The sequence below is a fragment of the Pseudomonas sp. FeS53a genome, from assembly GCF_000931385.1.
GTDB classification, from domain to species: domain Bacteria; phylum Pseudomonadota; class Gammaproteobacteria; order Pseudomonadales; family Pseudomonadaceae; genus Metapseudomonas; species Metapseudomonas otitidis.
This window is the reverse complement of the sequence record NZ_JYFT01000060.1, coordinates 1-57,061: the sequence shown is the minus strand read 5'-3', so window position 1 is coordinate 57,061 and position 57,061 is coordinate 1. Positions and strand designations below refer to the sequence as shown.

The following is a 57,061-nucleotide window of genomic DNA, read 5'->3' as shown; positions in this document are numbered from 1 at the left end:
GGCGCAGGCGGATCGACGCCGCTTCCTCCACGGCCTCGCGCGGGGACAGGCCCTTCTCGCGGCGCAGCTGGTTGGCGAACTCCACGATCAGGATGCCGTGCTTGCTGATCAGGCCGATCAGCGTCACCAGGCCCACCTGGGTGTAGATGTTCATGCTGGAGATGCCGAGGAACAGCGGGATCAGCGCCCCGCAGATGGACAGCGGCACCGTCACCAGGATCACCAGCGGGTCGCGGAAGCTCTCGAACTGCGCAGCCAGCACCAGGAAGATGATCGCCAGTGCCAGGCCGAAGGTGACGTACAGCGCGCTGCCTTCCTGGACGTACTGGCGCGAGGCGCCGGCGTAGTCGAAGGCGAAGCCGCGCGGGGCCTCCTCGCGGGCGATCTGGGTCACCGTCTCCACCGCATCGCCCATGCTTACCACCGGGAAGCCCTCGATGATCGCCGAGTTCAGCTGCTGGAACTGCTTGAGCTTGGTCGGGCGGGCGGTGTCATGCACGCTGATCAGCGTCGACAGGGGCACCATGGTGCCGCTCTCGCTCTTCACGTAGTAATTGTTCAGCCAGCCCGGGTTGTCGCGGTAGGCCCGCTCCACCTGGGCGATCACCTTGTAGCTGCGGCCGTCGATGGTGAAGCGGTTGATCTCGCCTTCGCCCAGCAGCAGGGCCAGGGTCGAACCCAGGTCCTGCATGGAGACGCCCATCTGCGCGGCCTTCTGCCGGTCGATGTCCACCACCACCTCGGGTTTGTCGAACGCCAGGTCGATGTTCAGGAAAGCGAACTTCCCGGACTCCTCGGCGCGCTTCTTGATGCGCTCGGTCACCTGCAGCAGCGACTCGTAGTCGTTGGGGGTGTTGACCACGAACTGGAACGGCAGGCCCTCGCCGGTACCCGGCAGGGACGGCAGGTTGAAGCCGAAGATCTGCAGGCCGGGGATCTTGTCCAGCTTGGCCTGGACCTGCGGCAGCAGCTCCATCTGGGTACGCTCGCGCTCGTCCCAGGGTTTGAGCAGGAAGCCGCCGATACCCGCCTGTACGCCGTCGAAACCGTTGATCTGGAACGACGAGTAGTACTCGGGGAAGGACTTGAACAGGTCCACGAACTGCGCCGAGTAGGCGTTCAGGTAGTCCAGGTTGGTCGGCTGCGGCGCCTTGGCCATGAGGAACACGATGCCCTGGTCCTCGTCGGGGGCCAGTTCGCTCTTGGTGAACATCATCAGCACCGGGATCAGGCAGAACACCAGCACGGCGAACACCACCACCACCGGGCGGGTGTTGAGGGTGCCGTGCAGGGCGCGCTGGTAGCGGTGCTTGAGGCGCTCGAAGATCAGGTCCAGCCGGTGGGCCAGGCCGCTCGGGTTCTCCTCATGGCGCAGCAGCTTGGAGCACATCATCGGCGACAGCGTCAGGGCGACGATGCCGGAGATGATCACCGCGCCCGCCAGGGTCAGGGCGAACTCGCGGAACAGCGCACCGGTCAGGCCTTCGAGGAAACCGATGGGGGCGTACACCGCCGCCAGGGTGATGGTCATGGAGATGACCGGCACGGCGATCTCGCGGGCACCCTCGATGGCGGCGTCGAAGGGCGTCTTGCCCTCCTCGATGTGCCGGTGGATGTTCTCCACCACCACGATGGCGTCGTCCACCACCAGGCCGATGGCGAGCACCATGGCCAGCAGCGTCAGCAGGTTGATGGAGTAGCCCATCAGCTGCATGAAGAACAGCACGCCGATCATCGACAGCGGGATGGTGATCACCGGGATCAGCACCGAGCGGAAGGCGCCGAGGAACAGGAACACGACCACGATGACGATCAGCACCGCCTCGCCGAGGGTCTTTACCACCTCGTCGATGGAGGCCTGGATGAAGCGGGTGGCGTCGTAGGCGATGGACACCTTCAGGTTCGGCGGCAGCTGCGCTTCCAGTTCGGGCATGATCGCGCGCACATGCTTGATCACGTCCAGCGGGTTGGCGCTGGGGGTGCCCTTGATGCCGATGTACACCGAGGGGATGCCGTCGAAGGAGCTGATGGAGTCGTAGTTCTCCGCGCCCATCTCGACGCGGGCGATGTCACGCACCAGCACGCGGCTGTCACCCACGGTCTTCACCGGGATGGCAGCGAAGGCCTCGGGGGACTTCAGGTCGGTGGTGGCGTTGATGCTGGTCACCACGTACTCGCCCTTCACTTGGCCGGCGGCCGAGAGGAAGTTGTACTTGCGCACCGCATCGCTCATGTCGGTGGCGGTGACCCCGTAGGCGGCCATCTTCACCGGGTCCAGCCACAGGCGCATGGCGAAGACCTGGTTGCCGAGGATCTCCGCCTCCGCCATGCCCGGCAGGGTCGCCAGCTTGGGCTGGATCACCCGCGACAGGTAGTCGGTGATCTGCGGGTTGGACAGCTCGTCGCTGTAGAAGCTGATGTACATCAGCGCCGAGGCGTCGGCCGACTCCTTGGACAGCACGGGGTCTTCGGCGTCCTGAGGCAGCTGGTTCTTCACCTCGTTGGCCTTGGCCAGCAGCTCGGTGAACAACCGGTCCGAGTTGGCGCCGATGCGCGCGTAGATCGAGATGACCGACATGTTCTGCTGGCTCGACGACGTCATGTAGTCGATGCCTTCGGCACTCGCCAGGCTCTGCTGCAGCGGCTGGGTGATGTAGCCCTGGATGGTCTCGGCGTTGGCCCCCGGGTAGGCGGTGGTCACCGTGATCAGGGCGTTCTCCATCTGCGGGTACTGGCGGATGACCAGCTTGCTGAACGCCTGGAAACCGAGCAGGACGATGAGCAGGCTGACCACGGTCGCCAGGACCGGTCGACGGATGAAGGGATCTGTGAAAGCCATATGCGATTCCTTGGCGTCGCCTTATTGGGCAGCGCTGGCTTGATCTTCCGTTTTGGGGGCGAGGACCGGGTCGTCCACCACCGCGACGTGGGAGCCGTTGTCCAGCTTCAGCTGGCCGGAGGTGACCACCTGCTCACCGGTCTTGAGGCCCTTGAGCACCACCACCTGGCTGTCGCGGCGCTCGCCGGTCTCGACGAAGCGGCGCTCGACCACCAGGTAGGGTTCGCCCTTGTCGTCCTTCTGCTCCTGGCCGTCCTCGCCCTTCTTCGGTGCGATGACGTACACGGAGTTGCCGTACAGGGTGTAGGTGATAGCGGTCTCCGGGACCACCACGCGTTGCTCTTCACCCGGCAGCAGCACGTCGAGGTTGGCGAACATGCCCGGCAGCAGCTTGTTGTCGGGGTTCTTCAGTACGGCGCGGACCTGCAGGTTGCGGGTGGTGTCCTCGACCTTCGGGTTGATCGCCGAGATGGTGCCTTCGAACACCTCGCCCGGGTACGCCGCCACGCTCACCCGCACGCGCTGTTCCAGGGCCAGCTTGGGCACGGCCTGCTCGGGCAGGAAGAAGTCCACATAGAGGTTGTCCAGGTCCTGCAGGGTGGCGATGGTGGTGCCGGAGGAGAGGAAGTCACCCACGTCCACCTTGCGGATGCCGATGGTGCCGCCGAAGGGCGCGAGGATGCGCTTCTTGTCCAGGGTCGCCTTCAACTGGGCCACCGAGGCGTTGGCCTTCTGCAGCTCGGAGGACAGGCGGTCGAACTCGCTCTTGGAGATGTTCTGCCGGTTGACCAGGCTGCGGCCGCGCTCGAATTCGACGCGGGCCAGGGACAGGGTCGCCTCGGCGGTGGCCAGGCTGGCCTTCTCCACGTCGCTGTCCATCTGGATCAGCGGCTGGCCCTGGCGCACCTTCTCGCCGGAGCGGAACAGCACGTCCTGCACGGTGCCGGAGACCTCGACGGTCAGGTCGACGCCCTGGAAGGCCTTGAGCGAGCCGATCGCCGGCAGGCGCTCCTGCCACGGACGCTGTTCGGCCAGGGCGGCCGACACGCTGATGGCCGGTTTGGGCGCGGTGAACATCGCGATCTGTTGCTTGATGGAGAAGGCTTTGTAGGCGGCAAGGGCGAGCACCACGAGGATGACCGCGCCGAGCATGATGAGCATGCGGCGGAGCAACATATTCCGGTTCCTTGGCAAGGCAGAGTCGGGCCTGGGAATAGGCGAGGCGTGCACCTTATTCCTACCGGCGGGGGCAAGTCAAAGCCCCGGAATTGCAAAAGATTGCGCTAGGCGGGCGGTTTGCTGGCTGCTGTTCATGATCGGCGAGGATCGCCGAATATCGCGGATTTTATTTTGGCCGGTCGGCCGGCGCCGAACAGGCGAGGGGGAGGGAAAGGCACATCCCTGTGCCGGGAGAATCAGGCGCTGAAGCGGCGGGTGACGTCGTTCAGTTCGCCCGAGAGGCCATGCAGCCGCTGGCTGGCGCCTTCGGTGCGTTGCACGTTCTCGTTGTTGGTGTTGGCGATGGCGGTGATCTCGGTGAGGTTGCGGGAGATGTCCTCGGCCACCGAGGTCTGCTCCTCGGCTGCGGTGGCGATCTGCCGGTTCATGTCGCGGATCGCCTCCACGGCCTCGGTGATGCGCTGCAGCATGGCACCGGCCTCGGTGACCTGGGTGACGCTCTGCTCGCTGCGGTTCTGGCCGTTCTCGATGGCGCGCACCGCATTCACCGCGCCGGTCTGCACCGTGTCGATGATCTGGTGGATCTCGGCGGTGGATTCGGCGGTGCGCTGGGCCAGGGTGCGGACCTCATCGGCCACCACCGCGAAGCCTCGGCCCTGCTCGCCGGCGCGGGCGGCCTCGATGGCGGCGTTGAGGGCCAGCAGGTTGGTCTGCTCGGCGATGCCACGGATCACTTCCAGCACCTTGCTGATGCGCCCGCTGTCGCTTTCCAGGCGACGGATCACCTCGGCGGTGGAGGCGATCTCGCCGCGCATGCCGGTGATGCTCTGGATGGTGGCCTGCATCACCCGCTCGCCCTGCTGGGCGGAGGTGTCGGCCTGGTCGGCAGCGCCAGCGGCTTCGGCGGCATGGCGCGCCACTTCCTGGGCGGTGGCGGACATCTCGTGCATCGCCGTGGCCACCTGGTCGGTGCGGGAGAACTGCTCGCGCACGCCCTGGGCCATCAGCACGGCGATGGCGTTGAGTTCGCCGCTGGCGTTGTCCAGCTCGCTGGTGCTGTGCTTCAGCCGGTTGAAGGTGTCGGCGAGGAAGTCCCGCAGCACGTTCGCCGAATTGGCCAGGCTACCCAGCTCATCCTTGCGGCTGCTGTCGACGCGCTCGCCGAAGTTGCCCTGGCTCAGGCGGGCGATGTGCTCGATGAGGGTGCGGATCGGTGCGATCAGGCGGCGGTTGATCAGCCACAGGGCCAGCACGCCGATCACCAGGCTGGACAGCAGCATGGTCACCAGGCCGCCAGTCACGGTAGCGCCGGCACTGGCGCTGATCTCGGCCGACTGCTGAATGCCACGGTCATGCAGCTGGGTGACCAGGGCGGTCATCTGGTCGCTGGCGGCGCGGTCGATGCCCTGCACCGCCTTGTCGCCGGCGGTCGGGTCGGCCCCGGCGGCAAGGAAGGCCTCGCGGCCCTTGCGGTAGGCCGCGCCCAGGCTCTGGTGCTCGGTGCGCAGGCGCTCCACCTGGGTCTGCAGGTCGCGGTCGCCCATGTCGCGGGCTTCATTGACCAGCTTGCCGAGGATGTCCTGGACCTTGCGTTCCTGGTCCTCGAACTGGCCCCAGTACTTGGCCAGGGCGGCCGGGTCCTTGCCGCGCAGCAGCACGTTCTTCCATTCCTGGACCTGGCCTTTGAATTCGACGTTGGCGCTGTCGACGAGGCCGGACGCTTCCAGCGTGCCACCTACGAGATTGCGATAGGACTGGATACCACCAGACAGTGAATTGAAGCAGGCAAGCGCGACCACCAGGATCAGCAGCAGGCTGCCACCCAACAGCGCGAGGAGCTGGCCTCGCAGGGAGTTTTGCAGGGACATGGAAGAACGCCTCAGGGAGGAGGAAGGGAAGTGCAGACAAAGTATAGGTCGGCCGCCATGACCGAGGCGTTAGACCATGGCGACGAAATGCTCGGGTTTCACGCCAGGTGCAGGTGGTTGTCCCAGAGCCCGGCGGGCAATTGCAGCGGTGTGGCGGTGGGGGCGGCCTGGCGGCAGTCGTAGAGGCGGCAGCGCCCCTGGCCGGAAGTGACGACGAAGCCGTCCTTCACCGCGCCCACGCCGGCGCAGTCGGGCAGCGGGGCGTCCAGGCGCAGGGCGCCGCTGTCCAGGTCCCAGATGAAGAAGCGATTGCCGCGTGGGGCGGTCAGGGCCACCAGGCGCAGTTCGTCGTGCACCGCCACGCTGGCGGTGTACTGGGCCATGGCCAGGCGCTGTTCGTCCGCCACGGGGAATGCGACGAACGGCTGGCCAGGGCGCTTGATGGCCAGCAGGTCGGCGTGGTCCCCGCCATCGCCCATGTACTGCTGGCCTGCCACCACGGTGCCGTCGGCGGCGACGGCCAGGTGGCGGATGCTGTTCATCTGCTGCGGCAGGGTCTCGCGGCTGATCAGGCTGCCGTCGCGACGCATCAGCACCAGGCTCGGCTCCATGGCGTCGAGGTTCATTTCCTTGCGGCTTTCCGCTTCGGTGCGGATACCGCCGTTGGCTACCACGAAGGTCTCGCCATCCGGCATCCAGGACACCTGGTGCGGGCCGAGGCCATGGGTGGACAGCTCGCCCTGGAAGCTCAGCTGGCGGTCGGCGTAGGCATAGACGCCCAGCACGCCGCGGCCGGGGTCGCGGGTGTCGTTGTCGGTGACGTACAGCCACTCGCCGCTCTTGTGGAACACGCCGTGGCCATAGAAGTGCCGGTCCGGCTGCGAGCGCAGGGTCTGCAGCAGGCGGCCGTCCTCCAGGTCGATCAGGTAGCTCTCGGTGCCCGGGCGACGGGCAACGAACAGGGCCACCGCCTCACTGGGGTGCTGGACGATGTCGTGGCAGCGCTGGGCAACCCGGGTGGCGAACACCTGGGTGCCGTCCAGGCGGTAGCCGACGGCGTAGTGGCCGCCGTCGGCATCGTCACGGGCGGAGAGCAGCAGGGGCTCGCGCCCCTTGCGATTGAGCGACCAGCCACCCAGCGTCACCGCGCCGAGCAGCAGGCTGCCGAGTGCGACCACCTGGCGGCGCAGCATGTCAGTCACCATCGTTGGCATTGAAGCCCAGTTGTACGTTGAGGACGCGGGCCAGCTCGTTGGCGTGCAGGCGGTGCACCACGTCCAGGCTGGCGTAGAAGACGCCCAGTTGCTTGAGGCCCTCTTCGCTCTCCAGCAGCTTGCTCAGCGGCGGCTGCAGGGCATCGAGCTTGCTGCGGGCGTCGGCATAGGCGGCGTCGATCTGCTCGGCCAGCGCCTTCTGGTCGCTGCCCAGCAGGCTGCGCAGGCCCTGGCCGTCGACGCCCTGCCACAGTTGTTCGGCGCTCAGCAGGCTGGCGCCGAGGCTGGCCAGGGACGTGTCGCTGCGCCAGCCGTCGGCCTGGTAGGGCTGGGGCACGCCCTTGCTCGAACGGCCCATGGGGGTGCCGAGCTTCTTCTTCAGGGTGTCGAGGGCAGTCACCTGCACCCGCAGCAGCTCCGAGATGGCCTCGTGGGAGTCGGCGTAGCGGGTGTTGGGGAACTTGGTCAGCTGTTCCAGCATGCCGTCCTTCTTGTTCCAGCTCGCGAGGATTTCCTCGGCCAGGGCCTTCTGGCGCTCGCCGATGGCTTCCAGCAGCGGGCAGTAGCGGGCTTTCTGCTCGGCATCGGCCAGGTCCAGGCCGCTGTCGAAGAGGATGTACTCGTAGGCGGACAGGCCCTGCACCACCACACTGGACTTGCCCAGCCCTTCGGCGTCGATCTGCGGCTTGGCGTTGACCAGTTGCTCCACCTGGCGGCCCACCAGGTTCTTCTTGTCCGGCCAGAACTGCACCTGCCAGGCGCGGTTGCCTTCGGCCAGCGGGCCCACCATCAGCGGCTGCAGCTCGGCCCAGGCCTTCTGGGCGACGAGGAAGTCGGCACGGGCCTTGGCCAGGTCTTCCTTGCCGGAGCAGAACGCCAGGGCGCTGGCGGCCAGGGCGCGGTCGGCTTCCACCCAGCGGCTGTAGGTGGGCAGGATCACCTGCTTGGCCAGCGCGGACGTGGCCTGGGCTTGCGGGTCCTGCGGGGCGCAGGCGCCGAGGGCAAGGGCGGCGAGGCTGGTGAAGAGCAGTTTGGGGCGGAACATGCAGGGCTCCTTACAAGGAATTCAGGAATGCCAGCAGCGCGGCTCGCTGCCCGGCGTCGTAGCGCATGACGGTCTGTTTCGCCGCCTCGGCCTCGCCACCGTGCCAGAGGATGGCCTCCAGCAGGTTACGGGCGCGCCCATCGTGAAGGAAGCGGGTGTGGCCATTGACCACTTCGGTGAGGCCGATGCCCCACAGCGGCGGTGTGCGCCAGTCGCGGCCGCTGGCCTGGAACTCGGGGCGGCCGTCGGCCAGGCCCTCGCCCATGTCGTGCAGCAGCAGGTCGGTATAGGGGCGGATCAGCTGGTTGGCCAGTTCCGGTTCGGCGGCATCGGCCCGGGTGGTGAAGCTCGGGGTGTGGCAGCCCTGGCAGCCGGCCTGGTGGAACAGGCCCTTGCCGTCCAGCACCTGCGGGTCGTTGACCCCGCGCCGCGAGGGCACAGCGAGGTTGCGGCTGTAGAACAGCACCAGGCGCAGGATGTTGTCGCTGACCTCGGGCTCGCCGCCGTTCACGGCATTCAGGCAGTCCACCTGGGTGGGCGTGCAGTCGTCGTGGGGCAGCAGGCTGGTGGTCAGGCCCATGTCGCCGGAGAAGGCGTGGGCGTTCTGCTGGTTCAGGCTGGGCTGGCCGGCCTTCCAGCCGAAGCGGCCGAGCACGGTCTTGCCGGCGGCGTCGTCCCAGACCTGGTTGGGGCGGCCGACGATGCCAGGGCCTTTGGCCTCGGACGGGCCGGCATTGGCCAGGATGGCCTCCTCGGGAATGGCCTCCAGCAGGCCCAGGCCGATCATCGGCGGGGCGACCCGCGCGGAGAACATCGTCTGCGGGTGCATGGGGCCGTAGCCCAGCTGGGTGATCTCCAGGGTCGGCTTCTGCAGCTCCACCACGGTGCCGTCGGCCAGGGTGACGTTGAGCGGCTCGTAGCGCATGCGCACCTTGCCTTCCGGCGCGACGCCGGGGATGGCGACGTCCTGCAACTGTCCGCCGTACACCGGCTCGGGCACCACGCCCAGGCGCTCCAGCATCTGCTGGTGCTCGGCCTTGGCTTCGGCGGGGATGGACAGGCGCACCAGCATCGACACGGCGTTGTCGCCGCGAACGCCCGGCGGATGGCCGCGGCCGTCCTTCACGTGGCAGTTCTGGCAGGCGTTGGTGTTGAACAGCGGGCCCAGGCCATCCCTCGCGGTGGTGGAGGAGGGGGCGATCACCCAGGGGTTGCGGAAGAAGCTGTTGCCGACGTTGAAGTCCAGCCGGCGGCTCGGCGTGAGGTTGCCGGAGGCCTGGGAGAAGGCGTTGCGGTCATGCAGGTTGATGGTCGCGGCACCGCCTGAAAGCTGCTCGCCGGGTTCGGCCTGGGTGAAGCGGGGGGGCTTGTCGCAACCGGCCAGGGCAACGGCCAGCAACAGCGGCGACAGGTGGCGGAGGGCCGACGATACGGGCATTGGCGGGTCCGGCTGGGGAAAACAGGCGGGCAATGTTAGCAGGCGAACGGCTATTAAATAAGAGGGATTTGCGTTCGTGATAGCGGGTCCGGCCGGCCGCTGCGGAGCGGGTGTAACCCAGGCGTGACGTGCCTTCCAGCGAGACGAGAGGCGGATTTCCGGGCATGAAAAAAGCGGATGCGGCGATGGGCCGCATCCGCTTTGCGGGACGCGCGGACGAGTCGATCAGAACTCGTGGTCGGCGTTGTCCGGCTTCAGGTCGCTGATGCCCAGCTTGCCGGCGGCCTGCTCGATGGCGCCGGTCTGCTTGACCAGGGCGGCGATGGCGTCACGCACCACCTGGTTGCCTTCGGCGTTGTCCGGGGCGATCAGCTGGTCGAAGTGCTCGCCCTTGTTGGCGCGGTCCACCAGGACCTGCAGCTTGGCCTCGGTGGCCTCCAGGTCGGCCTTCAGGGTGGCGTCGGCCTGGGCATCGGCCTTGGCTACCAGGGAGGACAGGCTCGGGCCGGTCAGGGTGGTGCCGTCGATCTTCTTGTACTCGCCCAGGTAGACGTTGCGGATGCCCTTGCCGTTGTAGAAGTGCGAGTTGTGGGTGTTGTCGCTGAAGCAGTCGTGTTCGTCTTCAGGGGAGTTGGCTTCCAGGGCGACCTTCATGCGCTCGCCGGCCAGTTCGCCGAGGGACAGGCTGCCCATGCCGAACAGCATCTTGCGCAGGCCGGACTCGGCCGGTTCGGCTTCCAGCTTGGCGCGGTAGTTGTCGGCCACGCCGGCTTTCCACTGGCCGACCATGTATTCCAGGTCGCTCACCAGCAGGTCGGTGACGGCCTTCAGGTAGGTGGCACGGCGGTCGCAGTTGCCGCCGGTGCAGTCCTTGCCCTGGGCGTAGTCGGTGGCCGGGCGGTTGCCGGCGCCCGGGCCGGTGCCGTTCAGGTCCTGGCCCCAGAGGAGGAATTCGATGGCGTGGTAGCCGGTGGCGACGTTGGCCTCGGAGCCGCCCAGTTCGTTCAGGCTGGCCAGTTTCTCGCCGGTGATCTCGGTGACGTCGATCTTGTCTTCGCCGACCTGGATTTCCTTGTTGGCGATGATGTTGGCGGTGGCGCCCGGGTTGCCCAGGGCGTGCTGGTAGTCCTTGGCGACGTAGTCGATCAGGCCTTCGTCCAGCGGCCAGGCGTTCAGCTGGCCTTCCCAGTCGTCCACCACCGGGTTGCCGAAGCGGAACACCTCGGTCTGCATGTAGGGCACGCGTGCGGCCAGCCAGGCTTCGCGGGCGGCTTTCAGGGTGTCGTCATTCGGGTTGGCGAGGAAGGCGTCCACGGCCTTCTGCAGGGCGACGCCGGTGGTGTGGGCGTCGGTGAACACGGCCAGGGCCAGGTCGGCGTAGTGCTTGACCACTGCCTTGGTCGCTGCCTCGTCCACCTTGGCGGCGGCCGGTGCAGCGCTGCTGCTGGCGGCTGCCGGGGCTGCGGCCTGGGGCGCGGCGGCCTTGTCCTTGTCGTCGCCGCAACCGGCGAGAGTGATGGCGATGGCAAGCAGGCTGGCGGTGGCCAGGGGCATACGACTCATGGCGGATTCCTTCGGTGGTGTTGGGAAGCGCTGCTGCGCGAAAACGGCGAACATAATGCGAAAGATTTGCATTTTTGAAAAGTGGCACTTTGTCTCGCTGTCGCGTTGGGTGTGCCCCGGGTCGCTGTGCCGGAGGGCGGTGGGCGCTAGAATCCGCCGGAACCGAAGACAAGGAGTCGTTCGCATGTCCCTGAGCACCGTTGCCATCCTCGTCGCCCTGCTGCTGGCGGGCGCCTATGCCGTGATCCTCTACAACGCCCTGGTGCGCCTGAAGCACGGCGTGGGCAAGGCCTGGTCGAACATCGAGGTGCTGCTCAAGCAGCGCCACGACGAGCTGCCCAAGCTGGTGGAAACCTGCAAGCAGTACATGCAGCACGAGCGCAGCACCCTGGAGCGCGTGATTGCCGCGCGCAACGCCGTGGCCGGTGCCCGCGAGCGCGGTGACCTGGGCGCCCTGGGCCAGGCCGAGAGCGGGCTGCGGGCCGGCCTCGGGCAGCTGTTCGCCCTGGCGGAGAACTACCCGCAGCTCAAGGCCAACGAGAACTTCCAGTTCCTCCAGCAGCGCATCAGCGGGCTGGAGAACGGCATCGCCGACCGCCGCGAGCTGTACAACGAGGCGGTCAACCTGAACAACGTGCGCATCGAGCAGTTCCCCGATGTGCTGATAGCCCGCATGTTCGGCTTCCGCCCGGCGGAGCTGCTGGTGTTCAGCGAGGCCGAGAAGGCCGACGTGGACATCAAGAGCCTGTTCAACTGATGGACGGTGGTGACGCCGGCGGCCTGGCGATGAGCCTGGCCTTCAGCCTGGGGGCCTTTCTCGGTGGCGGCTGGTGGTGCCTGAAGCGCTTCTACGAGGGGCGCCTGCTGCTGGATACGCCCACCTCGAAGATCCGCTCGGCAGCCCAGGGTTACGTGGAACTCTACGGCGTGCTGCACGAGCCGCAGCACGGCCTGTTGAGCGCGCCGCTCACCGGCAAGCCCTGCGTGTGGTGGCGCTTCCGGATCGAGGAGCGCAGCGGAAGCGACAAGGACAAGCGCTGGAAAGTGGTGGAAAGCGGTGCCAGCGACCAGTGGCTGGCGCTGGGGGACGGTACCGGCGAGTGCCTGATCGACCCGCGGGGTGCCGAGGTCCGACCCGCCTCCCGCGACGTCTGGCATGGCAACCAGCGGCACCCGCTACGGGTGGAGTCCACCGGCTTCTTCGGCTCGCTGTTCGGCGGCGGCGACTACCGCTACACCGAGGAGCGCCTGGAACTGGGCGGCCCGCTCTACGCCATCGGCGAATTCGTCACCACCGGCGCGAGCCAGCAGGGTTTCGATGCCAGCCGCGCCGAGGGGGCGGTGATCCGCGAGTGGAAAAGTGACTTTACCGGCCTGCTGAAGCGCTTCGACAGCAACGGCGACGGCCAGCTGGACGAGGCGGAGTGGGGGCGGGTGCGCCTGGCGGCGCAGCTGGAGGCGGAGGATCGCCATCGCGCCACCAGTGCGGCACCGGCGGTGAACCGCATGCGTCGCCCGGGGGAGGCGCGGCCTTTCCTGCTGTCCAGCCATGGCGAGGACGTGCTGGCGCGGACCTTCTTCTGGCAGGCGTTGGGCGCGGGGCTGGTATGCATCGCAGGGGCGGTGGCAACGGTCTACCTGTTGCGCACCACCGGGTGGCTCTAGCGTCTGGCGGTCACCCGCAGGCGGTGCATGCGGCGTATCAGAGGGCAGCGGGGTTGGAGGCAGCGGCGCTCAGGCGGCGGGATTGCTTGAGGTAGCCGGTCAGCTCGCGGGCCGGTAGCGGCTTGCTGTAGAGGTAGCCCTGACCCTCGTTGCAGCCCTGGGCAATGATGTAGCTCTCCTGCTCGGGGGTTTCGACCCCTTCGGCGATCACCTGCATGCCGAGGCTGCGGGCCAGCTGGATGATGGCGCGGACGATGGTGGCGTCGTCCTCGTCCTCCAGCACGTCCTGGACGAAGCTCTTGTCGATCTTGATCTTGTCCAGCGGCAGGCTCTTCAGGTAGCTCAGCGAGGAATAGCCGGTCCCGAAGTCGTCGATGGCGATCAGTGCGCCGGAGCGGCGCAGGCTGAGCAGGTGCTGGGCGGCAGTGGAGATGTCCTCCATCAGGCCGGTCTCGGTGACTTCCAGCTCCAGGCTGCGCGGCGGCAGGCGGTAGACCTGCAGCAGGTTGTTGACCACGCGCGGCAGCTCGGTGTGGTGCAGCTGCACGGTGGAGAGGTTCACGGCCATGCGCAGTTCGTTGAAGCCCTGGTCGTGCCAGTCCCGCAGCTGGTGGCAGGCCTGGTCCAGTACCCACTCGCCGATGGGGATGATGCTGCCGTTCTGCTCGGCCAGGGGGATGAACAGGTCCGGCGGCACGAAACCGTGTTGCGGGTGCTGCCAGCGCAGCAGCGCCTCGACGCCCACCACGCGGTGGTCGCGGTAGTCCACCTGGGGTTGGTAGACCAATTGCAGCTCGTTGCGCTTGAGGGCTTCGCGCAGGTCCTTCTCCAACTCGCGGCGGCGGCGCATCTCGCTGTCCACGCTGGCGATGTAGAACTGGTAGCGGTTGCGCGAGCGGCTCTTGGCCAGGGTCATGGTCTGTTCGGCTTTCTGCAGCAGCTTCTCGGTGCTGTCGCCGTCTTCCGGGAAGAGGGTGATGCCGATGGTGGCGCGCAGGCGGACTTCCTGCTGTTCCAGCGCGAAGGGGGCTTCCAGGTCGTCCAGCACGCTCTGGGCCAGCTCGGCGGCCTCGTAGGGCTGCTCGATATCCGCCTGGACCAGGGCGAACTGGTCGCCCCCCAGGCGGGCCAGCGCGCCGAGGCGGCCGCTGTGGCCACGCAGGCGATCGGCCAGGGCGATCAGCAACTGGTCGCCGGTCTGGTAGCTGTACTGCTCGTTGACGCCCTTGAAGTCGTCCAGGCCCACGCACAGCACGGCAACCCGGCGCTGCAGGCGGCCGGCGTCCTCGAGGATCTGGTCCAGCTGCTGCTGCAGCTGCTGGCGGTTGGGCAGGCCGGTGAGGAAGTCGTACTGGGCCATGCGCAGCAGGCTGTTTTCGGCCTCCCGGCGCAGGTGCGTATTGCGTTCGATGGAGGCCAGCAGCTCGTTGGCGGTGTTGATCCACAACCCCAGCTCGTTCTTCTCGTTGCCCTTGAGCATGGGCAATTTGTGCTCGCTGGGGCGGTCGGGGTTGATGTTGGTCAGGTGCTCGATGATCTTCGACAGCGGCTTGGTCAGCAGCCAGTGGTAGACGGAATAGAGCACCAGGCCCATGGCCAGGGCACGCAGCACGCCGGAGACGAAAATGATCACCGAGCTGATGACGAAGTCCTCGCCATAGGGCGCGGTGTCCAGGGTGATGGTCAGGTCGCCGTAGTACTCGCTGTACGGTCCGCGTCCCACCAGTTGGGTGGTGAAGTTCTGTTCCTTGCCGAGGATCGGGTCGGTGAGCCAGCGGGTGGGCAACTCACTGAGCGGACGGGTCTTCTCCGCCAGCATGGGTTCGTTGGGGTGGCCGATGCTGGCGAAGCGCACCGACTCGTGCTGGAACAGGCCTTCGATGACCTGCATGCCCATTTCGCGGTCCAGGCTGTAGACGGCCTGGGTCGATGGATCGCGGAACATGCCGAGGATGCGGTGGGCGTCATTGGCCACCGCCTGACGGGTCTTGTAGACGTCGAACACGATCTGCGCGCAGCTGAGCACCACGCCCACCACCAGTGCGGACAGCAGCACCACGCGGAGCAACTTCAGTGACAAGCTGTTTTTCAGATCCAGCTTCAAGTAGGAATTCCTTGTTCGATGCCGGTAAGTGCCAGGTGCCAGACCGCTTGAGTATTGGCAAACACGGGGTAGCCGTCAAAGGGCCAGTACGCAAAAAGCGGAACCCGGTCCCCGAATGGGACGTTCGCCAGGCTGGTGGATTAAGCGAACACGCCCCTGTGTCGGTGCGGCATCGGCTGACTTGAATGCCAGACGACGAATGGACAGCGCCGCTGAGTTCAACGGGCGACCCGATTGGTTCTGCGGTTTAGGAGGGCAGGGGGTGAGGACGACGCGAGCGCCGGCATGAACGAAAAGACCCGGCGCAAGGCCGGGTCCTTTCAGGTGCTGCGGGTGACTCAGGCGGCGAAGTTCTTGGCCACGAAGTCCCAGTTCACCAGGTTCCAGAACGCCTCGACGTACTTCGGACGCAGGTTGCGGTAGTCGATGTAGTAGGCGTGTTCCCAGACGTCGCAGGTCAGCAGCGGGGTGTCGCCGCTGGTCAGCGGGCAGCCGGCGCCGATGGTGCTGGCCAGGGCCAGGGAACCGTCAGCCTTCTTCACCAGCCAGCCCCAGCCGGAGCCGAAGGTGCCGACGGAGGTCTTGGTGAACTCTTCCTTGAACTTGTCGAAGGAACCGAATGCGGCGTTGATGGCGTCAGCCAGGGCGCCGGTGGGCTGGCCGCCGCCGTTCGGGCTCAGGCAGTTCCAGTAGAAGGTGTGGTTCCACACCTGAGCGGCGTTGTTGAAGATGCCGCCCGAGGAGGTCTTGACGATCTCTTCCAGGCTCTTGCCTTCGAACTCGGTGCCCGGAACCAGGTTGTTCAGGTTCACGACATAGGTGTTGTGGTGCTTGTCGTGGTGGAATTCCAGGGTCTCGGCGGAAATGTGCGGCTCGAGAGCGTTCTTCTCGTACGGCAGCGGCGGCAATTCGAAAGCCATGTCTGTCTCCTTCATCAGGTCTGGATATGTGCGCAAGGCGCGGGGCCGTTCACGGGCGGCCGGTGAGCGGCTTTGAGTTCGTACTCTTTATGTGCCGCGAGGGCCGGATCATAGCACCCGACCAGAGGCTTAACCACGCAGTATCCGTGTGGAATAGCCCCTCCGCGGCCCGTGCTGCTTGGACCGCCCGGGTTCAGATCCCGTTCACCAATTGTGCCGCCATGGCGAACATCATCAGCGCCACGGTGAAGTCCAGCAGCCGCCAGGTGGCGGGACGGGCCAGCCAGGGGGCGAGCCAGGCAGCGCCCAGGGCCAGGGCGAAGAACCAGATCAGCGAGGCACTGGCCGCGCCCAGGGCGTAGGCACCGGGCACCGGCTGCTGGGCGCCGAGGGAGCCGATCAGCAGCACCGTATCCAGGTAGACATGGGGGTTGAGCAGCGTCACCGCCAGTGCCGCCAGCAGCACCGCCTTGCGTGAGCGTGGCCCGGCGTCGGCCTGCATCGCCAGGGTGCCCGGGCTCAGCGCGCGGCGCAGGGCCTGGCTGCCGTACCAGGCGAGGAAGGCCACCCCACCCCAGCGGGCGATGGCCAGCAGCATCGGGTTCTGTGCCAGTACGCTGGCCAGGCCGAACACCCCGGCGCTCACCAGCAGCGCGTCGCACAGCACGCAGAGCGCCGCCACCGGCAGATGGTGCTCGCGGCGCAGGCTCTGGGCGAGGACGAAGGCATTCTGCGCGCCGATGGCGATGATCAGCCCGGCCGCCACCAGCATGCCGTTGAAGTAGCTCTGCCACATGCCTCAGCCCTCCACCGCGCTGGCGGCCAGCGCCCGCAGGATCGACACCGCGCACTCGGCGCGTTCGCGGGGCACGAACAGGTGGTCGTGGTGGTAGCCCGCCACCACGTTGCAGCTGATGTCGGCCTGGGCCAGCGCTGCTGCCACGGCGGCCGTCAGCCCCACCGCCGCCAGGGAGGAGTGCACCTGCAGGGTGATCCAGGCGGCGACGTAGTCGTAGGGCAGGTCCAGGGCATCGGCCTGTTCACGCGGGAGGATCAGGCTCAACCCCTCGGCCTCGCGGATGCTGGCCACGGGCGTGCAACCGGTCGGGGCGTCAGACGCCAGGGTGCAGAAAACGTAGTCACCGTCGTCGAGACGGGGTTCCAGGCTGCGCAGCAGCACGGACAGGGCGGTTTCTCCGGCCACGGTCGGTTCCTTGAAAGGCGGAAGGGAATGCTGGCGAGTCTGCCGAGGGCGGTTGTATAAGGAAAACGAATCTTGCTGATCTCGCATAAGGAAAATCGATATGTTCGACTACAAGCTCCTGGCTGCCCTCGCCGCCGTGGTGGAGCAGGGTGGTTTCGAGCGGGCCGCCCAGGTGCTGGGGTTGTCCCAGTCGGCGGTATCCCAGCGGGTCAAGCTGCTGGAGGCGCGGGTCGGGCAGCCCGTGCTGGTGCGCGCCGCGCCACCGGCACCGACGGAGATCGGCACCCGCCTGCTCAACCATGTGCAGCAGGTGCGCCTGCTGGAGCGCGACCTCCAGGCCCAGGTGCCGGCGCTGGACGAAGGCGGCCTGCCCGAGCGCCTGCGCATCGCCATCAATGCCGACAGCCTGGCCACCTGGTGGGCCCCGGCGGTGGCGGACTACTGCTCCAGCCACCGGGTGCTGATGGACCTGGTGGTGGAAGACCAGGAGGTCGGCCTCAAGCGCATGCGTGCCGGTGAAGTGGCCGGCTGCATCTGCGCCGCCGAGCGCCCGGTGGCCGGCGCCCGCAGCCTGGCCCTGGGCGCCATGCGCTACCGCGCCCTGGCCAGCCCGGGGTTCGTGGCCCGGCACTTCTCCCGGGGCGTCACGGCGGAGGCGCTGCTGAATGCGCCCTCCATCGTCTATGGCCCCGACGACCAATTGCAGCACCGCTACCTGGCCGCGCTGGGCATCCAGGGCGCCTTTCCCCATCACCTCTGCCCCTCGTCCGAAGGTTTCGTCCGCCTGACCCAGGCGGGCCTTGGCTGGGGGCTGGTGCCCGAGCACCAGGTGGAGGGTGAACTGGCCCGAGGGGAGCTGGTGGAGCTGATTCCCCAACGGCCCATCGACGTGCCGCTCTACTGGCACCACTGGCGCCACGGTGGTGAGTTGCTGGCCAGCCTCACCGACCATCTGGCCCGGGCCGGTGGGCGCTGGCTGGTACGGGACTGACCCAGGTGGCCGGCATCGGGCGCGTGCTGGCTCGCCGCGCCACGACGGCATGCCGGGGCGCTGCTAGAGTGCGCAACACACGACAGGTGGGGGACGGCAATGAAGATTCTGGTGACCGGAGCGAGTGGCTTCATCGGTGGGCGCTTCGCCCGCTTTGCCCTGGAGCAGGGGCTGACGGTGCGGGTCACCGGCCGTCGGCCCGAGGCCGTGGAGCATCTGGTGCGGCGGGGCGCGGAGTTCGTCGCCGGTGACCTGGGGGACCCGCAACTGGCCCAGGCCCTGTGCCGGGACGTGGAGGCCGTGGTGCATTGCGCCGGCGCCGTGGGCGTCTGGGGCCGCTACGAAGACTTCCATCGGGCCAACGTCGAAGTCACCGAGAACCTGGTGGAGGCCTGCCTCAAGCAGCGGGTCAAGCGCCTGGTGCACCTGTCCTCGCCGTCGATCTACTTCGATGGGCGCTCCCACGTCGGCATCACCGAGGATCAGGTGCCCAAGCGCTTCTCCGACCACTATGGCGCCACCAAGTACCTGGCCGAGCAGAAGGTCTTCGCCGCCGAGGAATTCGGCCTGGAGGTCATCGCCTTCCGCCCACGCTTCGTCACCGGGGCCGGCGACACCAGCATCTTCCCGAGGCTGATCGCCATGCAGCGCAAGGGGCGCCTGTCGATCATCGGCAACGGCCTGAACAAGGTCGACTTCACCAGTGTGCACAACCTCAACGACGTGCTGTTCAGCGGCCTGCTGGCCGCCGGGCCGGCGCTGGGCAAGGTCTACAACATCAGCAACGGCGAGCCGGTGCCGCTGTGGGACGTGGTCAACTACGTGCTGCGCCGCCTCGACCTGCCGCCGGTCACCCGGCACGTGCCCTTCGGCGTGGCCTACGCAGCGGCGACCCTCAACGAAACGGTCTGCCGGCTATTGCCGGGGCGCCCCGAGCCCTCGCTGTTCCGGCTGGGCGTGGCGGTGATGGCGCGGGACTTCAGCCTCGACATCAGTCGCGCCCGGCACTATCTGGAGTACGACCCCCAGGTGAGCCTGTGGACGGCCCTCGACGAGTTCTGCACCTGGTGGAAGGCGCAGCAGGGCGCCTGATTCAGCCGCGCAGCGGGCCGGCGTACTGGGTGTACTTGCGCACCAGCTCTTCCTCGGTCAGCACCTTCGGCACGCGCACGCCGGTCAGTTCGCTGAGGCGCTCGCCCAGGCTGATCACCGCCTCGCGCCGGGACTCGGCACAGGCCTTGAGCATCTGCTGGATGGCATCGGGTTGGCTGAGACGGATGTCCAGGGCCTGTTCCTCGCGAATCTGGCGACGAAGGCTCTGCATGCAATCCAGCACGGCTTTGGTCAGTTCCACGCGTATTCCCCCCAAGGTGTGAAGAGAGCTCCGGCCTGTCGTCCTGCCCGGACGGAGCGCGTCGGACCCGTTCAGCGGTGGGTCCGTCCGGCGCGGCACGGGCCGCGCATGGAGCGCCCCCGGACGCCCCGCAACGACCAAAGCAAGCTGCGTACCAGTTCACAATCCCAGGAACCATGGGCCCTGCAGCCGGTCCATCAGCCTGGATGCGCACCGACGAAGGGCACCCGCACCAGCATGGCGCGGCGCTGATGCCGGCCAAGCGAACCGGTATACTGGCGCCCCTCGGCCCTGGGTGCCGACCCCGATTCCTTGCTCCTCCTGCCGAAGGTCAATCATGCGTAACGATGCTCTCGATGAACTGGACGATGTCCCCAGCCTGTCAACCGACGCGCAGGACCGCGACGAGTTCGGCCACCACCCACGCCGCGTCGCCTCCTCGCCGGCCCGGGGCGGTCGCACGGGGTACGAGCCCGAAGCCCGAGGCGGCGCCAGCACCGGTCCGCTGTGGGCCCTGCTGGGTGCCACCGTCATCGCCTTCTGTGGCCTCGGCTGGTGGAGCTTCCAGCAGATCTCGATGATGGAGCAGCAACTGGTGGCCACCCAGGAAAGCTTCGCCCGCATCAGCGAAGAGGCCGCCGGGCGCATCAAGGACATCAGCGGCAAGGTGGTCGCCACCGAGTCCAACGTCACCAGCGGCAGCGAGTCCATCAAGCTGGACATCCGCCAGCTGCAATCCCGCCTGGCCGAGGTGGCCAAGCAGCAGCAGGCCCTCAGCGCCCAGCTGGGCAGCCAGGACAAGCGCGTCGAGCAGCTTTCCGGCGACTTCAAGACCCAGAGCGGCTCCGCCGGCCAACTGGACAGCCGCCTGCAGAGCCTGGCCGAAGAACAGGCCCGCCTGAAGGCCGCACAAGGCGACGCCGCCAAGCTGGACGAGCGCATCAAGGCGCTGGCCGGTGAAGTGGAGGCCCTGAAGAAGCAGGGCAACCCCAGCCAGGCCATCAAGAGCCTCGAACAGGACCTGCTGGTCCTGCGCAGCCAGCTGGACAGCCGCCCGGCCCAGGCCCCGGCAGCCGGCGGCGGTGCCAACCAGGCCGAGTTCGACGCCTTCCGCGCGCAGATGACCCGCAACATCAGCACCCTGCAGAGCCAGGTGCAGAACCTGCAGCAGCAGATCAACGCGCGCTGATCCATCACCGCAGTGAACGAGCCCCGCTCCGCAAGGACTGGGGCTTTTTCATGCCCGGGCTACGTCGCCCCTGCAAGGGGGACCTGTAGGGGCGAATTCATTCGCCCGCATCTACCCGCCGCCACGAAAAAGCCCCGACCTTGAAGGCCGGGGCTTCGTTCATCGCAGCGTTGCCGCTTACAGGCGCGGGTAGTCGATATAGCCGACCGGGCCCTTGCCGTAGAAGGTTTCCGGGTGCGGCTCGTTCCAGGGCGCATCCTTCTCCAGGCGGGCCGGCAGGTCCGGGTTGGCGATGAAGGGGATGCCCCAGGCCACGGCGTCGGCCTTGCCTTCGGCGATCCAGGCATTGGCCTGGTCCTTGGTGAAGCGCTCGTTGGCGATGAACACGCCGCCGAAGGCTTCCTTCAGTTGCGGGGCCAGGCTGTCGTCGGCTTCCTTCTCGCGGGCGCAGATGAAGGCGATGCCGCGCTTGCCCAGTTCACGGGCCACGTAGCCGAAGGTCTCGGCACGGTTGGAGTCGCCCATGTCGTGGGCGTCGGCACGCGGTGCCAGGTGCACGCCGACACGGCCGGCGCCCCAGACCTTGATCAGCTCGTCGGTGATCTCCAGCAGCAGGCGCGCGCGGTTCTCCAGGGAGCCGCCGTAGCGGTCGGTGCGGGTGTTGGTGCTGTCCTGCAGGAACTGGTCCACCAGGTAGCCGTTGGCGGCGTGCAGCTCGACACCGTCGAAGCCGGCAGCCAGGGCATTCTCCGCGCCGAGGCGGTAGGCCTCGATGACGTCGGCGATCTCCTCGGTCTCCAGCGCGCGGGGCACCGGGTAGTCACGCAGCGGGCGCAGCAGGCTCACGTGGCCCTTGGCGGCGATGGCGCTGGGGGCCACCGGGGCTTCGCCGTCCAGGTAGCTCGGGTCGGAGATGCGGCCCACGTGCCACAGTTGCAGGACGATCTTGCCGCCGTTGGCGTGCACGGCCTTGGTCACGTTGCTCCAGCCCTTGACCTGGTCGTCGTTCCAGATGCCGGGGGTGTCGGGGTAGCCGACGCCCATCGGGGTCACGGCGGTGGCCTCGCTGATGATCAGGCCGGCGGACGCGCGCTGGCTGTAGTACTCGGCCATCAGCGCGTTGGGTACGCGGCCTTCGTCGGCGCGGCAGCGGGTCAGGGGGGCCATGATGATGCGGTTGGCCAGTTCCAGGTCGCCCACTTTGATCGGATCGAACAATGTTGCCATTTTGAACACCTCGTCTTAGTCGAGAGCGGTTTCCAGCTCGGGTTTGCGTTGGCTGAAGGTCAGCAGGGTGGCGACCAGCGCCAGGATGGCGAGTACGGCAGCGGCGAGCGGCACGCGGGTCAGCCCCAGGCCCTGCTCGATCACCACGCCACCGACCCAGGCGCCCAGGGCGTTGCCCACGTTGAAGGCGCCGATATTGAGGGTGGAGACCAGGTTCGGCGCACCGGCGCCGAACGCCACCACGTTCACCTGCAGGGCCGGCACGGCCGCGAAGGCGGCGGTGGCCCAGAGGAACAGGGTGATCTCCATGGGAATCAGGTACGGGCTGGCCAGGTGCACCACGGTGGAGGTGACGGCCAGGGCGATGAACACGCCCATCAGCGTCTGCGCCAGCTTCCAGTCGGCCAGGCGGCCGCCGATGAAGTTGCCCAGGGTCAGGCCCAGGCCGATCAGCAGCAGCGTGCCGGTCACGCCGCGCGGCGACACCCCGGTGATTTCGCCCAGCAGCGGCGCCACGTAGGTGAAGATGCAGAACACCGCCGCCGAGAACAGCACCGTGGTCGACAGCGCCAGCCACAGCCCGGCCCCGCGCAGGGCGGCCAGCTCGGCGCGCATGTCGGCGGCCTCTTCGTCATCCTGGCGTGGCAGCACGCGCCACAGCCCGATGAAGGCCGCCACGCCGATCAGCGTCACCGCCCAGAAGGTCGAGCGCCAGCCCGCCACCTGGCCCAGCGCGGTACCCAGGGGCACGCCCAGCACGTTGGCCAGGGTCAGCCCGGTGAACATCAGCGCCACCGCCGACGCCTTGCGGTTCGGCGGTACCAGGCTGGCGGCCACCACCGAGCCGATGCCGAAGAAGGCCCCGTGGCAGAGCGCCGTCACCACCCGCGCCAGCATCAGCAGGTCGTAGTTCAGTGCCGTGGCGCACAGCAGGTTGCCGAGGATGAAGATCGCCATCAGCGCCAGCAGTGCCGCCTTGCGAGGGAAGCGCGCCGTGGCCATGGCCATGAACGGTGCACCGACCGCCACGCCCAGGGCGTAGCCGGTCACCAGCCAGCCGGCGACGGGGATGCTCACGGACAGGTCCGTGGCGACATCGGGCAGCAGGCCCATGATCACGAATTCAGTGGTGCCGATGGCGAATGCGGACAAAGCCAGGACGAGAAGCGCGGTTGGCATGGGCCAGCTCCTGAGTGAATGGGGGCAGGTGGCAAAGGGGCCGGGGTGAGCCCGCCGGGCGGGACTCTTGATCGGGTACCGCGGTCAGAGTTCGGTGCTCATCCGCTGCAGGAACGCCTCGATTACGGCCTCGTTGCGCTTGAAGAAGTTCCACTGGCCGATGCGTCGGCTGGTCACCAGGCCAGCCTTCTGCAACGTGGTCAGGTGGGCCGATACGGTGGACTGGGAGAGCCCGGTGCGCTGGTCGAACTTGCCGGCGCACACGCCGATCTCGAACGGGTGGTCCTGCTCGACGAAGTAGCGCTCCGGCTCCTTGAGCCACAGCAGCATGTCGCGCCGTACCGGGTGGGCGAGGGCCTTGAGGATCTCGCCCAGGTCGATGTCGAGGCTGTCGGGGGTGTCGGTCATGGCCGTCTCCACCAGTCATATCGGAATGGAGCGAACTATATATCGGGAAAAAACGATACGGGATCGTTTCCCGCGATAGTCATCATCAGCCCGGCTGATGGGCATGCGCCGACACAACGGGATTTTTCAGCAGCCTGCTAAGCTGGCGCGATGAATTACCTCGCCCACCTCCACCTCGGCGGCCCCGCGCCCCACCAGCTGCTCGGCAGCCTCTACGGCGACTTCGTCAAAGGGCCGCTGGACGGCCGTTGGCCCCAGGGCATCGAGGCCGGCATTCGCCTGCACCGGCGCATCGACCTGTTCACCGACACCCACCCGCTGGTGCGGGACGCCCGCGCCCTGTTCCCGGCGGCTCGGCGGCGGGTGTCCGGCATCCTGCTGGACCTGTTCTTCGACCACTGCCTGGCCCGCGACTGGGCCGACTACGCCGAGGTGCCGCTGCCCGCCTTCACCGGGCAGGTCTACCGGGTGCTGGCCGACCAAGCGGCGCTGCCCGGTGCCCTGGCCCGCATCGCCCCGCGCATGGCCGAGCAGGACTGGCTCGGCAGCTACCGCGAGTTCGACACCCTGGCAGCCGTGGTGGGTGGCATGAGCCGCCGCCTGTCCCGCCCCGAGCTGCTGGCCGGCGGCTTCGATGAACTGGCCGAGCGCTACCAGCCCCTGAGCGATCACTTCCGGCGCTTCTACCCCGAGCTGCAGCGCTTCGCCGCCCAGGCCGGCATGGCTTGACCTGCATCAAGCCCCGGTCGCGCATCGGGGCGTGCAATGCGTGGACCCCGGACCGCCCCGGTCCGGCCTGACGAGAACAGTGGAGGTGCTCCGATGAAAGCGCTGCTCCTGGCGACCGACCTGTCCAACCGCTCCGAACGTGCCCTGCGCCGTGCCGCCCAACTGGTGCGGCAGTTCCGTTGCCCCTGGACGGTGCTGCACGTGGTGGATGCCGACCAGCCCCAGGCCCTGGCCAGCGCCTGGAGCGCCCAGGTCCACGAGGCCCTCGCCTCGCACCTGGGCGAGATCGCCGAACTGGCGGGCGCCGCCCCGGCGCTGCGTGTCGAAGTGGGCGACCCGGCCGAGCGCATCGTCGACTTCGCCCGCAGCCAGGGCTTCGACCTGCTGGTGATGGGCTGCCACCGGCGCAACGCCCTGCGCGACGTGTTCGTCGGCACCACCCTGGAGCGCGTGCTGCGCACCGGGGACACACCGGTGCTAGTGGTCAACCGCGAGACCGACGGGCACTACCACGACATCCTCGTCGGCCTCGACCTCTCGCCCTGTTCGGCCCGCGCGGCCCAGGCGGCTCGTGAACTGGGGATTCTGGAGCTGGCCCGCAGCCGTGCGCTCTACGCCTTCGAGCCCTTCGCCCGGCTCACCCTGCTGGGTGCCGGGCTGTCCGACAGCGCCCTGGAGGACCATGAACAACGCGAAGCCGTGGCGGCCCGTTCGGCCCTGGCGCAGTTTCTTGGCGAACAGGGGTTGCTGGGCGTGTTCAGCCAGCATTCGGCGGAGGAGGGGTTGCCCATCACCGTGCTGCGCCATGCACTGCAGCAGGCCGAACCGGACCTGCTGGTGCTGGGCACGCGGGGCATGAGCGGGGTCAAGCGGGCATTGATCGGCAGCGTGGCGGACGCCGCCCTGCGGGAGTTCGATTGCGACATGCTGGTGGTGCCGCCCGCCCGCTGAGTCGGCGGCTCAGGCCGCCAGCTCGTCGGACGGGGCTTCACCGAACAGCGCCACCTGCACCGCCTGCTGGGCCTCGCGGGCCAGGGCGTTGCGGTGGCGACCGCTGCTGGGGATGGGCGTCAGCAGGCGGATCTCCACCTCGCTGCACGGGCTGCGCAGCAGGCGCACCAGGTGGGATACCAGGTCATCCTCGCCAATGAACGGCGCCACGCTGTCCCGCTCGCCATCGCGCAGGTAGCGGATCGCCACCGGCTGCACCGCCACCCCTGTCTCGCAGGCGCTGGTCAGCAGGCGGCCATGGAAGGTGCGCACCAGGCTGCCGTCGGTGGTGGTGCCTTCCGGGAAGATCAGCAGGTTGCGGCCCAGCCCCAGGTGCCGGCCCAGTTGCTGCCCCACCAGGTTGCTCTCCCCTGAACCCCGGCGGATGAACAGTGTCCCGGCCTTGTGCGCCAGCCAGCCGGCCACCGGCCAGGCGCGCACCTCCGCCTTGGACAGGAAGGACAGCGGCGCGAGCATGCCCAGCAGCGGGATGTCGGTCCACGACACATGGTTGCTGACCCACAGCATCGGTACTGTCGGCACCTCGCCCTCCACCCGCACCCGGAAGGGTAGGGCGCCGGCCAGGCGCGCCAGGAACCAGCGGGTCAGGCGCTGCCGGCGCGGCATCAGGTCCCGTCCCCGGGCCAACCGTTCCAGCACCACCACCCCGCTCGCCAGCAGCAGGCCGAGGCCGATCACCGCCAGCAGGCGTAGCACCCGCAGGTAGAAGCGCAGCCCGGCCACGGCGTCAGACCGCCGCCTTGAAGTGGCGGGCGTAGCGCGGGCACAGCTCGTCGCGCTTGAGCAGGATGAACACGTCGGCGACCTGGAAGTCCGGGTCCCAGCACGGCTCGCCGCAGATCTTCGCCCCCAGGCGCATGTAGGCCTTCAGCAGCGGCGGCATCTCGGCGATCACGTTGCCCGGCAGCTCCAGCGCCGGCAGCGGGGTGCGCGGCTCGGCGCGCAGGTGCTCGGTGCACAGGTAGCGTTCGCGCAGGCGCTGCATGATGGCCTGGGCCTGGATGCCGCCGTCCTGCATGGGGATGCTCGCGCAGCCCATCAGGTAGCGGTAGCCGCCCTCGTTGAGCACCTCCGCCAGCTCGCTCCAGAGCACCGCGATGGTGCCGCCGTTGCGGTAGGCCGCATCGACGCAGGTGCGGCCGATCTCCAGCACCGGGCCCTGCAACTCGCCCAGGCCTTCGAGGCGGAACTCCTCCTCGCTGTAGAAGCGGCCGATGTCGTGGGCGGCCTGGTGGTCCAGCAGGCGGGTGGTGGCCACCAGCTCACCGCTGTCCAGGTCGCGCACGCCGATGTGCTGGCAGTGCGGGTCGAAGTCATCCATGTCGAGGCCGAATTCGGCGCCCTTGAGCTTGGCATCGAACTCCGCGCTGAACACCCGGTAGCGCAGGGCCTGGGCTTCACGCAGGGCAGCCACCCCGCTGAGGCGCTCGGCCTGCAGGCGGCGTGGGCTCTTGTCGCCGCGTGCGGCGTTGTCGCGGGTGATAGCGATCTGAGTCATGAGTAAGCCTCCATTTGGGCCGGCTAGATCCCGGTTGCAGCCGGACGATCTTGTTGTGCAAGCTCAGGCTAGGCAGACCCGGTGTCACCTCCGTGACGTTTCCGTGATGCTTGAATGACAGCCCCCAAGGAGACCGCCCATGACCTGGCAACGCCTGCTCGAGACCCGTGACCGCCTGCCCGCGCAGCCTCTCGAAGAGTGGTACGGCAGCCTGCTGGAGCGCCTGGGCGAGGCCACGCCCTTCGAACTCGCCGTCCTCGGCGGGCGCCTCGCCGCCACCCCGGGGCTGGCCTTCCTTGCGGGCTACCAGGGCGCGCTGCGCCTGCTCTGGCCCTCCGCCCCGCGCAGCCTCGGCGCCCTCTGCGTGACCGAAGCGCGCAGCGTGCGCCCGGCGGACATGCAGGTCCGCCTCGACGGGCTCAGCCTCAATGGCCGCAAGGACTTCGTCACCGCCGCCGACGCCGCCGACTGGCTGCTGGTGGCCGCCCGCGAGGAAGCCGACGGCGAGGCCCCGCGCCTGGCCCTCACCGTGGTGCACAACGGCGCGCCCGGCGTGCGCATCGAACCCCTGCCGGCGCTGCCGCTGATGCCCGACATCCCCCACGCCCGCCTGCACCTGGACGGCGCCCATTGCGAGCGCCTCGCCGGGGACGGCTGGGATGCCTACGTCAAACCCTTCCGCAGCCTGGAAGACCTCCACGTCCTCGCCGCCCTGAGCGCCTGGCTGCTGGGTGTCGGCCAGGACAGCGGCTGGCCTCCGGCCCTGCGCATGCGCCTGCTGGGGCTGCTGGCCGGCGCCGCCGAAGTGGCCCGGATGTGCGCCACCAGCCCGGTGATGCACGTCATGCTGGCCGGCCTCTTCGCCGAGTTCGACGGCCTGCGCAGCGAACTGGACGCCGCCTTCGCCAGCGGCCCCGCGCCGTGGGCAACACTCTGGACGCGCGACCAGGGCCTGTTGGCCATCGCCGGCGCCGCACGCGCCACGCGCTTGGCCAAGGCGCGGGAGGCACTGGGGTGGGTGGATTGAACCCGGGCGGTTGACACCGTCCAGTGGCGCGGCCGTACACGGCTATCGGAAGCGCCTGATGGAATCGCCCTTGCCCAACCCGGCAGGCTCCGTCCTCCCAGTTCCAATGGACGGAGCCCCGCATGTTCAACCCCGCCAACCAGGCGCACTTCAGCCTCGACATCGAAGGCGCCAACCCTGACTTCAAGGTCCTCGCCTTCACCGGCCACGAAGCCCTCAACCAGCCCTTCCGTTTCGACATCGAACTGGTCAGCGAGCGCAGCCGCCTCGACCTCGAAAGCCTCCTGCACAAACCCGCCTTCCTCGCCTTCACCCCCGACGGGCGCGGCGTCCATGGGCAGGTCTTCGGCATCGCCGTCGGCGAGATCGGCAACCGCCTCACCCACTACCACCTGACCCTCGTACCGCGCCTCGCCTACCTCGCCCTGCGCCACAACCAGCGCATCTTCCAGCACCTGAGCGTCCCGCAGATCATCGGCCAGGTCCTCGAAGACCACGGCATCCTCGCCGACGCCTACCGCTTCCGCCTCGGTCCCAAGGCCCCGCCGCCCCGCGACTACTGCACCCAGTACGACGAAAGCGACCTGCACTTCATCAGCCGCCTCTGCGAAGAAGAGGGCCTGCACTTCCACTTCGAGCATCAGCCCGATGGCCACCTGCTGGTCTTCGGCGAAGACGCCAGCGCCTTCCCCAAGCTCGGCCGCCCCGTCGCCTACCTCGCCAACACCGGCCAGGTCGCCGACGAACCCGTCATCAAACGCTTCGGCCTGCGGATGGAAGCCCGCACCCTGCGCGTCACCCGCCGCGACTACTTCTTCGAAAAGCCCAGGCTGCTGATGGAAGCCGCCCACAAGCCCCAGGACGACCTCCCTCAACCGGACCTGGAGGACTACGACTACCCCGGCCGCTTCACCGACCGCGATCGTGGCCGCCGCCTCGCCCGCCAGGCCCAGGAACGCCACCGCCGCGACTACCGCCTCGCCGACGGTGACAGCGACGAACCGCGCCTGGTCAGCGGCCACCTCCTCAGCCTCTCCGACCATCCCAAGCAAGAATGGAATGACCTCTGGCTGATCACCGCCCTCCACCACGAAGGCAAGCAGCCCCAGGTGCTGGAAGAATTCGCCAGCCTCGACAGCGCCATCGACACCCTGCGCAACAGCGCCACCCAAGCGCTCGGGCTTTCGTTTTCACAGCCCGACGGAGATTTCAAACAGGGCTACCGCAACCGCTTCCAGGCCATCCCCTGGGACGTGCCTGCCCGGCCCGACCTCAAGCACCCCAAACCGCGCATCCTCGGCAGCCAGACCGCCGTCGTCACCGGCCCCCAGGGCGAAGAAATCCACTGCGACCGCCACGGCCGAATCAAGGTCCAGTTCCACTGGGACCGTGAAGGCCAGGCCGACGAGCACACCAGCTGCTGGCTGCGGGTTGCCAGCAGCTGGGCCGGCAACGCCTACGGCGCCATCACCATCCCCCGCATCGGCATGGAAGTGCTGGTCACCTTCCTCGAAGGCGACCCCGACCAACCCCTCGTCACCGGCTGCCTCTACCACGGCGTCCACCAGCCGCCCTACGAACTGCCCGCCAACAAGACCCGCACCCTGCTCAAGACCGACAGCAGCCCCGGCGGCGGGGGCTACAACGAACTGCGCATCGAAGACCGCAAGGGCCAGGAACAGATCTACGTCCACGCCCAGCGCGACTGGGACGAAAACATCGAACACGACCAGAAGATCCGCGTCGGTAACCAGCGCCACGACCGTGTCGAAGGCAGCGTCTACAGCGAATTCTTCGGCGAGCAGCACCACACCCTGCACAAGGACCGCAAGACGGAGCTGAAGCTGGATGACCACCTCACCGTGGGCAACGAGCAGCACATCAAGCTCGGTGCTGGGCAGTTCGTCGAAGCAGGGCAGGAGATCCACTACTACGCCGGCGACAAGGTCGTCATCGACGCCGGCATGGAGCTCACCGCCAGCGGCGGCGGCAGTTTCCTCAAGCTCGACCCGGGCGGCGTCACCTTCAGCGGCGCCACCATCAACCTGAACTCGGGGGGCGCGGCAGGGGAGGGAGCAGGGTTGAGGATTCTTGCCCCGCTGATTCCCTGGGCTGCAGACAAGGCCAAGGCCGGCAGCCCCACCATCCCCGCTCTGCCGAATGTCTTCATCCGGAGGAGTCTGCAAGGACTCCCGCTTGTCGCTATCTGCGGTAAACAGGCCAATGGCGTCTGCAGCCGAGAGGATTGCCCATGTCTACGTGGCTGAATACCTACCTGGCGCAGGCCTGCACCATCGATCCCTGCGGCGATGCTGGGGGTGAAACCCTCTACGGCGTGATTGATCGGGTGAGAAACCCGCAGGCATTGGTTTCCCTCTACCAGATACCAACGCCTCCCAGGATCGTTCGCCTTTTCCAGGGCACACCGTTCGAAGGCTTGAATGACGTCAGTCCGCTTTGGGTCCAGATGGACGCGGGTAGCGGTGAGGCCACCACGCTGGAGGCGCTTTGCCGCACCGATCGTTCGGGCATCCTGCTGGCTTCCCGGGCCGAGCCCGAAGCCGCTTTGGCGCACGCTCGCCAATTGCTGCGGATGCATTCCAGTACATACGGCGATTCACTGGCACGCTTTTACGATCCAGCCTTCTTCTGCGCCTTGGCGCTGACTGTCCCTGCCAATGCCTTATATGGCCCTTGGGATTGCGTTTACACCCCCCCTGGCAACCCAGCCGATTCGAACTGGCGGATCTGGCGCCCCCATGAGCGTGCTAGCGAGAACGCCTCCGCAGTCGCCTATCCCCTCAGCGTAGAAGCCGACACCTTGGACGCTGTCGATGCGCTACGTGAGTGGTACTGGGTGCGCAGTCAGGACGCCGAGAGCGTGGGCCATATACCCGACGAGCACTTGCCGTTGGTGCTGAGCAACCTGCGTCTGTTGGTGGCTCACGGCATCGACGAAAGCCGTCACTGGGCGCATCTATTGCCCTTGCTGAGTCGGTTCGACCTGAGCGAGCAGCCCGAATCCATGCAGGTACTGCTTAGCCAGATGCCGGCATTCGAAAAAGTACAGCGATTGGAAATCTGAAATGACAGGAACGTCCACACAGGCCGCCAGCACAGCGAAACCTGACCCCATTGTTTTCCCCGCCGATGAAGCTCCCGTGAGCAAAGGCAATGAAGTGCTCTGCAAGGACACCGAGCCTGGTTGTGGCCAGCACTACTACGACATTGCCTACATCACCGGCCAGCGCCGTTTCTGGTTGCTGCCCAAGCGGGTTGCCGAACAGTTGGAAGAGGCCGCCACCACACTGAAGCAGCAGGCGGTGGGCACGGATAAAGCGGCGCGCATGAGCAAGATCGCCGAATCCGGCTTGCTGGATTACTTCCTCACACCAAAGCCCGATTCCTTCCTTGAGTTCAGTGATGGCGCTACAGATGAACGCACCCGTTACAAACAGGCCCAGGCCGCCATCGAGGACGAGGCTGCCCAACAGGTGCGGTATCGCCATGAATGGGAGCGGGCCCGCAGCAAGGGTGACAGCACGGCTGCCATGCGAGCTGAACGCAATCTCTTTCGTAGCCAGCGCCGCCTGAAGGCCGCCCAGAAGCGGGTTGCCGAACTCGATCAGATCGCCTTCCAGCGTGCCGACGCCCTGGGTTACAGGCGCGAGAATGGCGTCTTCTACACCGCGCGTGCCTTGCAAGCCCGTGATGCGGTGGATCGCTACATAGCCGAGCGGGACAAGGCCCTTGCCCATGGTTTCGTGATGTTCGACCCAGGCAGCCGCACCGTCGGCACCGCCTGGCAGCATCTGCGCGACTACAAGGCCCTTCACCAGAAACTTGTGGAAACCGGCAAAGTGGATGCCAGGGCCCTGCGAGGGGTCCGCCTGAACATCCTGGAGTTGGAAGGCTTGATGGCGGGCTACATCAACGCCGTTGTCGAGCTGGCCGATTGCGGCATCGCCGTCCCCGAGTTCGCGCTCAGCCCGGATGACCACTACAAGGGCACCAAAGAGTTCCAGGACTATGTCAGCCTGATAGATAAGCGCTTCAAGCTGGAGCAGAGCATCAAGCAAAAGCATGACGAATGGGCCTCTGCCACCGCCAACAAAGCCGCACCGCCCAGTGTTCTGTTCACCGCTCAGCAAAAGGAGTGGCACCAGTTAAACGAAAAGGCAGAGTCCCTCAAGGCCGCCGCCGAGATGCGTGTGCGGGAGATGATGCCGCCCCGTCTGCTCCTTTGGGAGCCTGAAAGCTACAGGCCCAAGCCCATCGAGCGCCTGGCCAAGGGCAATATCCCCTTGCGCGAATTGAGCCGGGCCGCTGTGGGGCGTGCGTTGACCCACCTCAGCCTCAAGCACCTTGCCCAACAAGGCGCCAGCACCATGGGCGCTGCACTCAAAGACCTCAAGGCGCTCCCCAAGTCCATCGCCAAGCAGGCCGACGACGATCCAGTCTTCAGCGACTGGTTGAAGCAGCAAGGCGCTCACCCGCTCGATGAAAAGGGTCCTTGGTTCGACGAGGACGGCCTGTTTCAGCCAGATGCCTTCTTCAGGGCGCTGGATGCCTTGGGCTTCAAGGTCGATAGCCTGAACGCCGTGGATAAACGGCAGGCCTGGGGCGAGACCCTCCAGGCCATGATCTTCGAGGACCGGCAGCTGCGGAATCTGATGCTCTTCGACAACAGCCCGCAGGCTCAGTTGGTGCGCTGCCTGTTGCCTGCCGGGTTCAGTCAGCATGCAGCACTCAAGGCAGAAGGACCCCAATGGAACAAGGGCCTGCAACTGACCAAGGTTCAGGCAAGCCTGGAGGTGGCGGCTTGGCGGGGGGAGGTAACCCTTTTCAATCTGGAATTGCCCGGTCGGAGCACGGCCAAGCCGATCCAGCTCAGCTACCGGGCCTATGACGGCACGTCGCGTACCTTCAACCTCGGCAAGTTGTCACTCAATCTGAGTGCCAAGGCCTGGGGGTTTGCAGGTGCGAGCTTGATGCTCGCCCGTGACCTCACCCTGGACCAGAAAACCGGCCTCACCAGTTTTTCCGGTATCGATGTCGCCTCCAAAGCCGGCGATCTTGCTACGTTCGACTTGTTCGTCGGTGCCCAAGCCGGCTGTAAAGTCACTGGCCAACTCGACTGGTTTCCGCCCCCCAGCACCCTCCAGCCCGCACCCATCCCCAATCAAATTCCCGTCAATGGCTGGAGAACCCTGGCCAAGCTGGATATGGAGCTGGTCGCTGCTGTGGGTGGTGGTATGAAGGGCAGTGTGAGGTTACGGCTGGATAAAGGGCGCTTCCTTTTCTCCGTCGACGCTGCCTTGGTGTGGGGCGCGGGCCTCAAGGGCTTCATGGCCTTCGAAGTGGGCTACGAAAGCGTCGTCGCCTTGCTGGAGCTGGTGCGCAAGGAAATCCAGGCCAACAACAACGAAGACCTCGAATGGATTGACCAGGAGGCCATGGCCTACCTCCGCCAGCTCAGCGTCACCGGCGCCCTCGCCATGGACGTGCCCTTCCTCTATGTGCGCGGCTACGCCTTCGTCAAGGAGCTGTACGACAGGCTCACCGATGGCGGAAGAGGTGCGGCGATTGCCGAAACCTTGGTTTCTTACGAAAACCAAAACGTTATGCAGAGCTGGATACAGGGCCTACAACCTGATGCTCTCGGCCCGCTGCTGATGGCTTTGAGCAGTCATACGGGGCTCCTCTCTGACAGCGATCACTTCTTGCAACAGCAAGCCATCGAACGCTGCCTGGGCTGGATAGAAACCGAAGCAGATGCTGTTCAGCGATTTGAGGAGACCCTCATTCGCATGAATCGGGATGGCGCTCGGCCCCCCCAAGCGGGGCTCGCTTATTGCGAGAGCCGACTACGGCTGGACTCTTTTATGGCTAAGCCAGTGCGCCGATTAGCAGAGCGTGATAGTGACTCTATGAGGGCAAGGTATCGCCAGCGAGTCAAAAAGCTAGGCGCACGCCTATTGGGGTACTGCGAGTACCGCGCCGCGCCCATGGGCCCCTATATGGGCGCAATGGAGAAAATCATAGTGACTTACAAGGGGCCCACGCTGTGATCAACTACCGTGTGCTTATCGCCATCCTATATTTTATCGCTGGACTAGCATGGGCGGACTTGTCGCCTGAGCAACTGATTGCAAAAGAAAAGGGGCTGATACTATATCAACAATATAAAGGTATTTCTGCTATTGAGCCTTTGCGTGTTGCTGCAGAGGCTGGCGATAAAACGGCCCAGTACTATCTAGGTGAAACTCTCCGTCGAAATAGCATGTATATAACGGCTGAATCGAGAAAATGGTATGAAGCCGCCGCTGCACAAGGCGACTTATTCGCCATGCTGCGTTTAAGCGACAGCAGCGATCTCTGTGATCTTTTCGGTACTTGCACTGGCCGTGCCGAATGGCGTGAAAAAGTATTGGATCTGGCCTATGCACGCGCCGAGCACGGCGACACGGAAGCCATGAGAGTTTTATTTCATGCCGGTGAGGGATTGGTTTGGTTGGAAAAGGCGGCAGGTGCTGGGGATCTAGATGCGCAGTGGTTGCTAGCTGAGCGTTACGAAGCAGGGGAAGGTTGGTTTTTAATTCCCGGTAATCGCAAGAAGACTATTGATAATTTGCTCAGAAAAACAGCAGAGGCAGGCCTTCCCAAAGGTATGCAATTTTATGCTGGTGTACTCCATGAGAAAGGGGATCTTGCCGGGGCTTTTCAGTGGAGGAAGAAGGCAGCCGAAACGGGGCTGATTGGTGGTGTATATGCCTATGCTAGGGATTTACTCAATGAAGAGGGGGCTCTTGATATCTCTCCGGATACAGTAAAGAGTTATGCCCTTTTTTCGCTGATCGCTCGACTTCAAGGGGGAGGGGGATCGCCAGAGTATGCGCGCTGGGCATTAGATGACTTGCGAAAAAAAATGTCCAATACCCAGCTAAAAGAAGCAGAAGATTTTGCGGTTGAATGGCGGGACACACACCCTCCTCTCTCTTACTTTTTACCAGTGTACGGTCACTGATGCTGTCGGAATATTCTTGGTAGAGGTAAGCACTTGATCAATTACCGTGCGCTGATCGCTACTCTATATTTTATCGTCGGACTGGCCTGGGCGGATTTAACACCGGAGCAACGCGCCGCCAAAGATAAAGGGCTTGCTCTCTATCAGCAAAGTGACTGGTACGACTCGCAACTTTTATTACAACTCGCCGCAGAAGCCGGGGATAAAACAGCTCAATACTATTTAGGGGAAGCGATTCGACTGAGCAAGCGTTATATAACCGCCGACGCCAGAAAATGGTACGAAGCCGCCGCTGCACAAGGCGACTTATTCGCCATGCTGCGTTTAAGCGACAGCAGCGACCTCTGTGACCTTTTCGGCACGTGCACCGGCCGCGCCGAATGGCGTGAAAAAGTATTGGACCTGGCCTATGCACGCGCCGAGCACGGCGACACGGAAGCCATGTGGGTGTTGTTTCATGCCGAGGAGAAACTGGGCTGGCTGGAAAAAGCCGCCGAGGCCGGCGACGGAACAGCCCAATTGCGTCTGGCAAAAATTTACAGCCGTGGGGCGGGTTGGTTCTTGATACCGGGTAACCGCCAGAAGGAAATTAGAAGGTTACTTAAAGCCTCCGCCGAAAGCGGCTATGCACCGGGGATGTATAACTATGCCTTGATGCAGGTCGCTGATAATCCGGACGAGGCGGCTCTCTGGTTGGAACGAGCGGCCAAGTTAGGTTACGTAAGGGCTGTGGTTGAATATGCCGCCAGTCTTGGTGAGTCACCGAATAGGTATAACTTGCCGCAAGACTCGATAAAGGGTGATGCCTTGATGCGTATGGCGAGGGAAGTTTCACCAGGAAACAACAGCATCAAGAGATTTTTATTGGAGATAGAGCACGACATGAGCGAGGCCCAAGTTTCTGAAGCGAAGGTCTTGATGAATGCCTTGAAGACACAATGGCCGCCGCTGTCTCATTTTGTACCGGTTTATGGCCATTGATGGGCGGCCAGGCGCGCTATGCCCCTTTTCGAACTGAGCTCCGCCGTGGGCAGCACCTGTTTAATTATTGCGCTCCCATGGGGCCCTATATGGGGGCAATGGAAAAACCATAGTGACTTACAAGGGACCAAAGTTGTGATCAATTACCGTGCGCTGATCGCCGCTCTATATTTTATTGCTGGACTGGCCTGGGCGGATTTAACGCCGGAGCAGCGTGCGGCCAAAGATAAGGGGCTGATGTTATATCAGCAATATATGACGATTTCTGCTATCGAGCCTTTGCGTATTGCCGCAGAAGCCGGTGACAAAGCAGCTCAATATTATTTGGGTGAGTCACATCGTTTAAACAGCATGTATATAACGGCGGAATCGAGAAAATGGTACGAAGCCGCCGCCGCACAAGGCGACTTATTCGCCATGCTGCGTTTAAGCGACAGCAGCGACCTCTGTGACCTTTTCGGCACGTGCACCGGTCGTGCCGCATGGCGTGAAAAAGTATTGGACCTGGCCTATGCACGCGCTGAGCACGGCGATACGGAGGCCATGTGGGTGTTGTTTCATGCCGAGGAGAAACTGGGCTGGCTGGAAAAAGCCGCCGAGGCCGGCGATGGAGCAGCCCAATTGCGTCTGGCAAAAATTTATAGCCGTGGAGCGGGTTGGTTCTTGATACCGGGTAACCGCCAGAAAGAAATCATAAGGCTACTTAAAGCCTCCGCCGAAAGCGGCTATGCACCGGGGATGTATACCTATGCCTTGAGGCAGGTCGCTGATAATCCGGACGAGGCGGCTCTCTGGTTGGAGCGAGCGGCCAAGTTAGGTTACGTAAGGGCCGTGGTTGAATATGCCGCCAGTCTTGGCGAGTCACCGAATAGATATAAATTGCCGCGAGATTCGATAAAGGGCGCAGCCCTGATGTACATGGTGGTGGATATCTCACCTGGAGATGGAATTATCATGGGCATCCTCTCGGATATAGAGCGAGACATGAGCGATGCCCAAGTGGCTGAAGCGAAAGTCCTGCTGAACACCCTGAAGACACAATGGCCGCCGCTGTCCCATTTTGCACCGGTCTATGGCCATTGATGGCTGGCCAGGCGCCCTATGCCCCTTTTCGAACTGAGTTCTGCCGTGGGCAGCGCCTGCTTAATTATTGCGCGCCTATAGGCCCCTATATGGGAGCAATGGAGGAAATCGTAGTGACTTACAAGGGGGCCCACGCTGTGATCAATTACCGTGCGCTGATCGCTGCTCTATATTTTATTGCCGGACTGGCCTGGGCGGATTTAATGCCAGAGCAACGCGCCGCCCAAGATAAAGGGCTCTCTATCAGCAAAGTGACTGGCTACGACTCGCAACCTTTACTGCAACTCGCCGCAGAAGCCGCCCAATGGCCGGCCCTGGTCCGCGAGCGCCTGCGGGCCGATGGCCCCACCAGCCGGCTGGTGGATCTGGAGCAGCACCCCTAAGCCCCTCGGCTGTCGCGGATTGCGACGCAGCGCGCCTCCCTGCGACCTTTGCGCCCTTGACGAAGGGGGCGCTTGACGCAGATCAGTACGCCCGGACAAGGGGCTCCGCATGCTGTGCGCCGCAACCGAATCCGAGGTGTCCATGCGCCGTGAACCCATCGTGCTGTTCGACAACGGCACCCACCAATGCATGCTGTTCGACGATCTGGTCAGTGGGGACGGCATCCAGTCCAACCAGTTCCTGATCACCGACCATGACCAGTACCTGCTGCTCGATCCGGGCGGTGACCTGACCTACACCCCGCTGTCGCTGGAGCTATCCAAGCACATCCCGGTGCAGGACCTGACCTACATCTTCGCCTCCCACCAGGACCCGGACATCATCGCGTCCCTGGACAAATGGCTGCTGCACACCCGCGCCAAGGTGGTCTGCTCCAAGCTCTGGGCGCGCTTCCTGCCGCACCTGACCGCCAACTACCTGGCCATCAGCCATGGCATCTCCACCTACGACCGCATCATCGCGCTGCCCGACCGTGGCCAGTCGATCCCGCTCGGCCGTTGCAACCTCAAGGCGGTGCCGGCGCACTTCCTGCACTCGGTGGGCAACTTCCAGCTGTACGACCCGGTGAGCAAGATCCTCTTCTCCGGCGACATGGGCGCGTCCATGACCGAAGACGCCTCCCCGGTGCGCGACTTCACCAACCACGTGCCGGAGATGGAAGGCTTCCACCGGCGCTACATGGCCGGCAACAAGGCCTGCCGCCTGTGGGCCGCGATGGTCCGTGGCATGGACCTGGAGATGATCGTGCCGCAGCACGGCCGCCCCTTCGTCGGCAAGGAAATGATCAGCGCCTTCCTCTACTGGATCGAGAACCTCGACTGCGGCCTCGACCTGATGGGCCCCGAGGACTACCAGCTGCCTCGCTGACAGCCCGAGGCGAAGGTGGCCGCAGCAGGCTCGCGTTCGCCAGGCGTGCACATAGAAACCGGCCGGAGGCCTGCGCCTCCCGCCGGTTTTTTACGGGTTCGCCCACGCCGTGGTGCCACCCCGAAGTTGTCTGGAATGGCCACCTTTCGCGGCGCGTTCGGCGCTTTTGGCTGTCATCAACCCGTGCTAGGGTCGGCCTCTTCCTACAACAAGAGGCCTGCCGATGCCCATGCCCCTGCTCCGCGCCCTGTGCCTGGCTCTTGGCCTTGCCGCCGTGCTGCCCGCCCAGGCGGAACGCTGGCCCGATCCCGACTGGACGGCCACCCCCGCCGCCAGCAGCCCCGCCCTCGACGCCTTCGAGCGCTACGCCTTTCCCGCCCGTGACGATGCCCTGCGCCAGGGCGTGCGCAGCGACGCGGTGGTGGTGATCCGCGATGGCGAGCTGGTCTACGAACGCTATGCCGGCCCCACCCAGGCGCAGACGCCGCACCTCACCTGGTCGGTGAGCAAGAGCCTGCTGGCCGCCACCCTGGGTGTGGCCTTTGGCGAGGGGCGCTTCAAGCTGGACGACCCGGTCGCCCGCCACTACCCCGCCTTCGCCAGCCACCCCGGCGTGCAGGTGCAGCACCTGCTGCACTGGGCCTCCGGCCTGGCCTGGCAGGAGGACTACGAATACGCCCCGCTCAAGTCATCCGTGGTGGCCATGCTCTACACCCGAGGGCGTGGCGACATGGCCGCCTTCGCCGCCGAGCACCCGCTGGACGCCGTGCCCGGCAAGCGCTTCCGCTACTCCAGCGGCGACAGCAACGTGCTCTCCGCCGCCCTGCGCGGCATGGTGGGCGAGGCCGCCTACCCGGACTACCCCTGGACCGCGCTGTTCGAACCCCTCGGCATCCGCTCCGCCGTGTGGGAGCGGGACGCCGCCGGCACCTTCGTCGGCTCCTCCTACGCCTACCTCAGCGCCCGTGACCTGGCCCGTGTCGGCCTGCTCATGCAGCGCAACGGTCGCTGGGGCGAGCGGCAACTGCTGCCCGCCGAGTGGGTGGCCTTCAACCGCACGCCCTTCGCCGACTACCGGCCGGACCCGAAACAGCCCGGCGAAGCCGTCCCCGGCGGGCACTGGTGGCTCAACCGCGTGGTGGAGGGCGCGCCGAAGCCCTGGCCGCACGCCCCGGAAGACGCCTTTGCCGCCCTCGGCCACTGGGGCCAGGCGCTCTACGTGCTGCCCACCGAGAAGCTGGTGATCGTGCGCTACGCCGACGACCGCGACGGCACCTACCAGCACGACCGTTTCCTCGAACTGGCCCTGGCCGCCTTCGCCCCGGAGGTGAAGCCATGATCCGCCGCCGTCCCGTGCTCAGCGTCCTCGTCCTGCTGCTGCTCCTGCTCGCCGGCCTGGCCTGGCACAACCGCGTCCACCTGCAGGCCTTCCCTGGCATCATCAGCGCCTACACCGCCAAGGAGTACTGCTCCTGCCGCTACGTGATGCACAACGCGGCGGACTACTGCCAGGGCTACGTGAAGCAGCACGTGCCCATCAGCGGCTTCCTCGACGATGCCGCCGGCAAGCGCGTGACTGCCCGTGGCCTGGGGCGCAGCAACACCGCTGCCTGGCTCGGCGAGCGCCAGGGCTGCCAGTTGCTGGCGGAGCCCGACCCGCTGCCCTGAGGCCGCGCGCTCGGGTTCCACCCTGTGGAACCACCTTCGATTGTTCTCCTCCGTCCCGCGCGGTTAGCTGGAGACTGACCGCTCCGGGCGGTCTCCACCGGACGAGGAGAACAACAACAATGACCCGCTTCGCTCCCATCCAGGCCTGGCTCGACGACATCGCCGACGAGCTGCGTGCCTTGCGACACGACATCCACGCCCACCCCGAGCTCGGCTTCGAGGAGCACCGCACCGCCGAACTGGTGGCATGCCTGCTGCGCGACTGGGGCTACGAGGTGCACACCGGCATCGGCCGCACCGGTGTGGTCGGCGTGCTGCGCCGTGGCCGGGGTACGGCGCGGCTCGGCCTGCGGGCCGACATGGACGCGCTGCCCATCCACGAGGCCGGCGCGGCCGCCCACATCAGCCGCCATGCCGGCTGCATGCACGCCTGCGGGCACGACGGCCACACCGTGATGCTGCTGGGCGCCGCCCGCTACCTGGCCCAGGCCGGACGCTTCGACGGCACCCTCAACCTGATCTTCCAGCCCGCCGAGGAAGGGCAGGGCGGCGCCCTGGCCATGCTGGAGGACGGCCTGCTGGAGCGCTTCCCCTGCGATGCGCTGTTCGGCATGCACAACATGCCGGGCCTGCCGGCCGGGCAACTGGCCTTCCGCGCCGGGCCGGTGATGGCCTCCCAGGACCTGCTGGAGGTCACCCTCGAAGGCGTCGGCGGGCACGGCTCCATGCCGCACCTGTGCGTCGACCCGCTGGTGGCCGGTGCCGACATCGTCATGGCCCTGCAGACGGTGGTGGCCCGCCACATCGATGCGCAGCAGGCGGCGGTGGTCAGCATCGGCGCCTTCCAGGCCGGCGAGGCGGCCAACGTCATCCCGCAGACGGCCCGCCTGCGCCTGAGCCTGCGTGCGCTGGACCCGGCGGTGCGCGAGCGCCAGCTGCAGCGGGTGATGGCGATCATCCGTGGCCACGCCGCCAGCCATGGTTGCCAGGTGCAGATCGAGCACCGGCCGGCCTACCCGGTCACCGTCAACCACCCCGCCGAGACTGCCTTCGCCCGGCGTGTCGCCCTCGACCTGGCCGGTGCCGACGCCGTGCAGGACGCGCCCACCCTCATGGGCAGCGAGGACTTCGGCTGGATGCTGCAGCGCTGCCCCGGCAGCTACCTGATGATCGGCAACGGCGACGGGCCGATGGTTCACAACCCCGCCTACGACTTCAACGACGCCATCCTCCCGAGGGGCGCCGCCTACTGGGCCGCCCTGGCCGAATCCTGGCTGCAGGTGACGCCCGTGCGCCTCGCCGAACCCGCCGCCCACGCCTGACCCGGAGACCGCCATGAAACCATCCGCCAGCGGCGCCTCGCGCGGCCGCCAGGTGACGGCTGCCGTCATCGGAAACGCACTGGAGTGGTACGACTTCATCGTCTACGGCTTCCTTTCCAGCATCATCGCCCGGCTGTTCTTCCCCTCGGACGACGAGTACGCCTCGCTGCTGATGGCCCTGGCCACCTTCGGCGTCGGCTTCTTCATGCGCCCGGTGGGCGGCGTCCTCCTGGGCCTCTACGCCGACCGCCGGGGGCGCAAGGCGGCCATGCAGCTGATCATCCTGCTGATGACCGTCTCCATCGCCATGATCGCCCTGGCCCCCGACTACGCTGCCATCGGCCTCGGCGCGCCGCTGCTGATCGTGGTGGCGCGGATGCTCCAGGGCTTCGCCACCGGTGGCGAATACGGCAGCGCCACGGCCTTCCTGGTGGAGAGCGCCCCGGCCCATCGGCGCGGGCTGTATGGCGCCTGGCAGCTGTTCGGCCAGTGCCTGGCGGTGTTCGCCGGCTCCGGGATGGGCGCCCTGGTCACCCACGGGCTCTCGCCCGAGGCGCTGGATGCCTGGGGGTGGCGGGTGCCCTTCCTGGTGGGGCTGCTGATCGGCCCGGTGGGGCTGTGGATGCGCCGGCACATGGCCGAGACCGAAGCCTTCCTGGAGGCCCGTGACACCCAGCGCGGCGAGCACATCGGCTTCGGTCGCATGCTGCGGGAGAACGGCCGGGCCGTGCTGGTCACCCTCGGCTGCACCATCAGCGGCACCGTGGCTTTCTACGTGGTGCTGGTGAACATGCCCACCTTCGCCCACAAGCAACTGGGGCTGCCGCTGGACCAGGTGTTCATGGTGCAGATGGCCGCTGTGGCCTGGATGACCCTGGTGATCCCCCTGGCGGGGCACCTGTCCGACCAGGTCGGGCGGCGCCCGGTGCTGCTGGTGGGCACCTTCGCCTTCCTGGTGATGGTCTACCCGCTGTTCAGCTGGGTGGCGGCCGCGCCCGGCCTCGGCCGCCTGCTGGTGATGCAGCTGCTGCTGTGCAGCGCCATCGGCAGCATCTACGGCCCCGGGCCCACCGCCAGCGCCGAGCAGTTCCCGGCGGCGGTGCGCTCCACCGGGCTGGCGCTGTCGAACAACCTGGGGGTGATGCTGTTCGGCGGGTTCGCCCCCTTCATCGTCACCTGGCTTACCCAGACCACCGGCGACCCGGTGGCACCCGCCTACTATGTGGTCTTCGCCGCCAGTCTCGGCCTGGTCGCCAACTGGCACCTGCGCGAAGGCGCCCCCGCCGCCCTGGCGCGCCGTGCCCGCCGGCGTTCCCTGTCCCAGCCCACCCGGAGCCTTGTCGAATGAGCCTGACCCGAACCCCCGCACCTGCCCGCTCCCTGCGCGAGGAGATCGTCGCCCTGGACGCCCTGCCGCTGTCCGAGGCCATCCGCACCCGCCAGGTGGCCTGCCGCGAGGTGATGCAGGCCTACCTGGAGCACATCCACGCCCTCAACCCGGTGGTCAACGCCCTGGTGGACCTGCAGCCCGAGGAGCGCCTGCTGGCCGAGGCGGAGCAACGCGACCGGCAACTGGCCCATGGGCAATGGCTGGGTTGGATGCACGGCATGCCCCAGGCGCCGAAGGACCTGGCCGCCACCGCCGGCCTGCGCACCAGCCTCGGCTCGCCGCTGTTCGCCGACCAGGTGACCCGCCACGACGCCCACGTGGTGGCCCGCGCCCGGGCGGCCGGGGCGTTGTTCATCGGGCGCAGCAACACCCCCGAGTTCGGCCTCGGCTCGCACACCTACAACCCGGTGCACGGCATCACCGGCAATGCCTACGACCCCAGCCGCAGCGCCGGCGGCAGCAGCGGCGGGGCGGCGGTGGCGCTGGCCCTGCGCCTGCTGCCGGTGGCCGATGGCAGCGACATGATGGGCTCGCTGCGCAACCCGGCGGCCTTCAACAACGTCTACGGCCTGCGCCCGTCCCTGGGGCGGGTGCCCTTCGGCCCGACGCCGGAGCTGTTCGTCCAGCAGCTGGCCACCGAAGGGCCGATGGGCCGCAGCGTGGCCGACGTCGCCGCGCTGCTGCGCACCCAGGCCGGGCCGGCGGCGGGCGTGCCCCTGGCGCAGTTGTCCAGCCAGGACCTGGAGGGCCCGCTGGAGCGGGACTTCACCGGCACCCGCATCGGCTGGCTTGGCGACCTGGGTGGCCACCTGCCCATGGAGGCGGGCCTGCTGGCGCTGTGCGAGGCCGGGCTGGCGGACTTCCGCGCCCTGGGCTGCGAGGTGGAGCCGGTGGTGCCGGACTACGACCCGGAGCGGCTCTGGCGCTGCTGGTGCGTGCACCGCCACTGGCTGGTGGCCGGCAGCCTGGGGCCGCTGTACGCCGACCCGGCGCGGCGCGCGCGGCTCAAGCCGGAAGCCTGCTGGGAGGTGGAGGGCGGCCTGGGCCTCAGCGCCGAGGCGGTGCACCAGGCCTCGGTGGACCGCAGCGACTGGTACCGCGTGGTGACGGCGCTGTTCGAGCGTTACGACTTCCTGCTGCTGCCCAGCGCCCAGGTGTTCCCTTTCGACTCGGCCCAGCCCTGGCCCACCGAGGTGGCCGGCCGTGCCATGGACAGCTACCACCGCTGGATGGAGGTGGTGATCGGCGTGAGCCTGGCGGGCCTGCCGGCCATGAGCGTGCCGGTGGGCTTCGGTGAGGGCGGGTTGCCCATGGGCGTGCAACTGATCGGCCCGGCGCGCGCCGACCTGGCGGTGCTGCAACTGGCCCATGCCCACGAGCAGCAGACCCGCTGGGTGGCGCGGCGCCCGCCCGCGTTGCTGGGTTGGCCACCCGCCAACTGAGCGATCACGGGCCGGCCAAGGCCCGTATCTTGCTGGCGCCTGTCATCGCCATGGGGGAGGGGGAGGCGGGTATGCAAACACGAGAAGACAGCGGCACGGTGCGCTCGGTGGAGCGCGCCCTGGGCATCCTCGAACTGCTGGGCGCCCATGACGCCCTGGGGTTGGAGGAGCTGCACTACCTCACCGGCCTGCCCAAGGCCACGGTGTCGCGCCTGTTGCACACCCTGCAGGAGCAGGGCTGGCTGTACCGGGGGTTGTGCGACCGGCGCTACCGGCTCACCGCCGAGCGGCTGTTCGGCGACCCGCAACAGCGTTCCCTCCGGCAACTGGTGGAGCGCGCCTCGCCGCTGCTCAGCGAGCTGGCCGAGCGCACCGGCCTGGTGGCGGACCTGTCGTTCTTCGACGGCGACGACCTGCTGGTGGTGGAAAGCGCCGTGCCCCAGGTGCTGCGTCGGCGCTACCCGAACAACCGCCTGGTGGTAGGGCTCAAGGCCAGCCTGCACCAGTCGGCCATGGGCAAGGCCTGCGTCGCTGCCCTGGAGCCCACCGACCTGGAGCGCCTGGCCGCGCGCCATGGCCTGCCCGGCGAGGCGCTGCAGCGGGTCCATGAACAGGCCCACCGCCAGGGCTACGGCGAGCGCACCGAGGGCAGCTGGGAATATGCCGTGCGCCTGCCCTTCCTGATCCGCGCCGTGGCCCTGCCGGTGCGGCGCCAGGGGCGGGTGGTGGGCAGCGTTGCCCTGCACTGGCCCCGCGACCAGGACAGCGTCGAACGGGTCAGCGGCCAGCACCTGCAGGACCTCGCCGGCACCGTCGACCTGTTGCAGGGCCGGCTGGCCTAGGCCGCCGGCCCACCCTCCCGCCGGGCAGGCCTGCCCGGCTTCCTGTCGCCTGCACCATCGCCCGCCCGCCATTCCACCCGGTGGAACCCATTTCGATTGCCCGTCGGGGGCGGCCGCCCACAATGGGCCTGCCTGTCCGGACAGCCTCACCTTTCATCCAGAACAACAAGAAGGACAACGAGATGAACCTGCGAGAGAAAGGCCTCGCCGGGCTGCTGTGCCTGGCGTCCGGCTGGGCGTGCCATGCCGAACCCTTCATCGATGACAGCCGCACGTCGCTGCGCTACAGCCAGTTCTACTGGAAGGAGAACGACGGCGGCGAGGTCGGCCCCAACCGCGACGAATGGGTGCAGGCCGCCCTGTTCAGCTTCAACTCCGGCTGGTACCGCGACCTGTTCGGCGTGGACTACGCCTACGGCCTGGCCGATGCGCTGCACGTGGGCCACGAGGCCACCAGCATCAGCAACCTGGAAGCCGGGCGCAGCGTGCAGTCGCCCCACGGCATCGCCAAGCCGGTGGAGGCCTACCTGCGCGGACGGCTCCCGGTGGCCGACGGCTACCTGCAACTGGGGCTCGGCAAGAAGAGCCGACGCTACGGGCAGTACTACGACGACCCCTTCAGCCGCATCCTGCCGCCCTCCACCCTGGGGACGGACCTGGAGTGGCGCGCCGAGGGCCGCGCCCTGCGCTACAGCCGCCTCACCGGCTTCAGCGCGCGCAACGAATCGGGCTGGTCCGACACCCTGCGCAACTTCCGTGGCCAGCGCATCGAGGCGCTGCACCTGGCGGCCGTGGAATGGACGCTACCCACCACCAGCCGCCTGACCGGCGAGTACAGCCTGGCCGAGGACTACCTCAAGGTCGGCTCCATCAAGCTGGAGCACAGCCTGGCCCTGGGGGATGAGCGCTTCATCGACCTCGCGGGCACCCTCGGCGCCCAGCAGGACGCCGGGCGCCTGTTCGAGCACGAGGGCGTGCGCGGCCTGTTCGAGGCGGAGCGGCAGCACCGGGCGCGCTACACCGACCTGTCGCTGAAGTACCGCACGCCCACCTACACCCTGGGGGCGGCCTACAACCGGGTGCGGGGTGGCGACTTCGACCGCCCGTTCTTCCGCCAGGACCACGGCACCTGGAACAGCAGCGCCAAGCTGTTCTACTACTTCGGCGCCGAGGACGAGGCCATGGTCAAGCTCATGGCTGGGATGGACTTCAGCGCCTTCGGCCTGCCCCAGCTGCGGCTGGACAGCCACTACGCCTTCTCCGACCACGCCGCCGGCTACCGCGACTTCTCCCGGCGGGAGTTCCAGAGCCTGCTGCAGTACCGCTTCGACGGGCCGCTCAAGGGGCTCAGCCTGGTCTGGCTGCACAACCGCTTCCATACCGAAGGCGTGCCCGACGGGGTGGACCGCCGGCAGGCCTCGCGCGGGCCGGCGGGCATCGTCACCCACCACGCCGAACGTTTGTACCTGAACTACGTCTATAGCTTCTGATCCGAAGGACAGGCCGGCCCTCGCCCTGCTGGCGACGGGCCGGCGACCCTGGTTTGCAGGTGCGCTGGCCGGCGGTTTAAGGTGGCGCCGATTTGCAACAGGAGTCCCCATGCGCACGTCCATTCCCCTCGTCTTCGCCCTGCTGGGCGCCCTGGCGCTGCCGGCCCATGCGGGCTGGTACCTGGACAACGAGTCCTCGCGGCTGTCCTTCATCTCCACCAAGGGCGGCAGCCTCTCCGAGGTGCACCGTTTCCTCACCCTGCACGGCAGCATCGGCGAAACCGGCAAGGCTCACCTGCGCGTCGAGCTGGAGTCGGTGAGCACCGGCATACCCCTGCGGGACCAGCGCCTGCGCGACCTGTTCTTCGAGATCGAACGCAACCCCGAGGCCGAGGTGCACGCCCAGATCGACCTGCGCCCCATCACCGACCTGGCCCCCGGCGCCCAGCTGGAGCTGCGCCTGCCGCTGAAGGTGACGTTGCACGGCCGCGAGCACGAGTACCAGGCCGAGCTGCTGGCCACCCGCCTGGATGACCGCCGCTTCCAGGTGGTGACCCTGGCCCCGCTGGTGCTGCAGGCGGAGGACTTCGGCCTGATGGAAGGCCTGGGCACCCTCAAGCAGCTGGCGGGGCTCTCCTCCATCAGCAGCTCGGTGCCGGTGGGCGCCGTGCTGATCTTCACGGCGCGCTGATGGGCCACATCTTCCCCTGGAAGTCCGGCAACCGCTTCGATCTGCTGATCGACGGGCCGAGCTTCTTTCCCGCCATGCTGGCCGACATCGACCGGGCCGAGCACCACGTCAGCCTGGAGCTCTACCTGGTGGAGGACGGCCGTTGCAGCGAGGCCCTGGTGGAGGTGCTCTGCCAGGCCGCGCGGCGGGGGGTGAAGGTGCGCTGCCTGTTCGACGGCTTCGGCAGCCAGAAGCTCGGCCAGGCCCTGCGCGGGCGGCTGGCCGAGGCCGGTGTGCTGCTGCAGTTCTACAACCCCATCCGCTGGCGGCGTGGGGCGAACAACTTCTACCGCGACCACCGCAAGATCCTGGTGGTGGACGACCGCGTCGCCTACGTGGGCGGCACTGGCTCCACCGACGACTTCTGGCAGCCCGGCGAGGCCGAAAGCCATTGGCACGAGGCCATGGTGGCGATCCACGGGCCGCTGGTGGTGCATTGGAAACTGATCTTCGACTTCCAGTGGCTGGCCAACCTGCGTCGCCGTCCCTGGCTGCCGGAGGAGGCGCCGGGGCTCCGCCACCTGCCACCCTATCCCTCGGCCGGCGTGGGCATGGGCCGGGTGGCCTACGCCGACGCCCGCCAGCACCTGGACATCGTCCAGTCCCTGGTGCGCAGCCTGCGCAATGCCAAGGAGCGGGTGTGGCTGGCCACGCCGTACTTCCTGCCCAGCTGGAAGGTGCGCCGCGCCCTGATCAAGGCCGCCCGGCGCGGCGTGGACGTGCGCCTGCTGCTCACCGGGCGCAACACCGACCACCCGCCGGTGCGCTTCGCCGGGCAGCGCTACTACCCGCGCCTGCTGCGGGCCAACGTGCGGATCTTCGAGTACCAGCCGCGCTTCCTGCACTTGAAGATGGTGCTGGTGGACGGCTGGGTCAGCGTCGGCTCGTGCAACTTCGACCACTGGAACCTGCGCTTCAACCTCGAAGCCAACGTCGAGGCCCTGGACCGGCACTTCACCGAGCAGGTGGCGGCCTCCCTCGGCCGCGACTTCGACAACAGCCGCGAGATCACCCTGGAGGACTGGCACGCCCGGCCGCTGCTCAAGCGCTTCTACCAGCGCCTGTGGGGCTGGCTCGACCGCCTGGCGGTGAACCTGCTGGACCGCCGCCGCTGAGCCGAACCTTTGTCGGGTGTCGGCAGTGGCCCGCCGCCGGCTACGCTCCCTGCACCCCATAACGAGAGATGTGCCCATGCGCCGTCCGCTGCTGCTGCCCCTGCTGGTCGTGCTGTTGTCCGCCTGTTCCACCCCCGGTGCCTTCTTCGGCGCCACCGACGGCCCGGCCTTCGAGGCGCTGGCGCCCCGGGACGGTGACCATGCCCTGGTCTACATCTACCGCCCCCGCAGCGACTGGGCCGACCAGGAGCTGGAGGCGCCTGGGCTGTTCCTCGACGGCCGGCTGATCGGCACCCTGCCCAGCAACGGCTACCTGGCCCTGGAGTTCGACGTCGCCAACTACCGCCTGGAGATGCGCCGCCCGCTGATGGGCACCTACTGGACGCTGCTGGCCGGCGGCTATTTCGACTTCACCCAGATCACCAGCTTCGCCTTCGAGGCCGGTGCCGGCGGCACCTACTACCTGCGCTACGACGAGCTCAATCCGCCGCCGAAGAACGCCGAGCTGCCACCCCAGGGCGACGGCCCGCTGCAGCTGGTGGGCGAGGCGCTGGGCCGCCAGGAGATCGCCGCCACGCGCCAGGTGCAACCGCTGCTGCGCATCGACGCCAACGGCCAGCCCCTGTAGTAGCCGGGTGTTACCCAGGGGGCCACGCGGGGGAGGATGATTGGCTACCTTTGTCACCCTGAGCCCTGACTGGGAGGACCCCGCAATGGCAGCCAAGAAGATCCTGATGCTGGTCGGCGACTACGCCGAAGACTACGAAACCATGGTGCCGTTCCAGGCCCTCGGCATGGTCGGCCACACCGTCCACGCCGTGTGCCCCGACAAGGTCGCCGGGCAGACCGTGCGCACCGCCATCCATGACTTCGAAGGCGACCAGACCTACAGCGAGAAGCCCGGCCACAACTTCGCCCTCAACTTCGACTTCGACCGCGTCCGCGCCGAGGACTACGACGCCCTGCTGATCCCCGGCGGCCGTGCCCCCGAATACCTGCGCCTGAACGCCCGGGTGATCGAGCTGGTGAAAGCCTTCGACGCCGCGAAGAAACCCATCGCTGCCGTCTGCCACGGCCCGCAGCTGCTGGCCGCCGCCGGCGTGCTCAAGGGCCGCTCCTGCAGCGCCTACCCGGCCTGCGCTCCGGAAGTCGCCCTGGCCGGTGGCGAGTTCGTCGACATCGCCGTGGACCACGCCCACGTGGACGGACACTTGGTCACCGCTCCCGCCTGGCCGGCCCATTCGGCCTGGCTGGCGAAGTTCCTCGAGGTGCTGGGGACGCGGATCAGCCTGTAACGAGGCGCAGAATCCCTGCGCCGTCCTGCATACTGCGGTGCGGCGCCAGGGGCGCGACCATCACGCTGGCGCCGTGGCGCACCGCTGGGCGACCGAAGTCGCCCCTGCACGATTCAGAACCCGCGATAAAGGACCCGCCCCATGTGCGAGCTCTATGTAAAGGCCGATCCGATCCTCTACGAATCCCGCTCGCGTTCCCTGCGCATCCGGGGCGTGGTCACCACCCTGCGCCTGGAGAACCAGTTCTGGGACATCCTCCGGGAGATCGCCGAGGTGGACGGCATGACCACCAACCAGCTCATCACCAAGCTCTACGACGAGGTGATGGACTACCGTGGCGAGGTGGTGAACTTCGCCTCCTTCCTGCGGGTGAGCTGCACCCGCTACCTGGCCCAGCGCAGCACGGCGGCCGGGCTGAGCCTGGTCCCGCGCCGCACCGGGTGACCGATCGGTCCGAAACATGAGCCGGTCGGCGGATCGCCCCGGCCGACTCGGTTAGTCTTGCCCCCGCGCGTGGCAGGGAGGCCACCGCCGCGCGTCCACCGGCTGCATCCGCTGTCGGGGTTCGATGGCCCCAGGAGTTGTTCATGGCTGCCAAACGCTTCATCACCCTCACCGCCCTTGCTGCCTGCCTGCTGGCCGGTGCGCCGGCCTTCGCCGAGCCGTCCCTGGCCGAGCGTCGCGCCATCACCGCCTACGAGCAGGGCGTCTACGTCGACCAGGTCAAGGCCATCCAGGCCGCTGCCGGCTACGAGCTGCCGCTGGACGTGCAATGGAACACCATTGCGCTGCCCGACCAGTCCGCCAACTACGCCCAGGACGGTTTCTGGACCCAGATCTACTTCGTGCCCCTGCAGAAGGCCCTGTCCGCCATTGCCGTGGACGACATGGGCAAGCAGGCCCTGAAAGCCAAGCTGAGCAAGGTGGTGGTGCGCTACGACGAGGCCACTGCGCCCTCCAGCGCCTACCAGGACGGCGTGGCCTTCGACGGCGGCGTGCTGGACCTGAACTTCCGCCCGTTCAGCAACGTCGACGACGTGGACGCCCGCGCCGACGCGATCCGCAAGGCCCTCGAAGCCAAGCTCTGATCCGTACCCGGCAACCGGCCTCCCGGCCGGTTGCCATGACGCCTTTGCCCGCGCCGGCGAGGAGTCTAAGCTGCGCTATCTCCCTTCCCGGCGCGTTCCGCGATGTACAAGCTGCCCACCACGGCCACTGCGCCGTTCTGCCCCTCCGCCGTCAGCCACAGCGTGACCATTCCTCCCGGCGCCTCCCTGGGCCGCCGGCTGATGCTGTTCCTCGGCCCGGGCCTCTTGGTCTCGGTCGGCTACATGGACCCCGGCAACTGGGCCACCGCCATCGAGGCCGGGTCGCGCTTCGGCTATGCGCTGCTGTTCGTGGTGGTGCTGGCGAGCCTGTCGGGCATGGTGCTGCAGAGCCTCTGCTCGCGGCTGGGCATCGCCACCGGGCGTGACCTGGCGCAGCTCTGCCGCGAGCGCTACCGCCCTGGCGTGGCGCGGGGTCAATGGCTGCTGGCGGAGCTGTCGATCATCGCCACCGACCTGGCCGAGGTGCTCGGCGCGGCCCTGGCCTTCCACCTGCTGCTGGGGGTGTCGCTGACCGTGGGCGTGGTGTTGACGGCGTTCGACACGCTGATCGTGCTGGCGCTGCAGGGCGCCAACTTCCGCCGGCTGGAGGCCATCGTGCTGGGGCTGATCGCCACCATCGGCGCCTGCTTCTTCATCGAGCTGCTGCTGGTGCGGCCGCACTGGCCGGAGGTGGCGGCGGGGCTGCGGCCCAGCTGGGAGGTGCTCAGCGGGCAGGAGCCGCTGTACCTGGCCATCGGCATCCTCGGGGCGACGGTGATGCCGCACAACCTCTACCTGCACTCCTCGGTGGTGCAGACGCGGGTCAACGGCGAGGACGAGGCCAGCAAGCGCAGCGCCATCCGCTTCGCCCGGTTCGACACCATCGGCTCGCTGTCCCTGGCGCTGCTGGTCAATGGCGCCATCCTGGTGCTGGCCGCCGCGGCCTTCCATGGCAACGGCCACACCGAGGTGGTGGAGATCCAGGACGCCTATCACCTGCTGGACCCGCTGGTGGGCGGTGCGCTGGCCAGCTTCCTGTTCGGCTTCGCGCTGCTGGCGGCGGGGCAGAGTTCCACCTTCACCGGCACCATTGCCGGCCAGGTGGTGATGGAGGGTTTCCTGCAGGCGAAGATCCCCTGCTGGCAGCGGCGCCTGATCACCCGTGCGCTGGCGCTGGCCCCGGCGATCGCCGGGGTGCTCTGGCTGGGGGAAGGGGCGGTGGGCAAGCTGCTGGTGCTGAGCCAGGTGGTGCTCAGCCTGCAACTGCCCTTCGCGCTGTGGCCGCTGATCCGCTTCACCAGCGACCGGCGGTTGATGGGGCCGTTCGCCAACAGCCTGCCGGTGGCGCTGCTGGCCTGGGCGCTGTTCGGGCTGATCGCCCTGGCGAACCTGACGCTGCTGTACTTCTGGCTGGCCTGAGGTCTCAGCTGACCTGCTCGATCCAGTCGGTCAGGTTGTAGTAGTTGGTCACCCGCGCGATCTTGCCGGCGTGCACGTGGAAGAAGGCGCCGGCCGGCAGCACGTAGGTCTGGCCGCGTGCCGGCGGCAGGCCCTCGTCACCCACCAGGTACTGCCCGTGCACCACGAACTCGGCGGCCACGCGGCTGCCGTCTGCGCTGGGCATGATGACGATGTCGGTCAGGCGCTCCTTGTAGCAGCGGTTCATCTTCTCCATGAAGGCGGCGAACACCGCCTTGCCCTGCTGGCGCTCGCCCTGGTTGATGTCGTGCACCACGTCCTCGCTGAGCAGGGCGAGGAAGGCCGGCATGTCCCCGGCGTTGAAGGCGTCGTAATAGGCTTTCACCAGTTCGGCTGCGGTCATGGTCAAGGTCCTGTCGCAAATGGGTCGGTTCGGGGTTGCGCTGCATGATAGGGTCTTGTCCGCCCCCGCTCTTAGCCAGGGGCGTCATCGGGACCGGCAAAACGACGACCATGGACATCCGACGCTACCAGGGTGCGGCCATCGCGCCTTTCATCGACGACCTCGCACGGCTGCGCCTGACGGTGTTCCGCGAGTACCCCTATCTCTACGACGGCACCCTGGACTACGAGGCGCGCTACCTGGCCACCTACGCCGAGTCGGCCGAGAGCCTGTTCGTGCTGGTGTTCGACCAGGGCCGGGTGGTGGGGGCTTCCACCGGGTTGCCCCTGGCGGACGAGACCGACGCCTTCCAGCGGCCCTTCCTTGACCAGGGCTGGGACCCGGCGCGGATCTTCTACTTCGGGGAGTCGGTGCTGTTGCCGGCGTACCGGGGCGGCGGCCTGGGCGTGCGCTTCTTCGCCGAGCGCGAGGCCTATGCCCGTGCGCTGGGGCGTTTCCAGTGGTGCGCCTTCTGCGCCGTGGAGCGCCCGGACGACCACCCGCGCCGCCCGCCCGGCTACCAGCCGCTGCACGGGTTCTGGGCCCGTCGCGGCTATCGCCACCACCCCGCCTTGCGCACTGAGTACCACTGGCGCGACCTGGACGAGCGCGAGGAAAGCGCCAAGCCCATGTCGTTCTGGCTGAAGGAGCTGACCCCGTGAAGATCGCCGCCTGCCAATACCACATCGACCTCTTCGACAGCTGGGACGCCTACGCCGAGCACCTCACCACCCTGTGCGAGGCCGCTGCCGGCGAGGGCGCGGAGCTGTTGCTGCTGCCGGAGTACGCCGGCCTGGTACTGAGCGGGCAACTGCCGCCGGCCCAGCGCGGCGACCTGCAGGCCTCCATCGACGGCATCCAGCCGCTGCTGCCCGCCTGGCGGGCGCTGTGCGCGGACCTGGCGCGGCGCCTCGGCGTCTACCTGCAGCCCGGTTCGGTGGCGGTGCGCGATGCCGACGGGCAGTACCGCAACCGCGCCTGGTTCTACGGCCCGGACGGCGAGCTGGGGCACCAGGACAAGCTGATGATGACCCGCTTCGAGCGCGAGCACTGGCACATCGCGGCGGGGCAGGGGCTGCGGGTGTTCGACACGGCGTTCGGGCGCCTGGGCATCCTCATCTGCTACGACAACGAGTTCCCCCTGCTGGCGCGGACCCTGGCCGAGGGCGGCGCCGACCTGATCCTCGCTCCCAGCTGCACCGACACCGAGGCCGGCTACCACCGCGTGCGCATCGGCGCCCAGGCCCGTGCCCTGGAAAGCCAGATCGCCGTGCTGCAGTCGCCCACCGTGGGGCTGGCTCCCTGGTCCCCGGCGCTGGACGAGAACATCGGCCGCGCCGGCCTCTATGTGCCGCCGGACTACGGCATGCCGAGCAACGGCGTGATCGCCGAGAGCCCTGAGCTGTGTCCGGACGGCAGTCGCTGGCTGCTGGCCGAGCTGGACCTGGAGGAGGTGCGCCGGGTTCGGCGGGAGGGGCAGGTGTTCACCCGGCGGGACTGGCCGGAGCAGTTCGAGCGTGTGAGGGGCTAACCCCCGCTCTCGTCCGCCAGCGACGGGCATCCGCCCAGGGCCTGCAGTTCGTCCAGGGGGACGCCTCCAAGGGCGAAGGCTTCGCAGTCGGGCGGCAGGCTGGGCAGGTTGCCGGGGGCCTCGCTGGCCATGGAGGCGACGGCGCTGTCGCCCGCGCCCGGCGCGCGGCCCAGGATCACCAGTTCGCCGAGTTCTCGGCCGCGCCGCAGCAGCAGGCGGTCGCGCTGGATCGCCAGCACCTCGACGCCGCCGTGCAGGCGGTCGCCGGTCCGGACGCTGAAGGGCGGCCCGTCTTCAAGGCTGAGGGTGGCGCTGCCCTGGCCATCTCCCCGACTGAACACCCCGTGCAGGCGCCATGCGCTGAGGCCGGGCAGTGCCCCCAGCGGCTGCAGGTGCAGCCGGGGTGGGGTCAGCAGCGCGGTGGGCAGTTCCACTGCGGCAAGCGGCAGGGGCAGCAGCGCCAGCAGCAGCGCCAGGCCCCACGGGGCCCGGCGCCGGTGGGCCTCAGGGGGCCACGGCTTGGGCGCGTTGCTCGGCATAGGCGGTGAAGGCGGCGATGTTGCGGCTTTGCAGCAGCGGCAGCAGGCCGTTGTCGCTGAGGGTGGGGCCGTACCATTTCTGGTTGGCGCCGCCGGTGCAGCCGTAGAGGATCAGCTTGCCGCGCCCGTTGGTGAGGTAGCCGCCGGAGAGGTCCAGGCAGCGGCTGCCGGCCTTCAGCTGTGGCAGGGCGGAGAAGTCCCAGGCCTGGGCGTCCTGCTGGCTGTCGCAGGCACTCAGGCCCACGTCGTTGCTGGCGGTCAGGCACTGGGTGGGCTGGGCGACGCTGCGGATGCGACCGCTGGCGTCCACCCGCCACTGTTCCTCCGCCGAGCCGGTGCACTGGGCCTTGGCCAGCACGTAGGGCTGCCAGGCGCCATCCACCTGTTCCACCCGCACGCAGTTGCCGTTGCCCAGGGCGAAGCCCTGGCGCGGTGGCAGCAGGGTGCGGCTGTCGAACTGCAGGGTGGCCAGCAGGGCATCCAGGGCCTGGCCGGCGTCGGCGCTGCCGGCCAGCTGGGCGCCGTAGGCGTCGAGCCAGCGGTTCAGGCGCAGGGCGCGGGCCTGTTGGTCCAGCAGGCGTTGGCGGACCTGCTGGGCCGTGGCCGAGAGGCCGTCGGGCTGGTCGCTGTAGCTGTCGAAGAGCACCCGTGCGTTGCCTTTGAGGGTGGGCACGAGCTGGCCGGCGAGGGCTGTGAGGGCGGCGTCGAGCTGGGGCACTTCTTCCTTGCGCAGGGCCTGGAAGCCGGCTTCGCGACCGACGATCACCGGCGGCGGCAGGGCGGGCAGGCCCTGGGGAATGATCACGCTGGCCAGCTCGGTGGTGGCGGCGCCTGCCGTGTCGCGGCATTGCAGGGCCGCCGCGACGGGCTGTTCGGCCTGGGCCAGGTTGACGTGCAGCTTGTTGGCGTTGCTGCCCAGGCGCGTGGGGGCGACGGCGATGCGCTGGGTCCTGTCGTTGGCGAAGCTGACCTCCAGCCAGCATTGCCGGCTGGTGGCTGCGGCGTCGGGCGGCGGCAGGTCGTAGACCTGGCCCCAGTTGCCACGCAGGGCCGGGTAGAGCACGGCGGCGCCGGTCTCCGGGTCGTAGCCGCCGAGCAGGGCGATGACCGGGACGCCGAACAGGCGCGGCTTGCGGTAGTTGCCGTCGGCGCTGTTGTACCAGACGGTGCGAGAGGTCGGCGTCTTCGGCTGGAACACCTCCATCTTGCGGCTGGTGGCGTCCCACTTGCGGTAGCCGGTGGGGGAGTCGGGCGCCCAAACGGCGCGGTTCAGCGCCGGCTGGATCTTCTGCCGCGTGCTGTAGCCGGTGTAGTGGGTGTAGCGCGACAGGCCGCTGGCGAAGTTGCCGCCGGCCATGGCGTCGGTGGCGAAGCTATAGGCATCGGCGTATATCGGCATGCCGTTGAGGCCGCCGGTCTTGGCGCGGGTCCAGTGCAGGTTGGCGCGCATGCGCTTGCGGTAGGCGATGTAGCCCCAGCCGCTGTCGTGGTGGTGACCGGACCAGAAGTAGTTGTCGCCGCTCTGCCCGGGGTAGTGGCCGAGGCCGTAGTGGTGGCCGATCTCGTGGCTGAATTCGTTCCCCACCGAGTCGATCAGGGTGAGGATGCCGTTGCCGCCGCTGAGGCCGTGGTTGACCGGGCCGTTGGCGTACTGGCCGCGGGCGTGGTGGATGACCGCCGAGTTGGTCAGCTGCGGCTGTTCCTGGCTGGCCATGCCGGCGCTGGTGATGCCCCAGTTGGCCAGGTTGATGCCGGTGCTGAAGGTGGACTTGGCAGTGTTCTCGCGCATGTCGCCGCTGTACACGTCGCCGGTGGTGGCACTGGCCTGGCCCTGGTCGGCGTCGTAGATCGTGCCGTTGGCCACCATGACCTTGCGCAGCAGCACGTCCTCGTAGCGGCTGGCCACCATGCGGGCGATGGGCACGGTCTGGAAGTAGTCGGTGGCGGCCTGGGCCGGCTGGGTGTTGAACCAGTGCTGGCCGCCCGGGACCTCAGGGGTGAGCATGCCGATGCGGATGGCCTGGACCAGCAGTTCGGCGGGCGGGGCGAAGTCGAAGGCCTCGGCGCCGCGCTGGCCGCTGCGGCCCTGATCGTCGCTGAGCTGCAGGCTCATGCCGGGCACCACCCAGTCCCAGGGCAGCACGGCGGACCAGGCGCGGCGCGAATACACCACGTCGGGGCGGGCGTCGCTGCCGGTGCGGTCGGCGCGGAACAGTTCGTCGGGGTGGCGCAGTGTCAGGTCGCCCTTGAGGGCGCCGTCCACCAGCACCTGCACGCGCATGGACCTGGGCAGGGGCTGGTCCGGGTCGGGGGTGACCAGCAGCAGGGCTTCGCGCTCGCTGGTCAGGCGCGGCATGTTCTTCGCTTCGTTGCCTTGCGGGTCCACCGAGTGGCTCTGCACGAACTGCAGCATGGCCGCGAGGGTGCCAGTGAGGTCGTTGCGCACCGGGCGCGGCTGGCCGTCGGCCGTCTGGTCGTAGAAGCCGAGGGCTCCGACCTCATCCACCACGGCGGCACTGGGCTCGGGGAAGCGGTTCTCCGGTTGGGTGACCGGCGGCTCGGTGGGCGGCGTGACCGGGGGCGTGACCGGTGGCTGCGGGGTCTCGGGCGTTTCCGGATCGGGGCGGGTGCCACCGCCACCGGCTGGCGGCTGGGATGGCGTCTCCGGGGGGCTGGTGGCCGGTGGCGGTGGCA

General features: G+C 67.5%; 52 protein-coding genes (1 of these 52 cut by a window edge). 32 read left to right on the top strand and 20 right to left on the bottom strand.

Annotation, left to right across the window (positions count from 1 at the left end):
• The 7 genes from SZ55_RS18270 to SZ55_RS18240 all read right to left on the bottom strand — a co-directional run.
• Positions 1-2,839: the 5' portion of a multidrug efflux RND transporter permease subunit gene (locus tag SZ55_RS18270; RefSeq protein WP_044409470.1), read on the bottom strand. It extends 221 nt beyond the left edge of the window; only the first 2,839 of its 3,060 coding nucleotides appear in the window; the start codon lies at positions 2,837-2,839; the stop codon falls past the left edge of the window.
• 21 nt (positions 2,840-2,860) lie between these two features.
• On the bottom strand, positions 2,861-4,015 hold the full coding sequence (locus SZ55_RS18265; RefSeq protein ID WP_044409467.1) for an efflux RND transporter periplasmic adaptor subunit: 1,155 nt from the start codon (positions 4,013-4,015) through the stop codon (positions 2,861-2,863).
• A 239-nt stretch (positions 4,016-4,254) separates the two neighbouring features.
• Complete coding sequence (locus SZ55_RS18260) at positions 4,255-5,886, bottom strand: methyl-accepting chemotaxis protein (protein WP_044409464.1); 1,632 nt, start codon at positions 5,884-5,886, stop codon at positions 4,255-4,257.
• 98 nt (positions 5,887-5,984) lie between these two features.
• Entirely contained in the window at positions 5,985-7,079 is a 1,095-nt protein-coding gene (locus tag SZ55_RS18255; protein ID WP_044409461.1) for a DUF1513 domain-containing protein, read from the bottom strand.
• A 1-nt stretch (position 7,080) separates the two neighbouring features.
• Entirely contained in the window at positions 7,081-8,145 is a 1,065-nt protein-coding gene (locus tag SZ55_RS18250; RefSeq protein WP_044409458.1) for an imelysin family protein, read from the bottom strand.
• Positions 8,146-8,155: 10 nt separating this feature from the next.
• Complete coding sequence (locus tag SZ55_RS18245) at positions 8,156-9,583, bottom strand: di-heme oxidoreductase family protein (protein WP_044409456.1); 1,428 nt, start codon at positions 9,581-9,583, stop codon at positions 8,156-8,158.
• Between the two features lie 225 nt (positions 9,584-9,808).
• Positions 9,809-11,146 carry an imelysin family protein gene (locus SZ55_RS18240; RefSeq protein WP_044409452.1) on the bottom strand — a complete coding sequence of 446 codons (1,338 nt, stop codon included), beginning with the start codon at positions 11,144-11,146 and terminating at the stop codon, positions 9,809-9,811.
• A 184-nt stretch (positions 11,147-11,330) separates the two neighbouring features.
• Here SZ55_RS18240 and SZ55_RS18235 point away from each other — a divergent pair, with 184 nt between their 5' ends.
• Both SZ55_RS18235 and SZ55_RS18230 read left to right on the top strand, forming a co-directional pair.
• Entirely contained in the window at positions 11,331-11,903 is a 573-nt protein-coding gene (locus tag SZ55_RS18235; RefSeq protein WP_044409450.1) for a LemA family protein, read from the top strand.
• The gene (locus tag SZ55_RS18230) at positions 11,903-12,811 is read left to right on the top strand and encodes a GIDE domain-containing protein (RefSeq protein WP_044409447.1); all 909 of its coding nucleotides are present in this window, start codon (positions 11,903-11,905) and stop codon (positions 12,809-12,811) included. The genes SZ55_RS18235 and SZ55_RS18230 overlap by 1 nt, the downstream gene beginning before the upstream one ends.
• Positions 12,812-12,848: 37 nt before the next feature.
• Here the strand turns inward: SZ55_RS18230 and SZ55_RS18225 are convergent, their stop codons facing one another.
• The 4 genes from SZ55_RS18225 to SZ55_RS18210 form a co-directional block, all read right to left on the bottom strand.
• Positions 12,849-14,915, bottom strand: coding sequence for a putative bifunctional diguanylate cyclase/phosphodiesterase (locus tag SZ55_RS18225; RefSeq protein ID WP_044409444.1), 2,067 nt, complete (start codon positions 14,913-14,915; stop codon positions 12,849-12,851).
• Positions 14,916-15,253: 338 nt separating this feature from the next.
• A complete protein-coding gene (gene sodB / locus SZ55_RS18220; protein WP_044409441.1) occupies positions 15,254-15,835 on the bottom strand; it encodes a superoxide dismutase [Fe] in 582 nt (193 codons plus the stop codon).
• Positions 15,836-16,028: 193 nt separating this feature from the next.
• Positions 16,029-16,631: a LysE/ArgO family amino acid transporter gene (locus SZ55_RS18215; protein WP_044409437.1), complete on the bottom strand. Its 603-nt coding sequence runs from the start codon at positions 16,629-16,631 to the stop codon at positions 16,029-16,031.
• A 3-nt stretch (positions 16,632-16,634) separates the two neighbouring features.
• Positions 16,635-17,039, bottom strand: a complete 405-nt coding sequence (locus SZ55_RS18210; RefSeq protein ID WP_044409434.1) for an ACT domain-containing protein — start codon at positions 17,037-17,039, stop codon at positions 16,635-16,637.
• A 94-nt stretch (positions 17,040-17,133) separates the two neighbouring features.
• Between SZ55_RS18210 and SZ55_RS18205 the strand changes: the two genes are divergently transcribed.
• Together SZ55_RS18205 and SZ55_RS18200 are read left to right on the top strand one after the other, a co-directional pair.
• Positions 17,134-18,030: a LysR family transcriptional regulator ArgP gene (locus tag SZ55_RS18205; protein WP_162484940.1), complete on the top strand. Its 897-nt coding sequence runs from the start codon at positions 17,134-17,136 to the stop codon at positions 18,028-18,030.
• Positions 18,031-18,129: 99 nt separating this feature from the next.
• A complete protein-coding gene (locus SZ55_RS18200; protein WP_044409429.1) occupies positions 18,130-19,122 on the top strand; it encodes an NAD-dependent epimerase/dehydratase family protein in 993 nt (330 codons plus the stop codon).
• Between the two features lies 1 nt (position 19,123).
• Here SZ55_RS18200 and SZ55_RS18195 read toward each other — a convergent pair whose 3' ends face one another.
• A complete protein-coding gene (locus SZ55_RS18195) occupies positions 19,124-19,384 on the bottom strand; it encodes a hypothetical protein (RefSeq protein ID WP_044409426.1) in 261 nt (86 codons plus the stop codon).
• Positions 19,385-19,721: 337 nt separating this feature from the next.
• Between SZ55_RS18195 and SZ55_RS18190 the strand changes: the two genes are divergently transcribed.
• Positions 19,722-20,573 carry an ATPase gene (locus SZ55_RS18190; RefSeq protein ID WP_044409424.1) on the top strand — a complete coding sequence of 284 codons (852 nt, stop codon included), beginning with the start codon at positions 19,722-19,724 and terminating at the stop codon, positions 20,571-20,573.
• A 177-nt stretch (positions 20,574-20,750) separates the two neighbouring features.
• Here the strand turns inward: SZ55_RS18190 and SZ55_RS18185 are convergent, their stop codons facing one another.
• From SZ55_RS18185 to SZ55_RS18175, 3 genes are all read right to left on the bottom strand, one after another.
• Positions 20,751-21,800 carry an alkene reductase gene (locus SZ55_RS18185; RefSeq protein ID WP_044409422.1) on the bottom strand — a complete coding sequence of 350 codons (1,050 nt, stop codon included), beginning with the start codon at positions 21,798-21,800 and terminating at the stop codon, positions 20,751-20,753.
• A 15-nt stretch (positions 21,801-21,815) separates the two neighbouring features.
• Positions 21,816-22,979: an MFS transporter gene (locus tag SZ55_RS18180; RefSeq protein WP_044409420.1), complete on the bottom strand. Its 1,164-nt coding sequence runs from the start codon at positions 22,977-22,979 to the stop codon at positions 21,816-21,818.
• Between the two features lie 84 nt (positions 22,980-23,063).
• Complete coding sequence (locus SZ55_RS18175) at positions 23,064-23,387, bottom strand: ArsR/SmtB family transcription factor (RefSeq protein WP_044409417.1); 324 nt, start codon at positions 23,385-23,387, stop codon at positions 23,064-23,066.
• Positions 23,388-23,537: 150 nt separating this feature from the next.
• Here SZ55_RS18175 and SZ55_RS18170 point away from each other — a divergent pair, with 150 nt between their 5' ends.
• Positions 23,538-24,116, top strand: a complete 579-nt coding sequence (locus SZ55_RS18170) for an acyl carrier protein phosphodiesterase (protein ID WP_044409415.1) — start codon at positions 23,538-23,540, stop codon at positions 24,114-24,116.
• 93 nt (positions 24,117-24,209) lie between these two features.
• Positions 24,210-25,067, top strand: a complete 858-nt coding sequence (locus SZ55_RS18165) for a universal stress protein (RefSeq protein ID WP_044409412.1) — start codon at positions 24,210-24,212, stop codon at positions 25,065-25,067.
• A 9-nt stretch (positions 25,068-25,076) separates the two neighbouring features.
• On the opposite strand, the gene SZ55_RS18160 is transcribed toward SZ55_RS18165, so the two are convergent.
• Complete coding sequence (locus SZ55_RS18160) at positions 25,077-25,850, bottom strand: lysophospholipid acyltransferase family protein (protein ID WP_044409410.1); 774 nt, start codon at positions 25,848-25,850, stop codon at positions 25,077-25,079.
• A gap of 4 nt (positions 25,851-25,854) precedes the next feature.
• The gene (gene olsB, locus SZ55_RS18155; protein WP_044409407.1) at positions 25,855-26,625 is read right to left on the bottom strand and encodes an L-ornithine N(alpha)-acyltransferase; all 771 of its coding nucleotides are present in this window, start codon (positions 26,623-26,625) and stop codon (positions 25,855-25,857) included.
• 139 nt (positions 26,626-26,764) lie between these two features.
• Here olsB and SZ55_RS18150 point away from each other — a divergent pair, with 139 nt between their 5' ends.
• From SZ55_RS18150 to SZ55_RS18045, 23 genes are all read left to right on the top strand, one after another.
• Positions 26,765-27,652: an acyl-CoA dehydrogenase family protein gene (locus SZ55_RS18150; protein WP_044409404.1), complete on the top strand. Its 888-nt coding sequence runs from the start codon at positions 26,765-26,767 to the stop codon at positions 27,650-27,652.
• A 122-nt stretch (positions 27,653-27,774) separates the two neighbouring features.
• Positions 27,775-29,919: a type VI secretion system Vgr family protein gene (locus tag SZ55_RS18145; RefSeq protein WP_044409401.1), complete on the top strand. Its 2,145-nt coding sequence runs from the start codon at positions 27,775-27,777 to the stop codon at positions 29,917-29,919.
• Positions 29,904-30,737 (top strand): DUF4123 domain-containing protein, encoded by an 834-nt coding sequence (locus tag SZ55_RS18140; RefSeq protein WP_044409398.1) that lies wholly within the window; start codon positions 29,904-29,906, stop codon positions 30,735-30,737. Before SZ55_RS18145 ends, SZ55_RS18140 begins: the two co-directional genes overlap by 16 nt.
• 76 nt (positions 30,738-30,813) lie before the next feature.
• A complete protein-coding gene (locus tag SZ55_RS18135; RefSeq protein WP_152644515.1) occupies positions 30,814-33,723 on the top strand; it encodes a hypothetical protein in 2,910 nt (969 codons plus the stop codon).
• Positions 33,720-34,679 (top strand): tetratricopeptide repeat protein, encoded by a 960-nt coding sequence (locus tag SZ55_RS28125; RefSeq protein WP_152644514.1) that lies wholly within the window; start codon positions 33,720-33,722, stop codon positions 34,677-34,679. The genes SZ55_RS18135 and SZ55_RS28125 overlap by 4 nt, the downstream gene beginning before the upstream one ends.
• Positions 34,680-34,712: 33 nt before the next feature.
• On the top strand, positions 34,713-35,660 hold the full coding sequence (locus SZ55_RS18130; RefSeq protein WP_044409393.1) for a tetratricopeptide repeat protein: 948 nt from the start codon (positions 34,713-34,715) through the stop codon (positions 35,658-35,660).
• Between the two features lie 135 nt (positions 35,661-35,795).
• A complete protein-coding gene (locus SZ55_RS18125; RefSeq protein ID WP_044409390.1) occupies positions 35,796-36,743 on the top strand; it encodes a tetratricopeptide repeat protein in 948 nt (315 codons plus the stop codon).
• A gap of 137 nt (positions 36,744-36,880) precedes the next feature.
• Positions 36,881-37,126 carry a hypothetical protein gene (locus SZ55_RS18120; protein WP_152644513.1) on the top strand — a complete coding sequence of 82 codons (246 nt, stop codon included), beginning with the start codon at positions 36,881-36,883 and terminating at the stop codon, positions 37,124-37,126.
• A gap of 142 nt (positions 37,127-37,268) precedes the next feature.
• Positions 37,269-38,054, top strand: a complete 786-nt coding sequence (locus tag SZ55_RS18115) for an MBL fold metallo-hydrolase (protein WP_044409827.1) — start codon at positions 37,269-37,271, stop codon at positions 38,052-38,054.
• A gap of 223 nt (positions 38,055-38,277) precedes the next feature.
• Entirely contained in the window at positions 38,278-39,393 is a 1,116-nt protein-coding gene (locus tag SZ55_RS18110; protein WP_044409384.1) for a serine hydrolase domain-containing protein, read from the top strand.
• On the top strand, positions 39,390-39,722 hold the full coding sequence (locus tag SZ55_RS18105) for a hypothetical protein (protein WP_044409381.1): 333 nt from the start codon (positions 39,390-39,392) through the stop codon (positions 39,720-39,722). The genes SZ55_RS18110 and SZ55_RS18105 overlap by 4 nt, the downstream gene beginning before the upstream one ends.
• A 119-nt stretch (positions 39,723-39,841) precedes the next feature.
• Complete coding sequence (locus SZ55_RS18100; RefSeq protein ID WP_044409378.1) at positions 39,842-41,044, top strand: M20 aminoacylase family protein; 1,203 nt, start codon at positions 39,842-39,844, stop codon at positions 41,042-41,044.
• 13 nt (positions 41,045-41,057) lie between these two features.
• Positions 41,058-42,392: a citrate-proton symporter gene (locus SZ55_RS18095; protein ID WP_044409375.1), complete on the top strand. Its 1,335-nt coding sequence runs from the start codon at positions 41,058-41,060 to the stop codon at positions 42,390-42,392.
• Positions 42,389-43,876 carry an amidase gene (locus tag SZ55_RS18090; RefSeq protein ID WP_044409373.1) on the top strand — a complete coding sequence of 496 codons (1,488 nt, stop codon included), beginning with the start codon at positions 42,389-42,391 and terminating at the stop codon, positions 43,874-43,876. Before SZ55_RS18095 ends, SZ55_RS18090 begins: the two co-directional genes overlap by 4 nt.
• 71 nt (positions 43,877-43,947) lie before the next feature.
• Positions 43,948-44,718 (top strand): IclR family transcriptional regulator, encoded by a 771-nt coding sequence (locus SZ55_RS18085; RefSeq protein ID WP_044409370.1) that lies wholly within the window; start codon positions 43,948-43,950, stop codon positions 44,716-44,718.
• A 182-nt stretch (positions 44,719-44,900) separates the two neighbouring features.
• Entirely contained in the window at positions 44,901-46,208 is a 1,308-nt protein-coding gene (locus SZ55_RS18080) for an OprD family outer membrane porin (RefSeq protein ID WP_044409367.1), read from the top strand.
• 109 nt (positions 46,209-46,317) lie between these two features.
• On the top strand, positions 46,318-46,899 hold the full coding sequence (locus SZ55_RS18075; RefSeq protein ID WP_044409364.1) for a YceI family protein: 582 nt from the start codon (positions 46,318-46,320) through the stop codon (positions 46,897-46,899).
• Complete coding sequence (locus tag SZ55_RS18070; protein ID WP_044409353.1) at positions 46,896-48,053, top strand: phospholipase D-like domain-containing protein; 1,158 nt, start codon at positions 46,896-46,898, stop codon at positions 48,051-48,053. Before SZ55_RS18075 ends, SZ55_RS18070 begins: the two co-directional genes overlap by 4 nt.
• 76 nt (positions 48,054-48,129) lie before the next feature.
• Positions 48,130-48,681, top strand: a complete 552-nt coding sequence (locus tag SZ55_RS18065; protein WP_044409350.1) for a DUF2846 domain-containing protein — start codon at positions 48,130-48,132, stop codon at positions 48,679-48,681.
• Positions 48,682-48,766: 85 nt separating this feature from the next.
• On the top strand, positions 48,767-49,348 hold the full coding sequence (locus SZ55_RS18060; RefSeq protein ID WP_044409348.1) for a DJ-1/PfpI family protein: 582 nt from the start codon (positions 48,767-48,769) through the stop codon (positions 49,346-49,348).
• A 141-nt stretch (positions 49,349-49,489) separates the two neighbouring features.
• On the top strand, positions 49,490-49,792 hold the full coding sequence (locus SZ55_RS18055) for a ribbon-helix-helix domain-containing protein (RefSeq protein ID WP_044409347.1): 303 nt from the start codon (positions 49,490-49,492) through the stop codon (positions 49,790-49,792).
• 143 nt (positions 49,793-49,935) lie between these two features.
• Entirely contained in the window at positions 49,936-50,436 is a 501-nt protein-coding gene (locus tag SZ55_RS18050) for a hypothetical protein (protein WP_044409346.1), read from the top strand.
• A gap of 102 nt (positions 50,437-50,538) precedes the next feature.
• Positions 50,539-51,855: an Nramp family divalent metal transporter gene (locus tag SZ55_RS18045; protein WP_044409345.1), complete on the top strand. Its 1,317-nt coding sequence runs from the start codon at positions 50,539-50,541 to the stop codon at positions 51,853-51,855.
• A gap of 4 nt (positions 51,856-51,859) precedes the next feature.
• Here SZ55_RS18045 and SZ55_RS18040 read toward each other — a convergent pair whose 3' ends face one another.
• The gene (locus SZ55_RS18040) at positions 51,860-52,258 is read right to left on the bottom strand and encodes a nuclear transport factor 2 family protein (protein ID WP_044409344.1); all 399 of its coding nucleotides are present in this window, start codon (positions 52,256-52,258) and stop codon (positions 51,860-51,862) included.
• A 110-nt stretch (positions 52,259-52,368) separates the two neighbouring features.
• Here SZ55_RS18040 and SZ55_RS18035 point away from each other — a divergent pair, with 110 nt between their 5' ends.
• Both SZ55_RS18035 and SZ55_RS18030 read left to right on the top strand, forming a co-directional pair.
• Positions 52,369-52,959, top strand: a complete 591-nt coding sequence (locus SZ55_RS18035; RefSeq protein ID WP_044409342.1) for a hypothetical protein — start codon at positions 52,369-52,371, stop codon at positions 52,957-52,959.
• Positions 52,956-53,828, top strand: coding sequence for a carbon-nitrogen hydrolase family protein (locus SZ55_RS18030; protein WP_044409339.1), 873 nt, complete (start codon positions 52,956-52,958; stop codon positions 53,826-53,828). Before SZ55_RS18035 ends, SZ55_RS18030 begins: the two co-directional genes overlap by 4 nt.
• Here the strand turns inward: SZ55_RS18030 and SZ55_RS18025 are convergent.
• Both SZ55_RS18025 and SZ55_RS18020 read right to left on the bottom strand, forming a co-directional pair.
• Complete coding sequence (locus SZ55_RS18025) at positions 53,825-54,367, bottom strand: hypothetical protein (RefSeq protein ID WP_044409337.1); 543 nt, start codon at positions 54,365-54,367, stop codon at positions 53,825-53,827. The genes SZ55_RS18030 and SZ55_RS18025 overlap by 4 nt on opposite strands.
• On the bottom strand, positions 54,333-57,061 hold a 2,729-nt coding region (locus SZ55_RS18020), incomplete at its 5' end, for a M66 family metalloprotease (protein WP_052807629.1). The genes SZ55_RS18025 and SZ55_RS18020, both read right to left, overlap by 35 nt.

Bases quoted from the DNA above. Each gene is read 5' to 3' on its own strand.
- SZ55_RS18265 (WP_044409467.1), bottom strand. From the start codon at position 4,015: ATGTTGCTCCGCCGCATGCTCATCATGCTCGGCGCGGTCATCCTCGTG.
- SZ55_RS18260 (WP_044409464.1), bottom strand. From the start codon at position 5,886: ATGTCCCTGCAAAACTCCCTGCGAGGCCAGCTCCTCGCGCTGTTGGGT.
- SZ55_RS18255 (WP_044409461.1), bottom strand. From the start codon at position 7,079: ATGCTGCGCCGCCAGGTGGTCGCACTCGGCAGCCTGCTGCTCGGCGCG.
- SZ55_RS18250 (WP_044409458.1), bottom strand. From the start codon at position 8,145: ATGTTCCGCCCCAAACTGCTCTTCACCAGCCTCGCCGCCCTTGCCCTC.
- SZ55_RS18245 (WP_044409456.1), bottom strand. From the start codon at position 9,583: ATGCCCGTATCGTCGGCCCTCCGCCACCTGTCGCCGCTGTTGCTGGCC.
- SZ55_RS18240 (WP_044409452.1), bottom strand. From the start codon at position 11,146: ATGAGTCGTATGCCCCTGGCCACCGCCAGCCTGCTTGCCATCGCCATC.
- SZ55_RS18235 (WP_044409450.1), top strand. From the start codon at position 11,331: ATGTCCCTGAGCACCGTTGCCATCCTCGTCGCCCTGCTGCTGGCGGGC.
- SZ55_RS18230 (WP_044409447.1), top strand. From the start codon at position 11,903: ATGGACGGTGGTGACGCCGGCGGCCTGGCGATGAGCCTGGCCTTCAGC.
- sodB (WP_044409441.1), bottom strand. From the start codon at position 15,835: ATGGCTTTCGAATTGCCGCCGCTGCCGTACGAGAAGAACGCTCTCGAG.
- SZ55_RS18215 (WP_044409437.1), bottom strand. From the start codon at position 16,631: ATGTGGCAGAGCTACTTCAACGGCATGCTGGTGGCGGCCGGGCTGATC.
- SZ55_RS18200 (WP_044409429.1), top strand. From the start codon at position 18,130: ATGAAGATTCTGGTGACCGGAGCGAGTGGCTTCATCGGTGGGCGCTTC.
- SZ55_RS18190 (WP_044409424.1), top strand. From the start codon at position 19,722: ATGCGTAACGATGCTCTCGATGAACTGGACGATGTCCCCAGCCTGTCA.
- SZ55_RS18185 (WP_044409422.1), bottom strand. From the start codon at position 21,800: ATGGCAACATTGTTCGATCCGATCAAAGTGGGCGACCTGGAACTGGCC.
- SZ55_RS18180 (WP_044409420.1), bottom strand. From the start codon at position 22,979: ATGCCAACCGCGCTTCTCGTCCTGGCTTTGTCCGCATTCGCCATCGGC.
- SZ55_RS18175 (WP_044409417.1), bottom strand. From the start codon at position 23,387: ATGACCGACACCCCCGACAGCCTCGACATCGACCTGGGCGAGATCCTC.
- SZ55_RS18170 (WP_044409415.1), top strand. From the start codon at position 23,538: ATGAATTACCTCGCCCACCTCCACCTCGGCGGCCCCGCGCCCCACCAG.
- SZ55_RS18165 (WP_044409412.1), top strand. From the start codon at position 24,210: ATGAAAGCGCTGCTCCTGGCGACCGACCTGTCCAACCGCTCCGAACGT.
- olsB (WP_044409407.1), bottom strand. From the start codon at position 26,625: ATGACTCAGATCGCTATCACCCGCGACAACGCCGCACGCGGCGACAAG.
- SZ55_RS18150 (WP_044409404.1), top strand. From the start codon at position 26,765: ATGACCTGGCAACGCCTGCTCGAGACCCGTGACCGCCTGCCCGCGCAG.
- SZ55_RS18145 (WP_044409401.1), top strand. From the start codon at position 27,775: ATGTTCAACCCCGCCAACCAGGCGCACTTCAGCCTCGACATCGAAGGC.
- SZ55_RS18140 (WP_044409398.1), top strand. From the start codon at position 29,904: ATGTCTACGTGGCTGAATACCTACCTGGCGCAGGCCTGCACCATCGAT.
- SZ55_RS18115 (WP_044409827.1), top strand. From the start codon at position 37,269: ATGCGCCGTGAACCCATCGTGCTGTTCGACAACGGCACCCACCAATGC.
- SZ55_RS18110 (WP_044409384.1), top strand. From the start codon at position 38,278: ATGCCCATGCCCCTGCTCCGCGCCCTGTGCCTGGCTCTTGGCCTTGCC.
- SZ55_RS18105 (WP_044409381.1), top strand. From the start codon at position 39,390: ATGATCCGCCGCCGTCCCGTGCTCAGCGTCCTCGTCCTGCTGCTGCTC.
- SZ55_RS18100 (WP_044409378.1), top strand. From the start codon at position 39,842: ATGACCCGCTTCGCTCCCATCCAGGCCTGGCTCGACGACATCGCCGAC.
- SZ55_RS18095 (WP_044409375.1), top strand. From the start codon at position 41,058: ATGAAACCATCCGCCAGCGGCGCCTCGCGCGGCCGCCAGGTGACGGCT.
- SZ55_RS18090 (WP_044409373.1), top strand. From the start codon at position 42,389: ATGAGCCTGACCCGAACCCCCGCACCTGCCCGCTCCCTGCGCGAGGAG.
- SZ55_RS18085 (WP_044409370.1), top strand. From the start codon at position 43,948: ATGCAAACACGAGAAGACAGCGGCACGGTGCGCTCGGTGGAGCGCGCC.
- SZ55_RS18080 (WP_044409367.1), top strand. From the start codon at position 44,901: ATGAACCTGCGAGAGAAAGGCCTCGCCGGGCTGCTGTGCCTGGCGTCC.
- SZ55_RS18075 (WP_044409364.1), top strand. From the start codon at position 46,318: ATGCGCACGTCCATTCCCCTCGTCTTCGCCCTGCTGGGCGCCCTGGCG.
- SZ55_RS18065 (WP_044409350.1), top strand. From the start codon at position 48,130: ATGCGCCGTCCGCTGCTGCTGCCCCTGCTGGTCGTGCTGTTGTCCGCC.
- SZ55_RS18060 (WP_044409348.1), top strand. From the start codon at position 48,767: ATGGCAGCCAAGAAGATCCTGATGCTGGTCGGCGACTACGCCGAAGAC.
- SZ55_RS18055 (WP_044409347.1), top strand. From the start codon at position 49,490: ATGTGCGAGCTCTATGTAAAGGCCGATCCGATCCTCTACGAATCCCGC.
- SZ55_RS18050 (WP_044409346.1), top strand. From the start codon at position 49,936: ATGGCTGCCAAACGCTTCATCACCCTCACCGCCCTTGCTGCCTGCCTG.
- SZ55_RS18045 (WP_044409345.1), top strand. From the start codon at position 50,539: ATGTACAAGCTGCCCACCACGGCCACTGCGCCGTTCTGCCCCTCCGCC.
- SZ55_RS18040 (WP_044409344.1), bottom strand. From the start codon at position 52,258: ATGACCGCAGCCGAACTGGTGAAAGCCTATTACGACGCCTTCAACGCC.
- SZ55_RS18035 (WP_044409342.1), top strand. From the start codon at position 52,369: ATGGACATCCGACGCTACCAGGGTGCGGCCATCGCGCCTTTCATCGAC.
- SZ55_RS18025 (WP_044409337.1), bottom strand. From the start codon at position 54,367: ATGCCGAGCAACGCGCCCAAGCCGTGGCCCCCTGAGGCCCACCGGCGC.